This is a genomic window from Aliidiomarina indica, from assembly GCF_015354615.1.
GTDB lineage: Bacteria > Pseudomonadota > Gammaproteobacteria > Enterobacterales > Alteromonadaceae > Aliidiomarina > Aliidiomarina indica.
This window is the reverse complement of the sequence record NZ_JACAVQ010000008.1, coordinates 57,672-105,644: the sequence shown is the minus strand read 5'-3', so window position 1 is coordinate 105,644 and position 47,973 is coordinate 57,672. Positions and strand designations below refer to the sequence as shown.

The 47,973-nt window shown below is 49.0% G+C and carries 43 protein-coding genes and 4 tRNA genes (1 of these 47 cut by a window edge); 39 read left to right on the top strand and 8 right to left on the bottom strand.

What is annotated here, in order from left to right:
* Positions 1 to 43: 43 nt before the first annotated feature.
* On the bottom strand, positions 44 to 2,242 hold the full coding sequence (locus tag HXZ99_RS11145) for a TonB-dependent receptor (RefSeq protein ID WP_194757359.1): 2,199 nt from the start codon (positions 2,240 to 2,242) through the stop codon (positions 44 to 46).
* 167 nt (positions 2,243 to 2,409) lie between these two features.
* On the opposite strand from HXZ99_RS11145, the gene HXZ99_RS11140 reads away from it, so the two are divergent.
* Together HXZ99_RS11140 and HXZ99_RS11135 are read left to right on the top strand one after the other, a co-directional pair.
* Positions 2,410 to 4,116 carry a M28 family metallopeptidase gene (locus tag HXZ99_RS11140; RefSeq protein ID WP_228517953.1) on the top strand — a complete coding sequence of 569 codons (1,707 nt, stop codon included), beginning with the start codon at positions 2,410 to 2,412 and terminating at the stop codon, positions 4,114 to 4,116.
* A gap of 19 nt (positions 4,117 to 4,135) precedes the next feature.
* A complete protein-coding gene (locus HXZ99_RS11135; RefSeq protein WP_194757358.1) occupies positions 4,136 to 4,621 on the top strand; it encodes an HIT domain-containing protein in 486 nt (161 codons plus the stop codon).
* A 12-nt stretch (positions 4,622 to 4,633) separates the two neighbouring features.
* Here HXZ99_RS11135 and fldB read toward each other — a convergent pair whose 3' ends face one another.
* On the bottom strand, positions 4,634 to 5,170 hold the full coding sequence (gene fldB / locus HXZ99_RS11130; RefSeq protein WP_194757357.1) for a flavodoxin FldB: 537 nt from the start codon (positions 5,168 to 5,170) through the stop codon (positions 4,634 to 4,636).
* A gap of 244 nt (positions 5,171 to 5,414) precedes the next feature.
* Here fldB and HXZ99_RS11125 point away from each other — a divergent pair, with 244 nt between their 5' ends.
* The gene (locus HXZ99_RS11125) at positions 5,415 to 5,696 is read left to right on the top strand and encodes a YfcL family protein (RefSeq protein ID WP_194757356.1); all 282 of its coding nucleotides are present in this window, start codon (positions 5,415 to 5,417) and stop codon (positions 5,694 to 5,696) included.
* A 24-nt stretch (positions 5,697 to 5,720) separates the two neighbouring features.
* Here the strand turns inward: HXZ99_RS11125 and mnmC are convergent, their stop codons facing one another.
* Positions 5,721 to 7,676 (bottom strand): bifunctional tRNA (5-methylaminomethyl-2-thiouridine)(34)-methyltransferase MnmD/FAD-dependent 5-carboxymethylaminomethyl-2-thiouridine(34) oxidoreductase MnmC, encoded by a 1,956-nt coding sequence (mnmC, locus tag HXZ99_RS11120; protein WP_194757355.1) that lies wholly within the window; start codon positions 7,674 to 7,676, stop codon positions 5,721 to 5,723.
* A 102-nt stretch (positions 7,677 to 7,778) separates the two neighbouring features.
* Here mnmC and fabB point away from each other — a divergent pair, with 102 nt between their 5' ends.
* The 12 genes from fabB (at position 7,779) to HXZ99_RS11060 (ending at position 20,113) form a co-directional block, all read left to right on the top strand.
* The gene (fabB, locus tag HXZ99_RS11115) at positions 7,779 to 8,990 is read left to right on the top strand and encodes a beta-ketoacyl-ACP synthase I (RefSeq protein WP_194757354.1); all 1,212 of its coding nucleotides are present in this window, start codon (positions 7,779 to 7,781) and stop codon (positions 8,988 to 8,990) included.
* 210 nt (positions 8,991 to 9,200) lie between these two features.
* A complete protein-coding gene (locus HXZ99_RS11110) occupies positions 9,201 to 9,734 on the top strand; it encodes a hypothetical protein (RefSeq protein ID WP_194757353.1) in 534 nt (177 codons plus the stop codon).
* 108 nt (positions 9,735 to 9,842) lie between these two features.
* Positions 9,843 to 10,979 carry a 4-phosphoerythronate dehydrogenase gene (locus HXZ99_RS11105; RefSeq protein WP_194757352.1) on the top strand — a complete coding sequence of 379 codons (1,137 nt, stop codon included), beginning with the start codon at positions 9,843 to 9,845 and terminating at the stop codon, positions 10,977 to 10,979.
* A 68-nt stretch (positions 10,980 to 11,047) separates the two neighbouring features.
* The gene (locus HXZ99_RS11100; RefSeq protein ID WP_194757351.1) at positions 11,048 to 12,064 is read left to right on the top strand and encodes an aspartate-semialdehyde dehydrogenase; all 1,017 of its coding nucleotides are present in this window, start codon (positions 11,048 to 11,050) and stop codon (positions 12,062 to 12,064) included.
* Between the two features lie 68 nt (positions 12,065 to 12,132).
* Positions 12,133 to 13,314, top strand: a complete 1,182-nt coding sequence (locus tag HXZ99_RS11095) for a FimV/HubP family polar landmark protein (RefSeq protein ID WP_194757350.1) — start codon at positions 12,133 to 12,135, stop codon at positions 13,312 to 13,314.
* Positions 13,315 to 13,316: 2 nt separating this feature from the next.
* Positions 13,317 to 14,111, top strand: coding sequence for a tRNA pseudouridine(38-40) synthase TruA (gene truA, locus HXZ99_RS11090; protein WP_194757349.1), 795 nt, complete (start codon positions 13,317 to 13,319; stop codon positions 14,109 to 14,111).
* Between the two features lie 148 nt (positions 14,112 to 14,259).
* Positions 14,260 to 15,126, top strand: a complete 867-nt coding sequence (gene accD, locus HXZ99_RS11085; RefSeq protein ID WP_194757348.1) for an acetyl-CoA carboxylase, carboxyltransferase subunit beta — start codon at positions 14,260 to 14,262, stop codon at positions 15,124 to 15,126.
* Positions 15,127 to 15,140: 14 nt separating this feature from the next.
* Positions 15,141 to 16,433: a bifunctional tetrahydrofolate synthase/dihydrofolate synthase gene (gene folC / locus HXZ99_RS11080; protein ID WP_194757347.1), complete on the top strand. Its 1,293-nt coding sequence runs from the start codon at positions 15,141 to 15,143 to the stop codon at positions 16,431 to 16,433.
* A gap of 55 nt (positions 16,434 to 16,488) precedes the next feature.
* Positions 16,489 to 17,070, top strand: coding sequence for an SPOR domain-containing protein (locus HXZ99_RS11075; RefSeq protein ID WP_194757346.1), 582 nt, complete (start codon positions 16,489 to 16,491; stop codon positions 17,068 to 17,070).
* 75 nt (positions 17,071 to 17,145) lie between these two features.
* The gene (locus tag HXZ99_RS11070; RefSeq protein ID WP_194757345.1) at positions 17,146 to 17,634 is read left to right on the top strand and encodes a CvpA family protein; all 489 of its coding nucleotides are present in this window, start codon (positions 17,146 to 17,148) and stop codon (positions 17,632 to 17,634) included.
* Positions 17,635 to 17,652: 18 nt separating this feature from the next.
* Complete coding sequence (gene purF, locus HXZ99_RS11065) at positions 17,653 to 19,164, top strand: amidophosphoribosyltransferase (protein WP_194757344.1); 1,512 nt, start codon at positions 17,653 to 17,655, stop codon at positions 19,162 to 19,164.
* Positions 19,165 to 19,249: 85 nt separating this feature from the next.
* Positions 19,250 to 20,113 (top strand): TraB/GumN family protein, encoded by an 864-nt coding sequence (locus tag HXZ99_RS11060; protein WP_194757343.1) that lies wholly within the window; start codon positions 19,250 to 19,252, stop codon positions 20,111 to 20,113.
* 90 nt (positions 20,114 to 20,203) lie between these two features.
* On the opposite strand, the gene astB is transcribed toward HXZ99_RS11060, so the two are convergent.
* Complete coding sequence (gene astB / locus HXZ99_RS11055) at positions 20,204 to 21,541, bottom strand: N-succinylarginine dihydrolase (protein WP_194757342.1); 1,338 nt, start codon at positions 21,539 to 21,541, stop codon at positions 20,204 to 20,206.
* 317 nt (positions 21,542 to 21,858) lie between these two features.
* On the opposite strand from astB, the gene topA reads away from it, so the two are divergent.
* The 11 genes from topA (at position 21,859) to HXZ99_RS11000 (ending at position 33,223) form a co-directional block, all read left to right on the top strand.
* Positions 21,859 to 24,555 carry a type I DNA topoisomerase gene (topA, locus tag HXZ99_RS11050; protein WP_194757341.1) on the top strand — a complete coding sequence of 899 codons (2,697 nt, stop codon included), beginning with the start codon at positions 21,859 to 21,861 and terminating at the stop codon, positions 24,553 to 24,555.
* A gap of 36 nt (positions 24,556 to 24,591) precedes the next feature.
* Positions 24,592 to 25,038: a hypothetical protein gene (locus HXZ99_RS11045; protein WP_194757340.1), complete on the top strand. Its 447-nt coding sequence runs from the start codon at positions 24,592 to 24,594 to the stop codon at positions 25,036 to 25,038.
* Positions 25,035 to 26,558: a hypothetical protein gene (locus tag HXZ99_RS11040; protein WP_194757339.1), complete on the top strand. Its 1,524-nt coding sequence runs from the start codon at positions 25,035 to 25,037 to the stop codon at positions 26,556 to 26,558. The genes HXZ99_RS11045 and HXZ99_RS11040 overlap by 4 nt, the downstream gene beginning before the upstream one ends.
* Positions 26,555 to 27,718, top strand: coding sequence for a hypothetical protein (locus HXZ99_RS11035; protein WP_194757338.1), 1,164 nt, complete (start codon positions 26,555 to 26,557; stop codon positions 27,716 to 27,718). The genes HXZ99_RS11040 and HXZ99_RS11035 overlap by 4 nt, the downstream gene beginning before the upstream one ends.
* Positions 27,715 to 28,215: a hypothetical protein gene (locus HXZ99_RS11030; RefSeq protein WP_194757337.1), complete on the top strand. Its 501-nt coding sequence runs from the start codon at positions 27,715 to 27,717 to the stop codon at positions 28,213 to 28,215. Before HXZ99_RS11035 ends, HXZ99_RS11030 begins: the two co-directional genes overlap by 4 nt.
* Complete coding sequence (locus HXZ99_RS11025) at positions 28,209 to 29,735, top strand: GspE/PulE family protein (protein WP_194757336.1); 1,527 nt, start codon at positions 28,209 to 28,211, stop codon at positions 29,733 to 29,735. The genes HXZ99_RS11030 and HXZ99_RS11025 overlap by 7 nt, the downstream gene beginning before the upstream one ends.
* The gene (locus HXZ99_RS11020) at positions 29,698 to 30,729 is read left to right on the top strand and encodes a type II secretion system F family protein (RefSeq protein WP_194757335.1); all 1,032 of its coding nucleotides are present in this window, start codon (positions 29,698 to 29,700) and stop codon (positions 30,727 to 30,729) included. The genes HXZ99_RS11025 and HXZ99_RS11020 overlap by 38 nt, the downstream gene beginning before the upstream one ends.
* 77 nt (positions 30,730 to 30,806) lie before the next feature.
* Positions 30,807 to 31,280 (top strand): type II secretion system protein, encoded by a 474-nt coding sequence (locus tag HXZ99_RS11015; protein ID WP_194757334.1) that lies wholly within the window; start codon positions 30,807 to 30,809, stop codon positions 31,278 to 31,280.
* A gap of 5 nt (positions 31,281 to 31,285) precedes the next feature.
* A complete protein-coding gene (locus HXZ99_RS11010; protein ID WP_194757333.1) occupies positions 31,286 to 31,501 on the top strand; it encodes a type II secretion system protein in 216 nt (71 codons plus the stop codon).
* Positions 31,488 to 32,636, top strand: a complete 1,149-nt coding sequence (locus HXZ99_RS11005; protein ID WP_228517959.1) for a type II secretion system protein — start codon at positions 31,488 to 31,490, stop codon at positions 32,634 to 32,636. The genes HXZ99_RS11010 and HXZ99_RS11005 overlap by 14 nt, the downstream gene beginning before the upstream one ends.
* Positions 32,633 to 33,223: a hypothetical protein gene (locus HXZ99_RS11000; RefSeq protein ID WP_194757331.1), complete on the top strand. Its 591-nt coding sequence runs from the start codon at positions 32,633 to 32,635 to the stop codon at positions 33,221 to 33,223. The genes HXZ99_RS11005 and HXZ99_RS11000 overlap by 4 nt, the downstream gene beginning before the upstream one ends.
* Positions 33,224 to 33,269: 46 nt before the next feature.
* Here HXZ99_RS11000 and folD read toward each other — a convergent pair whose 3' ends face one another.
* Entirely contained in the window at positions 33,270 to 34,142 is an 873-nt protein-coding gene (gene folD / locus HXZ99_RS10995) for a bifunctional methylenetetrahydrofolate dehydrogenase/methenyltetrahydrofolate cyclohydrolase FolD (RefSeq protein WP_194757330.1), read from the bottom strand.
* Positions 34,143 to 34,366: 224 nt separating this feature from the next.
* Here folD and HXZ99_RS10990 point away from each other — a divergent pair.
* The 7 genes from HXZ99_RS10990 (at position 34,367) to HXZ99_RS10960 (ending at position 37,990) form a co-directional block, all read left to right on the top strand.
* Positions 34,367 to 34,443 (top strand) — tRNA-Pro (locus HXZ99_RS10990).
* 31 nt (positions 34,444 to 34,474) lie between these two features.
* Positions 34,475 to 34,551, top strand: a tRNA-Arg gene (locus tag HXZ99_RS10985).
* A 53-nt stretch (positions 34,552 to 34,604) separates the two neighbouring features.
* Positions 34,605 to 34,680: transfer RNA gene (locus tag HXZ99_RS10980), tRNA-His, on the top strand.
* Between the two features lie 28 nt (positions 34,681 to 34,708).
* Positions 34,709 to 34,785: transfer RNA gene (locus HXZ99_RS10975), tRNA-Pro, on the top strand.
* A gap of 108 nt (positions 34,786 to 34,893) precedes the next feature.
* Complete coding sequence (locus HXZ99_RS10970; RefSeq protein ID WP_194757329.1) at positions 34,894 to 36,174, top strand: flavohemoglobin expression-modulating QEGLA motif protein; 1,281 nt, start codon at positions 34,894 to 34,896, stop codon at positions 36,172 to 36,174.
* Positions 36,175 to 36,220: 46 nt separating this feature from the next.
* Positions 36,221 to 37,378, top strand: a complete 1,158-nt coding sequence (locus tag HXZ99_RS10965; RefSeq protein WP_194757328.1) for a trans-sulfuration enzyme family protein — start codon at positions 36,221 to 36,223, stop codon at positions 37,376 to 37,378.
* A gap of 12 nt (positions 37,379 to 37,390) precedes the next feature.
* On the top strand, positions 37,391 to 37,990 hold the full coding sequence (locus HXZ99_RS10960) for an IMPACT family protein (protein ID WP_194757327.1): 600 nt from the start codon (positions 37,391 to 37,393) through the stop codon (positions 37,988 to 37,990).
* A 20-nt stretch (positions 37,991 to 38,010) separates the two neighbouring features.
* On the opposite strand, the gene HXZ99_RS10955 is transcribed toward HXZ99_RS10960, so the two are convergent.
* The 3 genes from HXZ99_RS10955 to HXZ99_RS10945 form a co-directional block, all read right to left on the bottom strand.
* Complete coding sequence (locus HXZ99_RS10955; protein WP_194757326.1) at positions 38,011 to 38,733, bottom strand: hypothetical protein; 723 nt, start codon at positions 38,731 to 38,733, stop codon at positions 38,011 to 38,013.
* Positions 38,723 to 39,124 carry a DoxX family protein gene (locus HXZ99_RS10950; RefSeq protein WP_194757325.1) on the bottom strand — a complete coding sequence of 134 codons (402 nt, stop codon included), beginning with the start codon at positions 39,122 to 39,124 and terminating at the stop codon, positions 38,723 to 38,725. The genes HXZ99_RS10955 and HXZ99_RS10950 overlap by 11 nt, the downstream gene beginning before the upstream one ends.
* A gap of 105 nt (positions 39,125 to 39,229) precedes the next feature.
* A complete protein-coding gene (locus HXZ99_RS10945) occupies positions 39,230 to 40,759 on the bottom strand; it encodes a GGDEF domain-containing protein (RefSeq protein ID WP_194757324.1) in 1,530 nt (509 codons plus the stop codon).
* Between the two features lie 365 nt (positions 40,760 to 41,124).
* On the opposite strand from HXZ99_RS10945, the gene tig reads away from it, so the two are divergent.
* The 6 genes from tig to HXZ99_RS10915 form a co-directional block, all read left to right on the top strand.
* The gene (gene tig, locus HXZ99_RS10940; protein WP_194757323.1) at positions 41,125 to 42,429 is read left to right on the top strand and encodes a trigger factor; all 1,305 of its coding nucleotides are present in this window, start codon (positions 41,125 to 41,127) and stop codon (positions 42,427 to 42,429) included.
* Positions 42,430 to 42,513: 84 nt separating this feature from the next.
* The gene (gene clpP / locus HXZ99_RS10935) at positions 42,514 to 43,137 is read left to right on the top strand and encodes an ATP-dependent Clp endopeptidase proteolytic subunit ClpP (RefSeq protein ID WP_269434593.1); all 624 of its coding nucleotides are present in this window, start codon (positions 42,514 to 42,516) and stop codon (positions 43,135 to 43,137) included.
* A gap of 42 nt (positions 43,138 to 43,179) precedes the next feature.
* Positions 43,180 to 44,457 (top strand): ATP-dependent protease ATP-binding subunit ClpX, encoded by a 1,278-nt coding sequence (clpX, locus tag HXZ99_RS10930; RefSeq protein ID WP_194757322.1) that lies wholly within the window; start codon positions 43,180 to 43,182, stop codon positions 44,455 to 44,457.
* 116 nt (positions 44,458 to 44,573) lie between these two features.
* Positions 44,574 to 46,931, top strand: coding sequence for an endopeptidase La (lon, locus tag HXZ99_RS10925; RefSeq protein WP_194757321.1), 2,358 nt, complete (start codon positions 44,574 to 44,576; stop codon positions 46,929 to 46,931).
* 270 nt (positions 46,932 to 47,201) lie between these two features.
* Positions 47,202 to 47,474, top strand: coding sequence for a nucleoid-associated protein HU-beta (gene hupB, locus HXZ99_RS10920; RefSeq protein WP_143233785.1), 273 nt, complete (start codon positions 47,202 to 47,204; stop codon positions 47,472 to 47,474).
* 138 nt (positions 47,475 to 47,612) lie between these two features.
* On the top strand, positions 47,613 to 47,973 hold the 5' portion of the coding sequence (locus HXZ99_RS10915) for a SurA N-terminal domain-containing protein (protein WP_194757320.1). Its footprint extends 1,508 nt past the window's final position; only the first 361 of its 1,869 coding nucleotides appear in the window; the start codon lies at positions 47,613 to 47,615; its stop codon lies off the right edge, out of view.

The following is a 47,973-nucleotide window of genomic DNA, read 5'->3' as shown; positions in this document are numbered from 1 at the left end:
GCCTGAAGGGCTTTTTGCAGGATGGGTTGCGCGTTCTAAACCGTTAGAAGCGCGCTCGGAAACCAACCCCGAAATTGCGCCCTGGCATAGGTGCATAGTCACGAATAAAGCTATTGTGAACAAAGCCTAATTCGTCGGTGATGTTTTCCACTTTCATGTAAATGGCAAGGTCCTGTCCAGCGAAGATTCCTGGAAAGTAATTGACATGAAGGTCTACTAGATTGAAGCCATCAGTGGCGTGCTCGTTTTCTGCGTTACGATTCTGGGCAAAGTAACGCGTATAGCCAAGCGTACCATTCCAATTTGCTTCAGTGTAGGTGGCACTTAAACCCAAACGCTGTGCTGGAATACGTGGAACGTTGCCGCCCGACTTAAATACCGCACGCGTATAATCAGAGAACCCGTTCAGGCTCCAGTTGCTATTCAATACGTAGCGACCCGAGATTTCATAACCGTATAGTTCCGCGCCTTGTTGGGCGTACTGATAAACCGGTAAGCCGCCATGATCGTGGTCATGATCATGTCCGTGGTCGTGGCCATGATCGTGGCCGTGTCCGGTACCTAAATCGATATCGCTGTTGAGCGAACCGCTCATAATTCCGGTGTTACGCAGATAAATGAAGTTGCGAATATGGTTTACGAACACGTTCGTGTCAACGTGCCACCGGTCGCCCTCAAAGTGCATGCCGAAATCTAGATTGGTCGACTGTTCCTTGTTTAGCGCACGACTGGCAAGCTCAAGCTCATACTCAGCATCGTGGCCGTGGTCGTGATCATGACCGTGGCCGTGATCGTCACCATGGATCTCAAACACACCACCCACTTCATAGGTACGGGTGGCGAAATGAGCGCCATTCGCAAACAATTCATTCGCTTGTGGGGCACGCTCGCTATAGCTCAGGTTGGATGACAATTTCACCATCGGTGATACTTGCCAATTCATACCGAACGACAAACTCGCAGGTGTATACTCGAGCGTGTTAAAACCTTCACTGGTAAGTTCAACTTGCTCAATGCGACCGCCTAACTCGTAAGTTACATCGCCAAAGGTACGTTCACCAATCCAGAATACGCCCATCAGGTCGGTATCTGTTTGTGGGGTATAGGCTTCTTCGCCAAATGAATCGTATTCTTGACGAGAGATTTGTGTACCTAGAGCGCCGTTCCATCCGAGGATGGCATCGTGACGGGCAATAATTCGTAATTCAGTTTGTTCCAGAGTGAACGCTGTTTCTATAAAGCCGTCGTCAATTTCTTCGTGGGACAAATCGGTGTAACCCAAATTGATATCTAAGCGCTGAATCCCACGCATGGGGTTTTCAATACTGCTGATAAACTGGAAACGGTCTTGGACCATTTTCGCGTAAAAACCGCCATGACCATGCTCATCATCGTGGCCGTGACCATGGTCATCGTGCTGATCTTCTTCATCCTCATGGCCATGGTCGTGTCCTGGCAAGCCATACTCGCGTTCGATACGGCCAAATGAGAAACCGGCAAAGCCACGGTCGAAGAAGTAGCTTGCACCAATGGTGGCGCCACGGTCGTCGGTGAACGAGTTTTCAATTTCTGTTTCAGCATGACCATCAGGGCTAATAAAGCGAGGCACACTGTAATCGTCCGTGTGGCGATAGAAGCCATCTAAATGCAATGCGAAGTCACCTTGGCCTACATTTAAGTCAAAAGCTGCTGAACGGCCATCTGACACGCTGTCATAGCGAGCACCGTAACTACCTTCAAGTCCATCAACGGGCTGGCGCGGTACGCGGTTATCCACCACGTTCACTACACCGCCGCTCGCGCCGCTTCCGAACAAGAGAGTTGCCGGGCCACGAAGGACTTCAATTTGTTGTGCAGTTAACGACTCGGCAGTTACCGCATGGTCTGGACCACCACGGGAAATATCTGCGACATCTAAGCCATTCTGCATGATTTTTACGCGAGGGCCGTCTAGTCCACGAATTACCGGGCTGCTGGAAGTAGGGCTGTAATAGGTTGCTTGTACACCTGGTAGATTACGCAAGGTTTCACCAAGGGTCGCAGCTTCGGACGCGCGTAACTCATCGCCATGCAATACGTAGATTGGCTGAGCTGTTTCTAGCGCAGTTTTCTCAAGTGGAGAAGCGGTTACAACAATACGCTCGTACTGTTTCTCTGGTGTTGCATCGGCATCGTCAGCCAAGACCAATTGAGGATATAATAAGGTCGCTACGGCGATCGCAATCGGAGTTTTCTTCAACATGATACTTCCTGTGAACAGTGAATGTTAATGTGTTTGTGATAATATAACATTACATACCTAATAATCAATGGACAAGCCTTTTCACTGGCTCATGCGATAAGATGTCGATAAACTGCGATTGCAGAACAATAAGAATATTGCTGAAATCAATCTAAGAGATGTAAATCATGATGAACCGTGCACGTTTCTATCGCGGTGGTTTTATAGCCATTGTGCTAATCCCATTATTTCTATCTGCCTGTACACCCCAGAAAGCCCCAGAAGACAGCAAATTGCCAGGCGCCCAAGCAAACGCTATTCAGGCGCATTTGGAATTTCTCGCCGACGATTTATTGGAAGGGCGGGATACGGGTACGCGAGGACATGAGATTGCCTCCAAGTACATTGAGAGCCAGTTTAAGCTGATGGGCCTCGAGCCAGCGGGTACCGACGGTTATTTCCAGCGGATTACATTTCGCAGCAGTCGATTGAAACCAGAGCAACATCCACAAATGCGGCTAGTTATCGATGGAGAAGCGCACCCACTATCATTTCCAAGTCAATTTATGACAGGTCCAAGCGCAACCCACACGGAGATAGATATTCAGGCGGAGCTTGTATTTGTTGGCTATGGATTAGTTTCAGATACCTTCGGCATTGATGATTATGCAGGCCTTGATGTCAATGGCAAAATTGTGGTTGTGCTGCAAGGTCGTCCAGATTTCTTACCTACCGAAGAAGCGGCACATTTAAATGCGCAAAAAGCAGCAAACGCCGTGGAAAACGGCGCCGTGGGTTTGATTACTTTACATACCCCCGAGCGTGAAAAGGTGCGGCCATGGCGTAGTTCTATGATTTTCTTGCATGCGCCTAGGATTCGTTGGCTTCATCCGAATGGAGAACCCCACAATGATTTTGGCGAGTTAAAAGGATCCGCCACTTTGCATTTTGATGCCGCAGCACCTTTGTTTGCGAATGCAGAACGCAGTCTTGATGACGTGTTTGCGCAAATGGAAGCAGGGGAAATGCCACGAGGTTTTGCACTTCCAGGAGAAGCACACATTCAACGGCAGTCGGTATTTGAAGAAATCACCAGCCCCAACGTGATTGCGGTTCTTGAAGGCTCGGATCCAGAATTAAAACACGAATATGTGATTTATACGGCTCACTCGGATCATACCGGCGTGGCTCGTGATTTTAGCTCCACATCAAATATCAACAATGGTGCCCTCGATAATGCTGCCGGCGTGTCTGTCATGCTTGAAACAGCGCGCATCTATGCACAATTAGCGGCACAAGGTGATCGACCCAAACGCAGCATTTTATTTGCCGCGGTTACCGCTGAAGAACGCGGTTTACTCGGGGCGGACTACTTTGCAAATCACCCGACAGTTCCTTTAGAGAGTATTGTGGCGAACGTGAATCTGGATATGCCAGTCTTGTTATATCCATTTGCCGACATTGTGGCGTTTGGCGCTGAACACTCAAGCTTAGGCGCGGTTGCAGCGCGCGCTGCTGCGCGCTACGACACGGCGTTAACGCCAGATCCGATGCCCGAGCAGGCGATTTTCACGCGTTCAGATCATTACACATTGGTTCGCCAAGGGATACCAGCTGTGTTCTTAATGACAGGCTTTACCTCGCGCGATGATGACGAGGACGGCGGTGAAGTCTGGGGTCGCTTTTTCGCTGAAAACTATCACCGTCCGGGAGATGATATTCCGACATTGACAGATATGTATGGTGGCATTCGCTATGATTACGGCGCCATTTTCACCGACATTAATGTAGAGATAGGATTAGAAATCGCCAATGAGCGCAAGCGTCCGTATTGGCTTCCAGATAGTTATTTTGGCCGTATCTTTGGTCATGATGGCAACAATGTTCGCCATTAAGCCGGGAGAGGCGTAAAGCATGTCAGATTTCATCCTGCACGAAAAACTCGATAACGATTGCTTTAAAGTAGGCAATCTCCCGCTGTGCCGGGTATTGATGATGAATGATCGTCAGTACCCATGGTTTATTCTGGTTCCGCGGCGGGCTGAACTACGTGAGATTTTTGAACTGAGCAGTGAAGATCAACGTGCTTTCTGGCATGAATCGGCGTGGTTTGGTGAGCAAATAATGACGATGTTCAACGGAGAGAAACTAAATGTGGCGGCGTTGGGGAATATGGTCCCCCAACTCCACATTCATCACATTGTTCGTCATCAGTATGATGCGAGCTGGCCAAAACCTGTGTGGGGGGCTTCGCCCGCGCGCCCCTATAGTGTTGAGGATGCCGCAACACGAATCGAGAAGGTAGAGGCTCTATTGCAAGATTATGAAGCGCCTGAACCGGTATTTACCGAAGCAGAAGCAAAATTGCGTTGGGGATTACCCGAGAAGAAGAAAAAATAGCAGGAAGGCGATTTAACCTGCTGCAATTTCTTCTAATATTTGAGTGCACCAGGTTTCAATGCGCTCGTCGGAGAGTTCGTACTGAGAGTCTTCGTCTAGCGCTAACCCGACAAAATGAGTTTTTTCTGGGGTTAATGCTTTCGACGCAATAAATTCATAACTGTCGACTGGCCAATATCCGATGCGGCGGATGTGGTTGCCCCCAATACTGGCAGCCAACTCATCATGCAGCATACCGAGAGCATCCTGAAACCATTCGCTGTACCCTTGTTGGTCGCCCATGCCATAAAGGGCAACGGTTTTTCCGGTTAGATCGAGCGCTTTAATTTCATGCCAATGACTTTCCCAGTCTTCTTGAATCTCTCCGAAGTCCCAGGTCGACAATCCAAAAATAAGCACATCAAACTGTTCTGCAGTGGTGAGCGGAATGTCTTTGATATTATGCATTACAACGATGTCAGGACCGATAAAATCTCTGATTTTTTCAGCCGCAATTTCGGTATAGCAAGTTGTGGAACCATAAAACAAGCCAATACGAAATTCGGACATAAAAAACTCCCTAACGAATAATTGGACGAGACGACTGCAAATGCAGTCTTGATGTGTCTGTGAACTCTGGTGTACGTCGAAATATCACAAAAAGACCGTAACACGCTCGCCATTGTAACTTAGTCGGGCTTGATTAATCCACGTTACCCAAAGGCAATCTAAGGTGAACGAACTTGCGACAGACGCACTCGCGTGAATCTAGTGATTCAGGTACACTGCGCGCAATTCTAGATGAGGGGGTAATATGAGCGACGCACTAAGCACATTGGCAGATTCATTAGAGCAGGTTTTTGATGACGCAGTAGAACGCGGAAATGATGACGAACTCTTTGCCAGCGGCTATCTACGCGGTCATTTTGATTTGGTCGTTGCTCAGCTCGAATTGAACGGTGAAAGCTCAGCAGAGGCGCTATGGCCAGCCTTGCAAGAGGCACTCGACCTCACCAAAGGTGAATTAAATCCGCAAGATCGTCAGCACGTCCAAGATATGTTTGTTCGCTTACAGCAGCACGCCGAAACGGTCTAGCAAAAACGCAGCTGTCGGCGCGCCTTAACGAAGAGCCAAGGGAGATATTCCTTTGCGCAAGGCGCGTTTGGCAAAACGCATGGGTTCAAGGGCCGCGGCTAATTGGCCGTCAATAGGCATGGGTTGCTGCAGAATGTCACTTGCAATAATTTCCGCTGCCAGTGGTGCACTGGTTAATCCTCGTGCGCCTAAACCACTCAAAACATAGAAATTGGTTAACGGCCGCCATCGATCATGATCAGCATCGTAGCGTTCAAGCCTACCTGCAATCGGCAAATGATCGGGGGTGGTGGCCCGCACACTGGCTCGGCCATCGATCACATCGCTCATCGCGCATAGCACCCCAAACTGCTCCTGCAGCATGGTTAAATTCTTCTGGTGATCATCGTTTAGAACATGGGTATGCGTATGTGTTTTATCAAAAGTGGCACCAATACACAGGTGTCCTGCAAGCGGTGGCACAATATATCCGCCGCGACAGAGTACCTTGTTCAATGATGATAACCCGGACGTTTTTGCTTTAATGCGGGTAATTTGACCTCGCACTGGACGAATGGGAATGGTCATTTGCGGGAGTAACTCCGTAAGGCGCTCGCCCGTGGCCAGCACCAGATGACTTACATCGAGCGCTGTCTGATGTTGGAATTGAATTACCCAGCCTTGCGCGCTTTGTGAGACCGCTTTTACGTCATGTTGAAACAAACTGTGGGTGATTAACCCCTGTTGTTTGCGATAGTGTTCGGTTTTTTGAAAAAGCTGGCGCACGGTTGCTGCTGGCTCTATCCAGCCCGCCGAGGGGTAATGCGCCCCACCGATATGAAGCGGAATGTCGGATTGCCCCGCCAGTTGTGCCGCGGTACTCGGAGCAAATAGTGCACTCGGATAAGGGGCGTTCACTTTCATTTTTCGCAAGCGTGAGAAGTGATTTTCATTGCCTACATAATCGATGAGTCCATCAAAGTGACTGTATTCGGGAGCGACCGAAAGATAACGCTCACGAGCATACACAAAAGCGCTGCTGTAGAACGCACTTGTTGCCGTCCAATTTGCTTGTAGCAGCGGATACACAGCGCCTTGAGGATTGCCTGACGCGCCCGAGGCCGGTTCGTCGGCGGCAATAATTGACAGGGTGCCTGGGTAATGGCGCAATGACCAAGCTAAATTTGCACTAGCGATACCGTTACCAACAATCGCCAAATGCGTCCGAGCTACCGGCACCTGTGCAGCGGCGGGTCGTTGCATGATGCCAACAAGCATGTCTCGCTTTTTGGCAAAGCCGCGCTCCTTGCGCATGCTGATCCCAGCATCGCTCAGCCCCCGACGAACCTTGCCCGTTGCGGTAAAGGTGGCCAAGGTGCCGTGCACCCGCAGTGAACGGGCGACTGCATTAAAGAGCGGTGTTTGCCACATCTGTGGATTTTTTTTGGGGGCAAAACCATCGAGAAACCAAGCATCGACGGATTCTTTATTATCGTTCGACCACGCTGGATAACAGTCGAGGACATCGCCGAAAATTAAGTCGAGTGCCACCCGATCGTGCAGATGTAAGCGGTGAATGCCGGGCAGAGCAGGCGGATAGGTTGCCAATAATTGTTCAGCAAATGGCCGTATCTGTGGGGCGGTTTTGATAATGGCCTCAAGCGCATGCTCAAGATCTGCTGGAGAAAGCGGAAAGCCTTCAACGCTGACTAAATGCAGACGAGCATCTGCTGGCGCAACATCAATAAATAGGGCGGCGGCCAATAAACAATTAAGCCCGGTACCAAAGCCTGTTTCCGCAATCACGAACGGACGTTGTTCACGCCATGTATAAAATCGTTCAGATAGTTTATTTTGCTCTAAAAACACATAGGCACTCTCAGCAACACCCTCGGAGCGATTAAAATAAATATCGCCAAAGCCTTTAGACTCGGGGGTGCCACGGTCATCAAAGGATACCTGAGCGTATTCAATATCAATGCTTTTATGGGGCTGTGACATGTGAGACCCTGTATAAACAGAAAGCGGACCACTTAAGTTGTCCATTTTCGTTTTTCCGTTGAACAGGTATGATACCGAAAATTTAGCAACAGGATAGAATCAATGAGACGAGCAGTCGTTACAGGCATTGGGATTGTTTCCAGTATTGGCAACAACCAACAAGAAGTGACCGCGTCACTCCTTGCTGGCAAGTCAGGAATTACTCGTTCTGAGAGCTTTGCAGAAATGGGATTGCGATGTCAGGTTTGGGGCGATCTCAAAATTGATGTGAGTGAGCACATTGATCGCAAAGCCCTTCGGTTTATGGGCGATGCCGCTGCTTACGCGTACATTGCGCTTGAGCAAGCAATTGCCGACGCAGGGCTTACCGATGAGGAAGTGTCAAATCATCGGACTGGCCTAGTGGTTGGTTCTGGTGGTGCATCTGGAGAACATCAGGTTGCCGCCGCTGATATTTTGCGTGAAAAAGGCGTGAAGCGAGTTGGCCCATACATGGTTCCACGTTGTATGGCATCGACCACATCTGCGTGTTTGGCAACGCCAAAACAAATTAAAGGCGTGAACTATTCAATTAGCTCTGCATGCGCTACGAGTGCTCATTGTATCGGTCATGCGCTTGAATTGATTCAGCTCGGAAAACAAGATCGGGTTTTTGCCGGCGGTGGTGAAGAATTGCACTGGACCTTAGGCATGGAATTTGATGCCATGGGCGCGCTTAGTACCAAGTACAACGATACACCGGATAAAGCGTCGCGCACCTATGATGCGAATCGTGATGGTTTTGTGCCTTCCGGCGGTGGCGGTATGCTCGTTATTGAAGAGTTAGAAACGGCACTTGCACGTGGCGCAACAATCTATGCGGAAATAGTTGGCTATGGCGCAACCTCAGACGGTTACGACATGGTAGCGCCGTCAGGCGAAGGCGCCATTCGCTGTATGAAGATGGCCATGCAGGATTTAGACGCACCGATTGATTATTTGAATACCCACGGTACCAGCACACCGGTTGGTGATGTGAAAGAGCTTGAGGCAATCCGTGAAGTGTTTGGTGATAACACGCCGCTGATTAGTGCAACGAAAGCTATGACCGGGCATTCCTTGGGTGCTGCTGGTGTTCACGAAGCTATCTATTCATTAATTATGATGCGTGATGGCTTTGTAGCCCCTTCAATCAACATTGATACCTTGGACGAAAAAGCCCAAGGCATGAATATTGTTAAAGAAACACAAGAACACGCGCTCAATACAGTGATGTCAAATAGCTTTGGTTTCGGTGGGACCAACGCGTCATTAGTATTTAAACGTTACAGTTAAATAGCCCTCTTTTCAGCGGGCCTTAAAGCCACGCATGCACCTCCATAATAACAGGTGAATGCGTGGTTTTTTTATTGTAATATTGGTTCGCCTACGTACTAAACGGCCGCAAAAACACATAAAAATACACAATAAAAACCTCAACGGATGCGCACGTACCCTAGTTACTGCGTTGATAAAAATAAGAATTCAAACATAAACGGAATTACCATGCTAAAAAAAATACTCGTCCCCATCACTTTGATATTGCTGATTGCAGGCTGTACCAACATGAAGGCCGTTCCATTGGGAGCTGACGGCTATTTTCCTACAAACTCAACTGCTGTTGTTATTAAGGCAGAGCCAGTGAATTTGGCTGAGTTTGGTTATCGCGTATTAGTGCCAGAGGGCGGTTTCACGCAACGGATGACACACAACATGGATATCTTTAAAGAGATATTTACGATCAGTGATCTCGAGCATGAAATTATTAAAAAAGATATGACCGAAACCATCCCATCAATTCGAGAAATGATTGGGATTAACCGGGCGGCAAAAGAGCTGAAGCCATTTGTTTGGTTGCAGTGGAGTTACCGCGTTGATAGGCGTAATGAGTTTTTGATCTTAAAACTTGTCGACGCGGTCACCATGGAAGATATCTTTATCGCTGAAACCATGATCAATCAATTTAACGGGGTCAGCGACCAAGCCAACCGTTACCCTCAGTTTAACGCGCTGATGGATCACTTACGCGCACACAACTAAGTTGTTGAAGATGTTTCGCAAAACGCCGCCGCTCAGAAGCGGCGTTTTTTGTTTTCTGGTAGGTTGTATGCATAATAGTTGCTTAACCTTAAGAAGCATCTTAATGATATGAATATAGTTATCGATGAAAACTTACCCGCCGCAGAGACATTGTTTGCGGGCTGGGCCAATGTTGAGTTTTTCTCTGGTCGTGATGTGCCCGATCGCCTTTTAGCCCATGCTGATGCGCTGTTGGTGCGCTCAATCACGACCATTGACCAATCGATAATTTCGCGAGCGCCTAACTTAGCTTTTGTGGGAACGGCAACCATAGGGACCGACCACTTAGACACAGAAGCACTCATGGCGAAAGGCATTAAGTTCGCCAATGCGCCCGGCTGCAATGCTATTTCGGTTGCTGAATATGTCGTTGCGTCTTTACTCACCACGCAAGTGCGACAAGACCGAGATTGGCGTGGCAAAAAAGCAATTATTATTGGTGCAGGTAATACGGGCTCAGCCACTGGGCGCAAGTTAACCGCTTTGGGCATGAATGTATGTTACGTCGACCCGTTTCTCGAAGGGGGCCACGACTCGCGCTGCTTTGGGCCTTTATCCATGATCGAAACCGCAGACGTTGTCAGTTTGCATGTTCCCCTCACCGAAGAGGGACCTTATCCTACTCATCATCTATTTAATGAAGCAGTCCTCTCTTCGATGCGCCCTGATGCCGTGCTCATTAATGCAAGCAGGGGAGCGGTGATTGATAATCACGCACTGCTCAATGTGCTGCAGAAGCAGCCGCGCACAGTGGTACTTGATGTCTGGGAGGGGGAGCCCGAAGTGAATAGAGAACTCGTGCCATTGATTACCATAGCAACGCCGCACATTGCAGGGCACAGTATTGAAGGCAAAATCCGTGGCACCTATGCTTTGTATGACGTGCTGCAGGCGCAAGTGTTTCCGGACGCAGAAAGAATCCCGCTGCAGCAAGTGTTGCCATCTGAAAGTATTGACGGTGGAAGCTGGACCCTGACGGACCAAGATGAAAACTATTTAGAGCAGTTAGCGGTATTGGTGCATCAAGTGTATGACCCGATTATGGATGATCAGCTGTTTCGCAAAGAAGGCCTGAGTAGTGACGGCTTTGATAGCTTGCGTAAAGGGTATCGCCAGCGGCGCGAGCTTAGTGTTTTACAGGTGCAAACGAATGAAAATGGTTGCGGCCGCATTCGAGCGCTGGGTTTTACCGTCAAGTCCGATTAGAATAGAAGAAAGTCTCCCATTGATAGCCTCCTACTGATTGTTTTGAGGCACGAACGAAAGGAGTTGTAATGACCATAGAAGTAAATGTTGCTGTACTTGGAGCCACTGGTTTGGTGGGTAAGCAAATGATGGAGTGCCTGGAACAACGTGGGTTTCCAGTATCCAAGCTGTATCCGCTGGCAAGTGAGCGTTCTGCAGGGAAGACAGTCACCTTCAAAGGTGAAGAGTTAACGGTAGAAGATGCGGAACATTTCGATTGGAGCCAGGTGCAAATTGCGTTCTTTTCTGCCGGGGGCAGCATCTCCGCTATTTATGCACCGCGCGCCGCAGAGGCTGGTTGCGTGGTTATCGATAATACGAGCCAATATCGCTATGAACCGGATATTCCCCTTGTTGTTCCGGAAGTGAATGCGCATGCCATTGCCGACTTTCGCAACAGAAATATTATCGCGAACCCAAATTGTTCAACCATTCAGATGCTCGTGGCGCTCAAGCCCATTTATGATGAATTTGGCATTGAACGAATTAATGTAGCGACCTATCAGTCGACATCGGGTGCTGGCGCATCGGCCATGGATGAGCTTGCGAAGCAAACTGCAACGTTACTGAACGGAAAGCCAGTCGATGTGCAGGCTTTTAGTCGCCAAATTGCATTTAACTGTATCCCGCAAATTGATGTGTTTTTAGAAAACGATTTCACCAAAGAAGAAATGAAAATGCACTGGGAAACGCAGAAAATTCTGGGCGACGATACCGTGATGGTTAACGCTACTGCGGTACGTGTACCGGTGTTTTTCGGTCATGCAGAAGCGGTTCATCTGGAAACGCGGCTGCCGGTTGATGTTGAACGCGTAAAAGCCTTGTATAGCCAAGCAGAAGGCATTGAATTGTGTGATGCAAATGAGGATTTTCCGACGCAAGTAAGCAATGCTGCGGGCAAAGACACGGTGTTTATTGGGCGAGTCAGAAAAGACTACACCCATCCAAACGGCTTGAATCTGTGGGTTGTCGCAGACAATATTCGTAAAGGTGCCGCCACAAACAGCGTGCAAATAGCCGAACACCTTCTGCGGGATTATTGGTAACGATTAGGCGCGAGCCGGTTTGAATCACTATTCCGCGTTACTTTAACTACTGAAAGCAGGGTTTAATAATGAAAAATAATATACCTGTGCAGCGTACAATCATGGATAAGGCGGGCGCCTGGTTACCATCAGGCGCAGTAGCAGCCCTGTGTTTGGGGCTGTTGTTCGCAACCTCTGGGATGTTATTGACGCCCAAGGCTTATGCCAGTGAAGAGGCGGCGCAAGAACGAGTGATACAAACCTATGGGCCAGTGCAGCGTGGGGAAACCTTGTGGCATATTGCGAATCGTTTCCATCCGGATCGCAGCGTTTCTATCTATCAAACCATGCTGGCCATCATTGAGGCAAACCCAGAAGCTTTTCCTACCGAAAGTGTGCACGATCTGCGAGTAGGACATTACTTGGAAATTCCAACGGGTAATCAAATTCGCACCTATGATGCAGAACAGGCGCGTCGTAAGATTGTGCCGCAATTAGGTGGCGAAGTATTAAGCCGTGAACAGCAACAGGTTGCGGCCGAGACTGAGCAAGAAGTTGCTGCGCTGCAAGAAGAAGTGGAAGCCGCTCGTGACCAGGCATACACTTATGCGCGGCAGAACGAAGAATTGCGTACCCGCATTGCAGATATTGAGCGCACCTTAGTGCAGCTACAGACTGAGCTAGAGGCCAGTATTGAGCTTGAGCGTGAGACGTCGCAAGCGCTAGCGCAAGCTCGAACCCAGCGGCAGTCTACGCCCACGTCACCTAGCACTGAATGGTTTATTCAGTGGCCAGGGGTGCTTGTTCCGATGTTGTTCTTGCTTCTTGTTTTGCTCGTTATATGGGGCTTTACCAGACGACCGAAAGCGAAGACAGATAACGTTTCCCCGCATAAAGTAGCGGTTGCTGCGCACTTGCAAGAACAGGATGCCGAGTCGCAAGCAGCATCTACAGCAGACGATGACACTGCGGTGGAATCGAAAGCACCGGCCAGTGAAGATGAAGCGTTCCGAGATATTGATGAAATTCTTGCTGAGGCTGATGCCAATCCGGATCCCGATAGTGATCAAGATGCTGGACAAACCCCTGAAGAAGCAGAAGCCCACCTGCGCGAACTACAGGCGGGACAGCTCGATTTGGCGCGCGCTTATATCGAAATGGAAGATTACGCCGAAGCTCGTGCTGCCATCGATGAAATCCCCAAAGATGCGGATCCGGATCTGGTGGCGGAAGCACAAGCATTGCTGAAAAAAATTAAGGAAAAAGAATAGGAATGAGAATAGCGCTTGGGGTTGAGTACGATGGTAGTCGCTATTTTGGCTGGCAACGTCAACAAGAAGTACCTAGCGTACAAGAGGCATTAGAGAAGGCGCTAAGTCAGCTCGCTGCTGAGCCCATTCATGTGGTGTGTGCGGGTAGAACTGATGCGGGGGTGCATGCTACAGGGCAGGTTGTTCATTTTGACACAACAGCTGAGCGTGTTCCGCAAGCGTGGACCTTGGGTGGCAACTCACTGTTGCCATCTGATATAGGCATTCGCTGGGTGCATCAGGTGCCGGACAATTTTAGTGCGCGTTTTTCTGCTACCGCTCGTCGCTATCGCTATATTATTTATAATCATGCTTTGCGGCCGGCTATCTTAGGTGCAGGAGTCACGCACGCGCACATGCCGCTAAATGCGGAGTGCATGCATGAGGCAGCGCAAGTGCTTGTGGGTGAACATGATTTCACCTCATTTCGAGCCTCTCATTGCCAATCTCATACCCCTTGGCGAAACCTTCATCACATTCACGTGAAGCGGATGAATGAGTATATTATGGTGGATATACAAGCCAATGCGTTTGTGCACCATATGGTCAGAAATATTGTGGGTAGTTTGATGGTGATAGGGCGGGGCGAACAGCCAGTTGAGTGGCTAGCGGAGATCTTAGCCGCACAAGATAGAACGCTCGCAGCTGCGACAGCGAAGCCGCATGGGTTATACTTAGTTGATGTATTATATCCCGACGAGCTAGAAATACCCCGACCGCGACTTGGACCGCTTTGGTTGAACGATACGTTAGCGTAAGGTTGAATGCGTATAGAGACGAAGTGCTTAGACCACTTGACGCTGCACTATCGGCGTCCTTTATGCTTTAATGTGCAGCCTTACCCAGTGATTTTACATTGACGCGCTGGTATGTAGCCGACGTCAGTGAGGAGAGAGTAGGTTTTATATGAGCTGGATTGAACGAATTCTTGCAAAACCACAGTCGAATAAACGCCGCAACATCCCAGAGGGGGTGTGGAGTAAATGTGGGGGCTGTGATGCAATCCTATACAAAGCTGACCTCGAGCGAAATTTATCAGTGTGTCCAAAATGTGGGCACCACATGCGCCTTACCGCCCGCGAGCGATTGGATGCTTTTCTCGATCCAGAAAATCGTGAAGAACTCGGTGCAGAATTAGAGCCTCAAGATAAGCTTAAATTCAAAGATACAAAGAAGTACAAGGATCGTATAAACGCTGCGCAAAAGGCAACCGGCGAGAAAGATGCATTGATAGCGATGAGTGGAACCCTGAAAGGGAATCCGATTGTCGCCACGGCGTTCGAGTTTAACTTTATGGGCGGCTCGATGGCATCGGTTGTGGGTGCTCGTTTTGTGAAAGCGGCAGAAGTGAGCTTAGAGCGAAAGATTCCCCTAATCTGCTTTTCTGCTTCTGGCGGAGCACGGATGCAGGAAGCGTTATTATCATTGATGCAAATGGCAAAAACATCGGCGGCCTTGGCGCGGCTTTCGGAAGAAGGCATTCCGTTTATATCCGTGTTAACGGACCCAACCATGGGCGGAGTTTCGGCGAGTTTGGCCATGCTGGGTGATCTCAATGTTGCAGAACCTAAGGCATTAATTGGTTTTGCCGGCCCTCGCGTTATTGAGCAGACGGTGCGTGAAACCTTGCCACCTGGGTTCCAGCGGGCAGAGTTTTTACTTGAGCATGGAGCGATTGATATGATTCTCGATCGTCGTGACATGCGGGATCGTTTAGCCGCAGTTCTGGCGAAGTTGCAAAACTTACCGACCACGAATAGCGCTGAAGAATAAACTAGCTCACATCCATGAATACACCTCAATCATCGACTCCAGTGCCTGATAGCGCCTGGAGTCTTTCTCAGTGGCTCGAGTATTTAGAGCATATTCATCATCGCCCCATTGATATGGGGCTTGAGCGTGTCCGCGTCGTGGCAGAGCGCTTACATATTCTCACTCCATCGAGCACTGTATTTATGGTGGGGGGAACCAACGGCAAAGGTTCAACCGTTACCTTTCTTGAGCAGATTTGCCAGCACGCGGGATTGAGTACGGGAACTTACACCTCCCCACATCTGGTAAAATATAATGAGCGCGTGCGCATTCGCGGGAGCGAGCTAGCGGACGAAAAGCATGCACAAGCATTTATGGCCGTTGAAAAGGCACGGGCTGACGTGTCTTTGACCTATTTTGAATTTGGTACCCTTGCCGCCTTGTGGTTATTGCAGCAAGAGGCCTTGGACGTGCTTATTCTTGAGGTTGGATTAGGCGGTCGCCTTGATGCGGTCAATGTGATTGATGCGGATGTGGCAATAGTGACCAGCGTCGGTGTCGATCATGTGGAGTTTCTGGGCTCCGACCGTGCGCAAATTGGGTATGAGAAAGCGGGAATATTTCGAAGCCAGAAAGCGGCTATTTGCGGAGACCCCGAGCCTCCCGAATCATTATTGAATCACGCCCAAGCCATCGGTGCGCTGTTACACTGCAAAAATCAGGATTTTTATATTCGAGAACACGCTGAAAGTTTCGATTTTATTGGCGTAAACGCCCAGTGGAACGCACTCCCTTTGCCACAACTACCGCTGACCAATGCGGGAACGGCGTTAGCCGCGCTGCAAGCAAGTGGACTGAATATTTCGCTAGAGGCCATTTGCCTTGGCCTGACTCGGGCACAGTTGAGTGGTCGCTTGGAACAGATAGCGACAGAGCCTGAGGTGATTTTAGACGTGGGTCACAACCCCCATGCAAGTCGCTATTTAACTCAAGTATTGCAACGGCGTTTTCAGAATAAACGGATTATTGCTGTGTGCGGTATGTTGCAGGACAAAGATCATCAGGGCACCTTGGAACCATTAGTAGGGCTAGTTGACCAATGGTTTATTGGCTCATTATCCGGCGCGCGGGGAACCCCAGCGGCACAGATCGCAGCAGTTCTGCCACGGGGAACGCGTGTTACTTGTTCAGATTCAATTGCGACAGCCTTTACGCAGGCAAAACATGCAGCAAATAAGCAGGATGTGATACTATGCTTTGGGTCGTTCCTGACTGTTGCAGCAATCAAAGAACTCGTTGCAAAAACGAGCAATGAAGCGGCAAGATAGGGCTGTTAGCAAGGTTCACTTCGAAGCTTAGCGATATAACGTGGGGGAAGAGTCTGTGGCAGGTCCACTACAGAATCGGATTGTTGGCACCGTAATTATTGGCGCACTCGCCATTATTATTTTACCTGATCTCCTATCGGGTGAAAATTACCAACCTGATGATGATTTTCATGTTAGCCCGTTGCGACCTGAGGTTGCATTGGATATTCGTGATGCTCAATTCCCAGACGACTTTAACGACCGTGTTACTCGCACGGAGCCAACGTATGAAGGCGATATTATCGATGCGCCAGAGCTACGCGAGGCGCAAATAGGCGCTAACTCCGTTGAACCGGCACAGCCAGCCGATGAATCCCCAACAGAAACGCCAGCAACGGCCGCTCTAACCGGCGATGCTTATACTATTCAGCTCGGTGCCTTTCGCAATGCCGCGAGCGTTCAAGATCTGGTGCGTAGCTTACGTGCAGAGGGTTTTCAGGCCTATGCGCGAACGCAGCCATCGAGTTCTGGAGAACCTCTAACATTGCTTATGGTAGGCCCCGAACTCAGCGAACAACGGCTTCGCGAACAATTGCCCAAGCTGAAAGAACTTACCGGGCTAGATGGCACCATTCGAAGCTATCAGCCCGTTCCTTAACGAAAATGAATTGCGGACAACCTTGGGTTGCTTCTGTTAAAATGCGCCCACTTTTTTATCAAGGCGAAGCCGAAGATGGAATGGATTGATTATGCAATATTAGCCGTTATCGGCTTATCAATTGTAATTAGCTTGGTGCGAGGCTTTGTTCGAGAAGCAATGTCATTAGGCGTCTGGATTGCAGCTTTTATTGTTGCGAGCCGATTTCATCCAGAATTAGCGGTTTACTTTAGTGGCATCGAAGATACCATGGTCCGCAACGGGGTAGCTGTCGCTATTTTATTTGTGGTGACCCTTATCGTTGGCGCTTTGATTACACATCTTATGGCGACACTGGTTCAGAAGACCGGTTTAAGCGGTACGGATCGCTTTCTGGGCGCTATATTCGGTGCCTTACGCGGTGTTTTGATCGTCTGTGCACTGCTTTTCTTTATGGATTCATTCACGCAATCAGCAAGCACACCCTGGTGGGCTCAATCTGTGCTGATTCCGCATTTCGAAATATATATTCAATGGTTTTTTGATTACCTGCAAAATACGTCCAGCTTTTTACAGCAGGATTAACAATGGTGAGGTTTTAGAATGTGTGGTGTTGTCGGTATCGTAGGGAATCAACCTGTTAACCAAGCTCTCTACGATGGGCTGACGATGCTTCAGCATCGTGGACAAGATGCTGCAGGCATTATGACAGTCGATGGTCAGACGTTGCGTTTACGCAAGTCAAACGGGTTGGTGCGGGACGTATTTCATACCCGTCATATGCGCAGCTTAAGCGGAAATATTGGCATTGGTCATGTTCGCTATCCTACAGCAGGCTCGAGCAGCTCTGCCGAAGCGCAACCATTTTATGTGAACTCGCCATTTGGAATTGCGATGGCGCACAACGGCAATCTCACCAATGCGGAGCAGCTGCAAGCAAATTTGTTTGAGAAGGCTCGCCGTCACATCAATACGTCTTCAGACTCTGAAATCTTGTTGAATATTTTCGCCTATGAACTCATGCAGGCGGATCGTCTTGAGTTAAGCGAAAGCGATATTTTTCAAGCAATCAGTAATCTGCATGATCAAGTCCGGGGGGCGTATGCTGTGGTTGCCATGGTGATAGGCCATGGTCTTGTTGCATTCCGTGACCCTCATGGTATTCGTCCATTGGCCCTAGGTCAGCGGGAAACGCCCCAGGGCACAGAATATATGGTGGCTTCAGAGAGTGTTGCCATCGACGGAACCGGCTTTACTTATTTACGAGACGTGGAACCCGGTGAAGCTATTTATATTACCGAGGCGGGTCAGTTGTTTAGCCGCCAATGCGCTAAAAGCCCGGTGCATAATCCGTGTATTTTTGAGTACGTCTACTTTGCACGTCCAGACTCTTTTCTGGATAAAGCATCGGTCTACGCAAGCCGTATTAATATGGGGCGGAAACTAGGCGAGAAGGTGTTGCGTGATTATAAACATCTGGATATCGATGTCATTATCCCTATACCGGAAACAGCATGTGATATCGCGCTAGAAATGTCGCGCGTTCTGGATGCTCCATACCGCCAAGGGTTCGTAAAGAATCGATATATCGGCCGCACCTTTATTATGCCGGGGCAAACGCAACGACGTAAATCCGTGCGCCGCAAGCTTAATGCCATTAGCGCAGAGTTCCGCGGTAAATCGGTGTTGTTGGTGGATGATTCTATCGTGCGCGGTACCACATCGGAGCAGATTATCGAGATGGCGCGTGAAGCTGGTGCGCGCAAGGTTTATTTTGCGTCGGCAGCGCCGGAAATTCGTTTCCCGAATGTGTATGGTATTGATATGCCAAGCGCCAACGAATTAATCGGTTATGGACGTAACTCCGATGAGATTTGTAAAATAATTGGTGCCGATGGCCTTATCTATCAAGACCTCGACGATTTAATTGCCGCGGTTCAGGCTGAGAACCCAGATATCAAAACCTTTGAGACATCGGTGTTTAACGGTTTATATGTAACAGGTGATATCAGTCAGGATTATCTCGACCGATTACATGCATCGCGCAATGATGATGTGCGCAGCAATACCGATAACGAAGGCTCTAATCCTGATGTGTATAACGAAGGGGATTAGTTGATCGCTACTGTAACAAGGGAGACGCTCAGTGCAGTGGAGCAATCATGTGCAGGTGACTAACCGGCTTAAACGGAATTTACGTGTGAGTTCGCTATGGCTCGCGATGGCGGCATTATGGGTGCTATTAAGTGCACCTGCCCAGGCTGAAATTAGCTACTTAGTGCAGCGCGATCATGAAACTTATGTGATTGTGGGCACTATTCACATGGGCTCGGGACCCGATACGCGCCTGCAATCTGATACGCTGGCACATCTGTGTTCGAGCAATCAGGTTTACCTTGAGCTTGCTCGCTCAGAACTCAGCGGTGTGCTTTTGCGGATGATGCGTGAAGGGCGGCGCAACGGACCGTCATTGAGTGAAACCTTAGGTTCGGAACTATGGGCGGAATTTAGTGCGTTCACCCAGTCTTACGGGATTCCCGGTGCGCAAATCGACGACCTTGAAATGTGGTTGATATCGATGCTACTGACGCCACAAATGGCCACAAAAGCCGGCTTCTCTTCCGAGTATGGGATAGAAACCAAACTCTATGCAGCGATAGCCCGAGCGAACATTAAAGAGCGCGGACTAGAACGTGTTGATGATCAGCTCGCGGCGATTCGCAAAGCCCTAGCATCATCCACAGATGTAGAACTAGCGCGAGGACTGATGGATGAAGGAGAGAGTGCCACTGCAGAGTTACGCGCTTTAGAACTGGCGTGGCGAGCGGGTGATCTTGACGCTCTGATGGAAGCCATTGATGCGTCCTCCGATAGCATGGAGTTGGCGTGGTTACTGGATCAACGCAACGTGGCCTGGTTTGAGTATCTGCAAGAGACCTATGCAGGTAGCGACACGCCGACGAAGCTCTTTATTGCCGTAGGCGCGGGACACTTAGGCGGTGACACTGGATTATTGAAACTGTTTGCCGATGCAGGTTATCAGGTGACGCCTTTACACCAATAACAACAGCACATAATTAGCCGAATTTAATAGCACATATAAAAAAGCCCCAGTTCACTGAACTGGGGCTTTTTCGTACCAAGAACTCGAGGCCTAATCGCGTTGGAACGGATACACCGAGCCTAAATGCATGATTTGGGTGAGTTCATCGAGCGCCGTGCGCGACTCATCAAGCAAATCCGGATCGGCCAGATCATCCGTGGATAGTTCATCGCGATAATGTTTATCAACCCATTTATTCAACCGCTCAAATAAATTGTCGGTGAGGATGCAATGCGGGTTCACTGCCGCTAACTCTTGGTCATTGAGGGCCACACGTAGGCGCAAACAGGCCGGGCCACCGCCATTGCGCATGCTCTGTTTTACATCAAAGTAGCGCACTTCTTTAATCGGTGTGCCCTGTTGTACGAGTTGTTCAAGATACGCCGCAACACGTTCATTTTCCTGACACTCTGTAGGTGCAATGATAACCATGTGTCCGGATTTTAAAGTCACAAGTTGGGTGTTGAATAGATAGGTGTTTACCGCATCTTCAACAGACACGACTTGGCTTGGCACTTCGATAAAGTGCATGGAGTCGCCAAGTTTTGCTTCTAATTCAGCAAAAGCCCGTTGCTGATCAATAAAGGCTTCCTGATGATAAAACATCACATTTTGATTACCCACGGCAATGACATCGTTGTGGAACACGCCTTTATCGATAACCTCAGGATTTTGTTGCAAATAAACGACGTTCTCATCGCTTAATCCATGCAAACGCGCCACTGCCTCTGAAGCCTCATAGGTTTGACGAGCAGGGTAGCGCGTTGGAGCCGGCTTACTACTGTCAAAGGCGTGGCGACCATAAACAAATAGCTCTACTCCAGCAAAACCATATTCCTTACAAAAGCGGGTATGATTTGCTGCGCCTTCATCACCAAAATGTTCGTTGTCAGGTAAATGACGATGATGTTCAAAATAGCGAGAGTTGGCAAACATAGCGCGTAAAATGCGCCCTGTTGTTTCCGGCTCTAAAGAGCGATGAAACTTGTTGGTTAAATTGGCCGGTGTGAAATGAACTTTACCATTCGCGGTGTCAGCACTGGGTGAAACTGTGGCCGCGTTCGCTGTCCACATACTTGATGCAGAACAACAGGCGCGAAAGATTGCTGGCGCGTCTTTTGCAGCAGCAGCCAAAACTTCTTTATCGCTGCCATGAAAGCCCAATCGACGAAGTGCATAAATATCAGGACGCTCTTGTGGTGCCAATACGCCTTGAACTAGCCCCATTTCCTGCAAGGCCTTCATCTTTTGCAATCCTTGCTTTGCGGCAGACTTTGGACTTGAGCTACTTTTTGCGTTACTTAATGACGCAACATTACCAAACGAAAGTCCTGCATAATTGTGTGTAGGCCCGACCAGACCGTCGAAGTTAACTTCAAAATGTTGCATCGTGAATACGCACTCCGTTAAATTCCGCATTGGATTAAAATACTTTGTGGGAGCCATTATACGCAAGCTGGACTCCCTGAAAAGCCCCAATTTATGCGGGTTTGAAGAAGGGTTTTGTGGTTTTGATTAACTATTCACTTTCGGTTTGTTTTTAGTCTGTTACACTTTCTCGGGTTGTGTATCCTGAATAATCCCTATATATCTGTAAATAAAGCACCCAAGGTAACAAGGGCTTGCACTATTATGTTTGAGGGTTTATATAGGTGCCTGTTTTAGGTCCTGTCCATTCGCATCCAAAAGAAGAGATATCAGATTTCATGGCAAAAGCGCTGGTTATCGTCGAGTCCCCCGCGAAAGCGAAAACGATTAACAAATATCTTGGTTCCGATTTTATCGTGAAATCAAGTGTGGGACATATTCGGGATTTGCCGACTAAAAGTGTGAGCAAAGCGCCCACGAAATCCCCCGCCGAAGTGCGGAAGATGAACCCTAAGCAAAAAGAAGATTATAAAAGACGTCGCGATTATCAGAACTTGGTGGCGCGTATGGGGATTGATCCGGAGCACGGCTGGGAACCCCACTACGAAGTGTTGCCTGGCAAAGAAAAAGTGGTGAAAGAGCTACAAAGCTTGGCAAAGAAAGCCGACCGCATTTATCTCGCGACGGATTTGGACCGCGAAGGAGAGGCGATTGCTTGGCATTTGCGCGAACTCATTGGCGGTGAACCTGAACAGTATCAACGGGTCGTGTTTAACGAAATCACTAAAAAAGCGATTCAAGAAGCCTTTGCCAAGCCTTCAGAGCTCAACATTGAGCGAGTCAATGCGCAACAAACACGTCGATTTTTAGATCGCGTGGTGGGCTTTATGCTATCACCACTGTTGTGGAAGAAGATTGCCCGGGGATTATCCGCAGGGCGCGTGCAAAGTGTTGCAGTACGGTTAGTGGTAGAACGTGAGCGGGAAATTCGAGCATTTATTCCAGAAGAGTATTGGGATATTCACGCGGATTTATTTGCCAGCCAGCAACCCAAAGATTTTGCCCGCTTCGAAGTAACGAAAGAAGCCGGAAAAACCTTCCGTCCCAGTAATGAGACCGATGCGATGGCCGCGGTGTCCGCCTTGAAAGGAGCGAGTTACCAGGTTGTCGAGCGCGAAGATAAACCGACGCAAAGTCGCCCTTCGGCGCCATTCATCACCTCAACATTGCAACAAGCAGCGAGCACCCGGTTAGGTTTTGGGGTGAAGAAAACCATGATGCTTGCGCAGCGCCTATACGAAGCCGGTTATATCACTTATATGCGTACCGACTCGACCCATTTGAGCGGCGATGCCTTGCAGGCCTGTCGCAATTTGATTGAAAAAGAGTACGGAAAGCAATATTTGCCAGAGAAGCCCAATTTCTACGGGTCGAAATCGAATGCACAAGAAGCGCACGAAGCGATTCGCCCTTCCGATGCGAAAGTTCGATCGTCACAGTTAAGTGGAATGGAACGTGATTCAGAGCGTCTGTATGAATTGATTTGGCGCCAGTTTGTGGCTTGTCAGATGATGCCTGCAAAATATGATGCGAGCACCATTACGGTGAATGCGGGTGATTACGAACTGAAAGCCCGTGGTCGTGTTCTCCGTTTCGATGGTTGGACACGGGTTCAGCCACCGATGGGTCGGAAAGGAAATGATGAAACGGCGCTGCCCGATTTGCAGAAAGGGCAGGCACTCGAGCTCAAAGAGCTGGAGCCAAAACAACATTTCACTAAGCCGCCAGCGCGATTCTCAGAAGCCTCTTTGGTAAAAGAACTGGAAAAACGTGGTATTGGCCGTCCGTCTACGTACGCATCGATCATTTCCACAATTCAAGATCGCGGGTATGTAAAAGTAGAACAGCGCCGCTTCTTTGCGGAGAAGATGGGTGAGATTGTGACCGATCGCTTAACGGAAAACTTCCGTGAACTCATGAGCTATAACTTCACCGCGGAAATGGAACAGCGGCTGGACGATATTGCCATTGGTAAGCAAGATTGGAAGCAGGCGCTTGATAGTTTTTACGCCGATTTCAAAGATCAACTAGAGCGCGCTGAAGATGAAGAAGAGCGCGGGGGCATGCGCAGTAATCAAATGGTGCTCACGGATATTGATTGTCCTAGTTGCGGCCGGAAAATGGGTGTGCGCACCGCGTCTACCGGTGTGTTCTTAGGATGTGAAGGCTATAGTCTTCCAGCGAAAGAGCGCTGTACGCAAACGCTTAACTTAGTACCCGGTGATGAAGCAGTAAAACTGAGCGACGAAGATGACGAAGCTGAAGCAAGAGCCCTTCGTGCGAAAAAACGCTGTCCGAAATGCGGCACGGCGATGGATAGCTATTTGATCGATAAAGATCGGAAGCTCCACGTTTGCGGAAACAACCCAGTGTGCGATGGTCATCTGATTGAGCGCGGCGAGTTTAAAATTAAAGGCTATGACGGTCCAGTGATTGAGTGTGATCGCTGTGGCAGTGATATGCAGCTAAAAGCGGGGCGCTTTGGTAAGTATTTCGGCTGTACCAATGATGAGTGTAAAAATACCCGTAAATTGTTAAAGAGTGGTGAGCCAGCGCCGCCGCGGGAAGACCCAGTGCATCTGCCGGAGCTGCCGTGCGAAAAATCAGATGCGTACTTTGTATTGCGTGATGGTGCATCGGGAGTCTTTCTTTCCGCCAACACCTTCCCGAAATCACGGGAAACGCGTGCGGTAACGGTGAAAGAACTGCAGCGCTTTAAAGATCGGTTGCCGGAGAAGTTCCATTACCTGACAGAAGCCCCTGCAGAAGATAATCAAGGGAATGACACCTTGGTTCGATTCAGCCGCAAAGCTAAAAATCAGTACGTAATGTCTGAAGAAAATGGTAAAGCGACGGGATGGGTTGCAAACTATGTGAACGGTCAATGGCAGGTCGACGAAGGTAAATCGGCCAGTAAGACGTCGGCCCGTAAAACAACGAGCCGTAAAACAACGAGGAAAAAGAAGAGCTCTTAGTTCCTCAATTACTGAACATAATCGACAGGATGTCGAATGCACGTACAAGGAGGTTATATGCAATCCACGCCATGGACGGTTTGGATGTGCTTTGCACTGGTCGGGTTTGGCGTTCCTGTACATGCACAGGAGCCTTGCCCGCCATTGCAATTCCATTCGGGCCCTCAACTCAGCCCAGATCTTCATCTGAGCCCGAATCCAAACCCTAGCAGATCAACGAGCACTCCTGACGTCGTTTCCTATACGCTTCAGCCGGCATTGCTGCGTCCGCAATTAGAGTACCTGCTGAAACACCAGTGGCATGTGCAAAATGTGATCTGGTACGCCGCTTATGGTCACTATTGGCCAACTCACTATGAGTTGTCGGCAGCGTCTTGGGATGAGCTTCTGGATCAGTTACTGACACCTTATGGATTGCGAGTTGTGCTTCACGACAACCATACGGCAGTGGTGGAGTATACACCACAGGGGCGGCGCGGATGAGGCTACCTATCTTAGCGCATTGTATTCAGTGGGGCGCCGTGCTCAGCATTCTAGCGATGGTGGGCTGTAGTCAGACCCATGACTATGAATCGAGAAGCCGTGAAGCGCAAACCCGTATTGAACTTGCGCGCGCTCAAACAGAGCGTCCACCAGCGCCTCCCCAACGCATTGTGAGGGAACAAGGTTATTTTGTGCCGCCCCTAGATCTTCCTCTAGGGCAAGGGCCGAGTTGGTTTAATATTCCCGTCCAGTTCACCTTCGCTGAATACCCTCTGCGACTCGCCCTACAGGATATGACAGCGCCTTTAGGCGTAAGTGTGCGCTTACTTGATAATATCGATCCAATGTTACCGATTAGCTTTCAGCATTCCGGAACTGTGGGTGATGCGATAGAGCAAATAGCCCTGATGACGGGATTGAGCTTTCAAGCAGAGGATCGTTTAATCACCTGGCGCCAGTTTGAAATGGCGGAGTTTGATGTGGCCTTCCTAGCCGGTGCCACTAACTTCTTTCTCGGCGCAGATGGCGCCCGCGGGGGGACCATGCAAGCGGCTAGTCCAGGGCAAAACTTAGCGCTTGCTACCGGAATTAACGACGATTCATCGCAATACCTAAATTTCGCCAGCGATTCGCTTTCGGTGTGGAACGATCTTGAACATGCACTGAGCTTGCTTATTTCAGAGCAAGGGAAGGTGGTGATTAATCAAAGTTCCACTTCAATACTGGTGCGTGATTTACCACAACACGTGCAACAGGTTCGTAATTATTTAATTCAGCAAAACGAACGACTCACCCGACAAGTTGCGATTGATGTGCAAGTTATTGATGTCACATTTACCGATAGCAAGCAGTCTTCGATTGATTGGGATTTGGTGTATCAAGTCTCTCAGGGGAGCGGCGCGGTAAATCTCTTGGGGCAGGGGGCAAGCTCAATATCTGCAGGGCTGGGCCTCAGCTACGAGCGCTTTACAGGTCCGATGGCAGGCTCACAGGTGCTGCTGCAAGCGCTATCCCAACAGGGCGTGGTTGAAGTAAGCAGTCATCCACGATTGGTTACCTTAAATAATCAGATTTCAAAAATCATACTTGAAGACAATGTCACCTACCTCGCATCTGCAGGGAGCAGCTCCACCGCGAATGTAGGCTCGAACGATTTGCTAATTCCAGGCGTGGTTCGCACTGGCTTTGAATTGTATGTCTTGCCAAAAGTGGCAAATCAGCAAGTGTTGTTGCAGCTCTCAACGTCACTGTCAGATTTAAAAGGTATCAGTGAAGTGACATCTGGTGAAACGACCATCCAAACACCGCAAACGAGCCGCAAAAAATTCTTTATGAAAGCCATTGTTGCCGATCAAGAATCGTTGCTGATATCAGGTTTACAAAATCGACGTTCGACGTGGCAGGAAGAACGCTCGTTGATCAGCCGATTTCTTGGGGGCGGACAAAGTCGTGTGAACCAACATACTGAAACTTTGTTGATCCTTACACCGCGAATACTCACGTCAGGAACCATGTTATGAGTGAGTCCGTGTTAATTCGCCCAGTACGGCCATGGTTTTCATCGCTACAGTTTTTGCGCATTGCACGCACATTGTCGGCAAGCCATGGCCGCTTAGTGAACTTTCGTGGCAAACCGTATGGAATATTTTCTCGCGGGGCGCCGTTGGATTTTATGACGGCGCTGGTGCCACTCGCGCAGGCGTCGTGCGGTCTTGTCGTTGCGGCCGCTCCCGATCGAGAACAGTGGGTAATATTTGCATGGCAGGACGCTAGCATTCTCTGTTTGCGAATGACTGACGCCACTGAAACGGAAGCGACACTTCGGGTATTGGCGCTGCAGCGTAATTTTGTGCCTGAAGAAATTCATGTCTTCAAGGTACCAGCATCACTGCATCTACAGGATATATTTTCGTCGGTGCCCGAGCGCAGCCTACCTTCGGGTTGGGCGCAAGAGGTGCAGACCTTGCCTTCGGTTCGGCAGCAGCGCAATCGTCCGGCGTTACTGGTCCTAGGCTTAGGGCTAGCAGCCACCGTTATTTTGCTTTCGTATCATATTCGGCCTGAGCCATCGGGAGTGCTTGAATCGACTGAGCATCGTTCAATTGATCATCAGTTAGAGCAATCGAATACATCGGTAGTTGATTTATTACGTCACCATCAGGTTTTAATTGAACAGCTAAGTACCTTACCAGGATGGGCGGTTGAACAAGTGGGCTGGATGGGCACCGGGTTTGCAGTGCAATTGCTTCAGCAAAGCGGTGATTTACACGACTTACATCAATTTACGCAAGGCAGTGCCATGCAGTTACAAACATCGGAGCGGGGACGCGTACTGTTCTGGCCGGTGCATCTGTCATCGGTGGCTGAGCATGCGAATTTGAGCTTAATGGCAACTGTTGCACAAGGTGATTGGATCGAAGATTTAGTGCGTACTTCGCTCCCCAGCATTCAGGTTCACCGCGACTTTATGGCTAGCGGAGCAGGTGATGGTTGGCATGCGCAACGCATGATTCTGCGTTTTCAGCAGATCTCCGCGGTTGATCTACAGCAACTAACGCAAATTCTCCATGTTCACCCAGTTCGATTGGTTGCATTTCAATATCGACAAGTGTCCCCAGATAATGTGTACCTCGGCTATCAAGGTCACCTCACTTTTGATTATTTTGGAGTATCCCCATGAACCACGGATGGTTATTTGTATTCATTTTGACGGCGCCAATGATTCCTCAAAGTACTGCAGGGGAACCCGTAGCTGTATCGGAACATGCTGAGAGAGATCAACATCGATATCTTGCCTTGTCTCTACGTAATCAGAAGTTACTCGAGCAGCAAGCGGAATCGAAAGCGCGTCAGCTGGCGTTCCAACTGCAGTCAGCACAGGCGTTAGCGGCTATTCGTAAGTTATCCGTTGATCGCCAAGAGCTGAGTCATGAAGGTCTTGCAGCCCCGTTAGACACATATTCCGACCTGCAGCTCGATCTTCAAGGCTTTATAGTCCGCGCCATTTTCTCATGGCGTGATCGCTGGATCGCTCGCATTGAATATGGTCAGCGTCTGTATGTAGTGAGAGACGGAGATACATTATTTGACCGGATCGATATTGGTGTCAGTGCCGATGGGGTGACATTAACGTTAGGCGAGCAAAACGTATTTTTGCGAGGAACCGCGTTATGGTAATTATTGAGCAATTGAGTGACCTTGGATATTCACAGGTCGACTTAGACGCGTTAGAAGCATGCTTAGCATTTTCCGGTAAACAGGATATCTACGCTGTGGCCATGCTCACGGATGGTCGTTTGCTGGCCACCGCAGACAGTTGGCGGGATCAGTTTGGCGAATTACAGTCGATATGTTTTGATTACTTGCGCTCAGACATGCAAGCCACTTGGTTGCAGGCAACTCCGCACATCATTCGTGAATTACTAACGGATGCCGACGGCATTCGTCGTGCTCGGCAAACCCGGGGAATTGAGCAAGATGCAAACGCCAATCTAGCCCTGCATACCTTACGAGATATGGTGACGGACGCCTTAAACAAGCAGGCCACAGATATTCATATTCGGTTGGCCGGATTTATGGCCCGTATCAGCTACCGAATTGATGGTTTACTTGTTCTGCAAGGAAATCGCAATCGCGTGTTTGTCACGGAAGTAGTGGCCGCCGCGTTGCACACCCATTCAGAAGATCACGCAGATATATTTGATGAGCGTCAGGTTTCAGCGGCCACTATTACGATAGACATTGGTACACCTGCCCAGACAATTCGGATTCGGGCCCAGAAATCCCCTTGTCGCGATGGCTTCACCATGACATTACGCTTGCAACGAATTGGTCAAGGCCAAGTGCCTCAGCTATCGGAGCTGGGCTTGGCTGCGGAGCGTATCCTAGATTTGAATGTTTTATTAGCATCTTCCAACGGGGTCATTCTTATTTCTGGACCCACCGGTCATGGCAAGACGACAACGCTGGCAGCATTGAATGGGGCGGTGCCCGATACGCGCAAAGTCATCTCTCTTGAAGATCCCATTGAAATTATTCAGCCACGCGTCGATCAGAAATATATTTCACACCATCACGGTCAACATTTCGCTGACATGCTGAAGGTGGTCCTTCGAGAAGACCCAGATATTGTTGAGGTGAGCGAGATACGCGACAGAGAAACCGCTGAAGCGGCCTTAAGTGCCGCGTTAACTGGGCATTTAGTTGCCTCTACGATTCACGCCACCGATGCAGTAGGTGTGATCGCCCGATTGCATGATCTGGGGCTATCAGCATTGCAGTTAGCACAACCTGGGCTTTTTGCAGGCTTGATCGCTCAGCGCTTGTTACCACGGCTTTGTGAGGATTGTAAGCACCGAGAGGTGCATCCGGTGTGGGGAAGGCTGTGGCGGCGCTCTCAGGAGGGCTGTGAGGCATGCCAGGGTACGGGCATTCAGGGGCGCGTGATGGTATGCGAAGTGTTAATTCCAAAAGATGAAAGTTATGGGTTTATTCGTCACATGGACCTGCAAGGTTGGCGACAACAACTGCAGAATCAAGGGTGGATTACCATGGCTCACGATGCTGTTCGTTTTATTCGTCGTGGTCAGGTGGATTGGCAGGATGCTGGCGAACTTGTTCCCGGACTCACGAATGCAATGATACGCAAGGATGCGCGCAATGAATTGGGTGCCTGTAAAATTACAACAACAGCTTGAGTTCTTGCATGATTTACACGAATGGTTACATGCAGGAAATACGCCAGAGCAAGGGCTGGTTGGTTTCCAACGGGTGCTGGAAATTGCGGCTCGGCGTCATGAGCTGCAATGGCTGAAAAGCATTCGCAGGGCATTACAGCAAGGCCAACCCATGGGCTCGGGGTTACAGGCGTGTTTTCGGCCCGAGGTTATTACCTTATTAAATCTAGGCCAGCGTTATGGCTGCTTAGCTTCCATGCTGGATGGGTTTAAGGCCAATTATGAGCTTCGCCAGGGCATTTACAAAGGTTTGCTACAGCAGCTGGCATACCCGCTGATTCTGCTCTTGGTGTCTTGTTTAGCCTGTATATTTATCGGACTACAGGTCATTCCTCGATTTGTGGACGCTGGCGCCATGAGCACTGATGAGGCGATCGGCGGCTTGCCGCAGCTGGTTCACTATTTGGCGATGGTGCTAAACGTATTGTTGCCAATACTGGTGATGGCACTGGTGCTAGCCACGGTGTGTTTATGGCATGGTTTGCCGCGTTGGCGCAGTCCACTGCGTTTCGCCATGGACGATCACCTACCATTTCGTATCTATCGTCAGATGCAAACAATTTGGCTGATGCAGAATTTAGCGATGTTTTTAAAGGCTAACTTGAGTGTGCATGCCAGCGTGCGGCAGCTCATTAGTGCGGCTTCACCCTATACCCAACATCACCTAAAAGAAATGCGCCGACGGTTAAGTCACGGAGAGCCAGATATGATGAAAGTGCTGAATACCGGTTTAGTGGACTCTCATGTGTGGGTGCGATTGCAGTGTCAGGATCAAAACACCCCACTAAGTCAGCGTTTGCAAGGCGCCGCCGTTTTTGCGCAGCGCGATCTAAAACAATTAGTGACACGGCGACAACGCGCGCTCGCGTGGGTTTGCTATAGCATCTCAGGACTACTTATTCTCGGTATTTTCGCATCCATGGGGATGATGTTTGCTGAGTTTTCCAACCTATAGGTAATTTTTGATAGCACAAGCTATTGGTCAGTTACGAGCTAAATATTTTTCTCAACCCATCGACAAGGAGTCGAATTATGCAAGGAAGCAACATCAACAATCAGCGGTTTGCACCGTCCCAGCAAGGATTTACTTTTATCGAGGTATTAGCTGTACTCAGCATCGTCGCGCTAGCCACATTAGGTGTGTTGGCTATGCGTGATTGGGCAACCAGCAACTCTCGGATCGCCGAGGCGAAAGGGCAAATAGCTGCGGTGCAATCTGGGGTGCAGCAATGGCGTCCGAGTAACGGTGTATATACCGGGGTCTCGGTACAAGCGCTCACTAGCGTTGCCTCGTTACCCGTCGCATGGGGGGATGGAACAACCATTAACCCCTGGGGCGGTGATATTGAGGTGCGGGTCGACAATACCGACGCGACCCGTTACATCGTCCGCTTAACCAATATTCGAGTACCGCAAGAAGGTCAGCGGTTAAGTCGGGACTTTGAAGCTATCGCGGAGCAGGTGAACTTCTCCGGAGGGTCCTTTGAAGTCACCTTCCAGGGCTAATACTAGTGCGCGGCTACAGCTTATTGGAAGTCGTCATAGTCATCGCGCTGCTAGGCTCGGTGTTCTCGGTACTTTGGTTGTCGACGGGTACTGAGCAGGATGCGCTGAATGTTGAATTAGACCACTGTTCTGTGTCGATGCATGGCGTTCAGCGTGTCTATCAAGGGCAGGTTTTATTTCCAGATAGCAAGGAGCAACCCTGTGAAGATGCCGAAAATTAAAGGGTTCACATTACTTGAAACAATGATTGTACTGGCGGTCGTTTCCTCGTTGTTACTTGGCTTAATGCAAGTGCAACGGGGAGCCCGACAACAGCAGAGCATGTTATTGGCGTCACAGGAAATGAATGCGCTTGCGGCGGCCATTTACCATCACTTAGTGCTACATGATGATGGCTCTCTGTCAGCGTTAACCATCAGCGATTTGCAATCGAACGGGCTTTACCAGGGACGTACTCTCAGTCCTTGGGAAACCCCTTATGAACTTTTGTTCGACGAAACATCATTTATAGTGCAAGTGGATTTGGGCCATGCCATGCGAGCAGAACGGCTGGCCGGGATGTTGGCAAATGCACGGGTGAACAATACACGGGTAGAGTCTTATGTTCCCGTGCCGATTCGTGCCGCAGATGCGAGTGCGGCTTTACACCGCTATGCACAACCTGATTCGCCGGAATTAAACCAGATGTTTACCTCCATCCACATGAATCAACATAGTATTACCGATATCGATGGCCTATTTGCTGAGGATGTGGAAAGCCAGTGGCTAACGACCCATACACTGACCGCAACAAACCTACACGCCATGCAATTTAGCGCAGATGTGATGGTTAGTGAGCTGGCACAAATCGATGAGCTAACTGCGGCGTTAGCTGATTTAACCAGCGTGTCGGTGGGGCAAGGTTATTTCGACACCCTGGTTGTTGATGAATTATATGGAGCATCGGCAAGTGCTGTGGTGGCTGAGCTATATGTCGATCAGCTATTGGCCGATACGCTGCAAATCAATAATTTGTATATTTCAGAGCAATTAATTAGCGATCAGGCCACCGTCAATAACGCCTACTTTCAATTCATTCAAGCCGATATAACGAGTACAGAACATCTAAACGCCCAATCTATTTCAACCATTTATGGCATGAGTGAACACCTATTTGCTAGCGTGATGGTGGTGGATGATTTACGTACAGATGTGTTACGGGTGCATGACTCATTCACGGCGGATCGGGTTTACGCGGACGCTGTATATGCAAATGACGTGATCACACCCTTCGGCTCAATGTCGCAGTTTCATCAGCAGCTTGAGCAGTATCAGCAGTTATGGCATCAATGCATAGACGCTGGTGGCTGTCGATGATACCTGCGTGGGGGCGACCGATAGCAGGACAAGCGCTGGTTGAAGGTATGTTGGCATTGCTGCTATTCGTGTTGATAGGCGCGGCAGTGGCACAAATTTTATGGCTATTCGGTATCCAGCAACTATCACAAGCAGCCACCTTGTATGCGGCAAAGCAGGGAGCGAGGACAAACCTAGAAACAACCTCGATTCGTTTCCATTATGGCTATCGCATGCGCGGAATTCCAGGCGTAAACCCGGCTTTGCTAGCACTTGACCGTTTACATCCGAGTGATGCACTGATGACGCAGATGAGTGAACGCAGCGGGTCTGGAACGCAGGTGCTCACCGATGATTTTCATGGTCCGCGATTGCAGTTACTGTCGCCAGAGCAACGAGAAGCCTACCTCGATGCTCGGATTTTAACCATAGCCGTACGCTTGTGTGTCGATTTAAAAATGCCAATCGCGGGTAAGCTATTGAGCTCCGCTCAGGCGTTCGCGACGGGGGCTCAACCCTGCGGCTGGTTGGGTTATGCACTGGCGGCACCTTTTGAAGTTCGCACCCAAGCCACTGTACCCATTGAGAGTCGTGTTTATCGGCCATAAAAATACCCGCACTGGGCGGGTATTTCCAACGAGCGTCGAGGGACTGCTATGGTGAATCGTGAAACTCGTTACAGGCGTAAAGTGTGTTTGCCATCAAGCATGCAACCGTCATCGGGCCAACGCCTCCAGGAACTGGCGTAATAAAGGATGCACGTTCCGCTGCAGGCGCAAATTCAACATCGCCGCATAGGCTGCCGTCGCTGCGGCGGTTAATGCCCACATCAATGACAATAGCACCCGGTTTTATCCAATCACCTGGAATAAAATAAGGTTTACCTACCGCAACAACCAACACGTCGGCTTGGCGGACATGATCTGAAAGATTCTTGGTAAAGCGATGACACACCGTGGTTGTTGCTCCGGCGAGGAGGAGCTCAAGGCTCATCGGGCGACCGACAATATTCGATGCGCCCACGATCACTGCATGCATTCCGTGTAAGTCTACACCGGTGCTATTTAGCAGATGGATAACACCATGCGGGGTGCAGGGGCGGAGCAGAGGCATCCGTTGTGACAATCGACCGATATTGTATGGATGAAAACCATCGACATCTTTCTTTGGATCGATACGTTCAAGAATTCGTGTGGCATCAAGCCCAGCTGGCAAGGGCAGCTGAACCAAAATACCATCTGTCTCTGGATCCTGGTTGAGTTCGTCAATGAGGGCTTCGAGGGTTTCTTGTTTGGTGGTGACAGGCAGATCATACGCCTTGGAAACAAAGCCTACTTCGTCACATGCTTTGCGTTTACTGCCAACATAAACTTGCGATGCGGGATCTTGCCCGACTAACACCACGGCTAACCCCGGAGGACGCTTGTTTTGGGCAATGCGTTCCTGAACACCCAATTTCACTTGATCGCGAATTTGTTGGGCTATTTTTTTTCCATCAATCAGTTGTGCTTGGTTCGGGGAGGTCATGGTCTCGTTCCGGAAACAGTGAAATGGCTGACTGGGGGCTTATTGTCGCAGAAAATCGGTTGTTAGCACAATGAAATGCACGAACTTTGTCCTTATTTTCCGATTGCTGCCTTAAAAATAGGCAGACAGTCAGGTATTCTGAAAAATTGTTTGACGATATGGTGTCAGATAGGTAATATTCGCCCCCGTTGTCGCCCAGACATTTTGTGTCGAGCGGCAGCTGTCGGCGAGTAGCGCAGTTTGGTAGCGCACTTGGTTTGGGTCCAAGGGGTCGCAGGTTCAAATCCTGTCTCGCCGACCATTTTTCCCAGCGTTACCGCAGGAAGAACAGCGCGCCCGTAGCTCAGTTGGATAGAGCAGCGGCCTTCTAAGCCGTCGGTCGCAGGTTCGAATCCTGCCGGGCGTGCCAGGCTTGCTAGGATCTGGAGCAAACCAGACGTGGTAGCGCAAGCTCAGTCAGTGGTGGGTGTAGCTCAGTTGGTAGAGCCCCGGATTGTGATTCCGGTTGTCGTGGGTTCGAGTCCCATCATCCACCCCATTTCTACATCTTCAAAACCTATTATTGTCGGCGATTAGCGCAGTTTGGTAGCGCACTTGGTTTGGGTCCAAGGGGTCGCAGGTTCAAATCCTGCATCGCCGACCATTTCCTCTTTTCTTACCCCATTAGATTTCTCGGCAAGGTTCGAATTTTTCATGCGTTTATCTGAGCCTATGATAAGCTGTGACGAGTTTTTCTAGTATGGGAACCGCTATGGTTGAGCAACACCTTCTGCAACAGGCCCGCACACTTTCCGACCGATTAGTGCAGCTACAATCACCGATCCGAATTTTAGATGCAATCAATTGGGATCGCAGCATTCGCGAAACCTTTTTTGCGAATAAAGCGCAGAAAAATCCCCTCATAGACCGAGACTATTACCAACGCAAACCACTAGGTTTCGACCCCGTGGTGTTACGTCATGAATTGGCCGAACTACAACGTGATATTACCCGTCAGCTTGGCAGGTTAAGTCCAATTGCTCAGTTGATGAGCCGTGCCTGTCGCGAGTACCGGGATGTGGTACGTATGCTTGAGGCCCGCGGAACCCCAGAATTTCATGAATTGTCAGTGGAGCTATTTGGCCATCCTGACGATGTATTCCACGCCAACGAACCATCATTGGTGGAATTGGCGCATATGTTACAAGCACCATTAGATTCTTTGTTGGCGAGTGATTCGCTGCCAGAAGAAAGTAAAAGCATTAACGCTGCAGATGCGGTTAAACAACTGCAGGCGCAATTAAATAGCAGTATGAGTGGTGTCGACGTTCAAGTGATGCTATCCGATGGTATTGTCAGTGATGCCGCAGCAGGAAGTGATCGCATCAAATTGAATCAAGATGTGCGTTTCTCACAGCGCGAACTCGATATTTTGGAGGTTCACGAAGGCTGGATCCATGTGGGCACAACCCAAAACGGATTGCGCCAACCCTATCTCACCTGTTTGAGTAAAGGAACGCCGAGTGCCACCATTACTCAAGAGGGAATCGCCGTTCTTACCGAAGTTATTACGTTGCGTTCAACACCGCGCCGGCTTGCCAAACTTGTTCAACGAATTCACGCTGTTGCCTTAGCTGCCGATGGTGCCGAGTTTGTCGACGTATTTCGTAAATGTCAGGAGCAGGGTATGCGCGATGAAGAGGCCTATACCTTAACCCAGCGCGTTTTTCGTGGAAGCGTGCCGACAGGAAAGCCGTTCACCAAAGATTTGGCCTATATTCGTGGTTTTGTGTTGGTGTACAACCTTATCCGAGTTGCCGTACAGCTAGGTAAAATCGATCGGTTACCGCTCTTGCTGACGGGTAAAATAGCCGTTGATGATTTTCGTTTGATCTGTGAGCTCTATGATAGTGGCGTGATTGCGGCCCCCCATTATGTACCGCCACATTTTAAAGATTTACGTGGGCTCGCTACGTGGTTAAGCGTGGGTCGCTTCTTGGGCGACTTTTCCTTTACGCAGCTTGAAAATGATTATCGACCTTTAATTCCATAACGGCATCTTGATGCCGATGCACACCTGTTAACAGTGAGAGCCTCGTATGAGTCAAAAATTGACCTCAGATTTTTCCCCTGAAACCCGATTGGCGCAAGCACTAGGCTATGTCGACGAAGGGACGCAGGGATTGGTGCCACCGATTCACACGTCGACGACTTACTTACGGGACCCCGATAATCAATATCGTTCGGGCCGGGTCTACTCCCGTGCCGACAACCCCACTTACACGCCAGTTGAGCGGGTGCTAATGAGCTTGGAGCAGGGATCCGATGCCCTGTTGTTTGCCTCAGGTATGGCGGCGGCAACGGCGGTTTTTCAGGGATTACCTGCAGGCAGTCATGTGATTGCGCCAAAAGTGATGTATTGGGCGCTACGTGCATGGCTTTTAAACTGGGGCCAACACTGGGGTTTGCGCGTGAGCTTTGTGGATACGTCAGATCTTGCAGCGATTGAGTCGGCGATTATGCCGGGTCAGACCCAACTAATCTGGCTGGAAACGCCTGCGAACCCCTTGTGGGGGGTCGCTGACATTGCGGCAATCAGTGAACTGGCACATCAGCATAACGCAAAAGTTGCGGTTGATTCGACGGTAGCCACGCCATTACTCACGCAGCCGCTAACACTAGGTGCAGATTACGTCATGCACTCTGCAACTAAGTACCTAAACGGCCACTCCGATGTTATTGCTGGCGCGCTTGTCTGCCGCACATCTGATCCAATTTGGGAAAAGATTCGAATGGTGCGGAAGCAAGGAGGTGCAGTGCTAAGCCCGCACGATGCCAATCAACTGTTGCGCGGCATGCGTACCATGCACTTGCGGGTTCGCGAAAGTTGCCAGTCTGCGCAGTGGTTAGCTGAGCAGCTACAACAGGTCGCAGAGGTGTCACAGGTGCTTTATCCGGGCTTACCGAACTTTCCAGGCCATGCGATTGCGGCACGGCAAATGAAGGGGGGGTTTGGCGGTATGTTGTCGATCCGACTGCGGGACGGCGAACAGGCTGCTATTACCGCCGCCGCGAGCACGCAACTATGGAAACGAGCGACCTCACTTGGCGGCGTGGAAAGCTTAATCGAACATCGAGCGAGTATTGAGGGTGCAGATACCCCGGTGCCATCTGATCTCTTGCGGCTGTCCGTGGGCATTGAACGTAAAGAAGAACTTCTTGCCGATCTCATGCAAGCGTTGCAGACAGGTAAGTAACGCGTGCGCGCCATGGGATATTCAATTCCTGCCAGCGAATTAGAGTTTGAGTTAGATATAAAAAAGAGCCGCTTTATTGCACGAGCGGCCTATGCCCCGTCGCGCGAAGATGCGTTGGCGGTTGTCGCCTTTATGCAAGCACGCTATCCCGATGCGCGCCATCATTGCTACGCGTACTTGATAGGGCATCCAGATTCGGCGACTAGTGGTGCTGCAAACGACGACGGCGAGCCAAGCGGTACCGCAGGAAAACCCATCTTAAATGTGATTGGACATAAAGGCATCGGCGATATTGTAGTGGTGGTAAGTCGCTACTTTGGAGGTGTTAAATTGGGGGCGGGAGGTTTGGTTAGGGCTTATGCGCAAGCGACCGAGCAGGTGCTTTCGCAGTTACCTTTAACGGTGCACATCGCGCAAGAGTCGATTGAAATTCAGTGTGATTTTTCGCAAGAACAGAACTTTCGGCACTGGCTGCAAGGACATGATGGACGTGTTGTCGATGTGCAATATGGCGACCGCGTGGCCATTAAAGCAGTGGTTCCACGGGAACATCTGGAGCAATTACGCATGTGGTGCGAACAATTCCAAGTGAGCTTGCAGCAAAGCGAGTAGCAGACGCTATTTCCGTAACATTACCGGCTTAAAAGTAATTTGGGATTACTTAAATCAACCCTGCATGCTTCGTCTTTAGCGTACTTGAATGCAGTTCGGTAGCTATGCTCGACAAAACGTGTTTCGCCAATGCCCATACTCATTAAATCAGGCCAACTGTAATAGAACTTGTCGTAATCAGCGCAACCAAGGCGTGGATTAAAGCCATGTACGGTAATGTTCTGATCAACATCAATACGTTCAAAAAAACGGGCTTCACGGCGCAAGTATTGGTCGCTATAACGGGTAACGAAATCACGAATGCCGGGCAAAATATAACTTTCCCACTGCAGAATAACGCTTTGGTTCAATGCGCCACCGGACCAAGTAATTTTTGCGTCAGGATAGATCTCACGCACTGCTGCAGCGGTAAATAAATAGTTCGCACATAACCCTTCGCAGCGTTCTTGAATGCGCAAGGTGATTTGCTGCCGTTGTAACAGATATCCCATTTGCATGGCCGCCATGGGATCCCCAGAGGCACTGTTGATGTCTAAGATGCGCGGCGAATTTTCGTGATCGAAAATGTCTCGCATGCGGTCTAGGCTAGGTTTATTAAGAGGGCCTGCAAAATACACGACATTACCGTCAATGCGGATATTGGCAACCTCTTCGGGCTCAACGGGAGCGCTGCAGCCACTTAAGGTACTGAGGGAGATAAGGCTCGCGAATAAGATCGCGAGCCGACAACATCTATTTACCATCAAGACTCCATTTTCCAGGGCCTGCTGCGGCAAGGAATAGGAAGATAAAGCAGAATAATGCTGCAGGTTCGCCACCATTCATTAACGGCATAAACCAACTACCATGTTCAAGGGCATGCCAGCCCCAATAGGCGATGGCCATCATACCTGACGCTAAAAATGCAGCGATGCGCGTTTGCCAACCAATCAGTACGAGTACCCCAAGAATGATTTCAAGGATACCGACAGCACCAAAAAACGACATCAATGGTAATTCTGCGAACATATCCACTGCCGGCCATTTAAATATTTTGGCCGTCCCATGGAGTAAAAACATCCAGGCAGTTGTGATGCGCAAAATTGCAGTGATTTCGCCTTGGTAGGCAGAGAGTTTATTAAGTGGGTTTGACATGAAGCTCTTCCTCACATTGTGTTTGTTGTTTTACTGCTAAGGAAGTGCACCGGATACGGCGCAGATGCACATAAACACCTTAAAACACTTTGCGTAAAAATACAGCTAATTATTTTCAATCAGTGGATAGACTTGATTGCGCCCATCGAGCTTAGCGCGTCCCAAGTTGTTTTCCGCTTCTGTGATAGCTTCCTCTGCTGAGAGATTTTCCGTCACTTGCGAAATACCTGCGCTCATACTCACTCGACCATGCGGTGATTCTTTGTGTTCAATGGCTAATTCTTCTAGTAGTTGCAGGAAACTCCCAACCCGTTTTTTCGCCAGCGGGTATTCCACATGAGGAATAAGTACGGTGTAGCGGGCGCCATCGTAACGACTGACAAGTTCGCCATGACGTCGAAAGTGCGACTGCAGAATATCAGCGATTCTGCGCAATAGGCCGTCACCCGCTTGCAAGCCATAATGATCGTTATATTTGCGGAAATAGTCGATATCAAACATGGCAACGGATAATGCAAAATTTTGCCGGCGTGAGCGGGATATTTCTTCGTTTAAGCGTTCGCTAAATTGCCGACGGTTCGCTAACCCGGTGAGGCCATCCCGCAAGGCGAGTTCGCGCAGTGCGTCGTTGGCGGCAATAAGCTGCTGCTGGGACGTATGCAACGATTGATAAAAACGCTGGCTTTGGATGGCATTGGCGATCATTTCTCCGACCAACTTAAAGCGTCGGATATCTGCTTCAGACCAATGGCGCTCGCGAGCCACCATATCGCAACCAACAAAACCAATCATTTCATTAGCCGCATACATGGCGACGCATAGCATAGAGCGAATGTCTTCTCGATCAAACTCTGCTTTCTCTGCGACTCCCGCGACGGGAATGGAAGAAGTGTCGTGAATAACAAATAGGCCTTCTTTCTGAATACGCTCAAAAAACCAGGGAAGTCCATCAGAGGGTACGTTTTGCAGATCGTCAATATGACTAGTAATTCCTTCGCGCACCCATTCGTGGGTGTTGCTCATTGCCGACATATCGTATTCAAACAAAAACACATAGGTTCGATCGGATTGACAGAATTCACCAAGTGCCGCCAGTGCCTGTTGAATATGACGCTCAGCTTCATCACCTTGGGCATTGATCAATTTTGTAGACAGTTCGGAAATCAGTTTGTCGAACGAAATAAGATCCCGTAATGAAATCTCTGACGTAAGCAAATCGGCCAGTTGGCCCTGATGATGAAATAGGCGGTGATCTCTTGGCTGCACGGTGACGACAAATCCTACACCTTCTTTCAGGTGCACCGTCGAGCTTTGAATATTTAAAGGAATGCCATTAAAGATAAGATCCCGGCGTTCAATAGGTTCACCATTTAATCCGGCAATAAGCGGTGACATAAGAGGCGCCGCTTCTCTCGGTAAGCTCACAAGCTCGCGATCAATTGTGAAATCAAGGTGTTCAAGTTGGCTGCCAATGTCGCCATCGTCGAGTAAATTAAATAACTCTATCGCCGTCTGGTTGGCTTGAACCATTGGCGCGGCCTGCGTTTCAGAAGCAGGAAGAGAATAGAAGACTGCAATAGGCAATGCATCTAAAACCGAGAGCAAATGTACGGCATTGGGTAATGGACGCCCCATAAGAGAACCTTGTTTCGAGAAAAAGAAGAGAATTTAGTTATTATTATGTTGCAAAAGAGTGCGGATTTATCACTAAAATGTCAATGCAAAGACGCCGACTTAATGACAAAAAGTGGATACAGACGTGTATTGCTTGTGGAAATATTGGCCGCGCATGCTCGACTCATTGGATTGTGATCGTTATAATGTCGCGTCATTTTTTCAAGAAGTGCTACTTTTAACGGTTTCTGGTTAAGGGCTGGTCATTTCAGAAAAGAGTGGGTGAGTGCGCTTTTTTTGGCACCCCAGATTTTGGAGCAGTCGCAATGATGCGAGCTGCGGGAATACGAACATGCACCATTAAGTGATGCTGAGGTAACAACGCAATGCAGGTTTCTGTTGAAGCAACTGAAGGTTTAGAGCGCCGGATTACCATCACGATCCCGGCAGAGAAAATTGATTCTGCGGTGAAAACCCAGGTTCAGCAACGTGCGCGCACAGTGCGCATGGACGGTTTTCGTCCAGGCAAAGTGCCAGTAAGCCTGGTCGCCAAGCGTTTTGGCGACGCGATTCGTCAAGACGTCGTGATGGAGCAAATTCAGCGTCATTATATTGAAGCGTTAGTACAGGAAAAGATTAATCCTGCTGGCTCGCCGCGCTTTGAAGCGAAGGTTGACGAAGAAGGAAAGGACTTAGAATTCGTTGCGATCATCGAAATTTATCCGGAAATCGAACTAAAAGATTTGGATAAAGTAAAGGTTGAGAAGCCAGTCGCTGAAGTAACCGACAAAGATGTCGACAACATGCTTGAGACCTTACGCAAGCAGCACGCTACTTTTAAAGAAGTGAAGCGTGGCGCGAAAGATGGCGACAAAGTGACTATGGATTTCCTTGGCCGCGTTGACGGTGAAGAGTTCCAAGGTGGCAAGGCCGAAGACTTTGAGTTGGAAATGGGCCAAGGGCGCATGATTCCAGGTTTTGAAGACGGTGTGAAAGGCTTGAAAGTAGGCACCGAGAAAACTATCGAAGTGACGTTCCCAGAAGAATATCACGCGGAAAACCTAAAAGGTAAGCCCGCTGAATTTGACGTGGTGATCAAGAAAGTTGAAGCCCCAGAGCTTCCTGAACTGAATGATGAATTCGCTGCTCAGTTTGGTGTTGGCGATGGCGGCATCGACGCATTACGCGCTGAAGTTCGCAAGAATATGGAGCGTGAGCTCAAAGGTGCCATTAAGAATAAAGTGAAGCAGCAAGTGATCAAAGGATTACTCGCAGCGAACACTGACGTTCCAGTACCGGCTGCATTACGTGAACAAGAAGTGAATGTATTGCGTCAGCAAGCGATGCAGCGTTTTGGCGGCAACGCAAAGAATATGCCTGAACTGCCGGCCGACTTGTTCAATGAACAAGCGGACGAGCGCGTAAAAGTAGGTTTGTTGTTAGGCCAAGTGATTCGTGACAACGACATTAAGGTTGATGATGCCCGTGTTGAAGACATGATTAACTCAACTGCATCTGCGTATGAAGATCCGCAGGAAGTGGTTGCTTACTACAAGTCAAACAATGACGCGCTTCAGCAAGTACAAAACGTGGTACTGGAAGATCAGGCCATCGATTTAGTGCTAGAGAAGTCAAAAGTAACTGAGAAAACGTTGTCATTTGACCAAGTGATGAACCCTGAAGGCAAATAAGCGTTTGCTGAATTTCTCAGGAATTGGTTTAATGGCTCGGGTGGAAACATCCGAGCCATTTTTTTTCGAGGAGAGTAGTGCATGATGCGAGATTCAGTGCCGGACCCTATGGCCGCCTTAGTGCCTATGGTGATTGAACAAACTGCGAAAGGTGAGCGTTCATTTGATATTTATTCGCGGTTACTCAAAGAAGGCATCATCTTTTTATGCGGGCCTGTAGAAGAGCAGATGGCCAACCTCATTGTGGCGCAAATGCTGTTTCTGGAATCGGAAAATCCAGAAAAGGACATTTATCTGTATATCAACTCACCGGGTGGCTCAGTCACCGCAGGTATGGCCATTTATGATACGATGCAGTTTATACGTAATGATGTATCGACCATTTGTATTGGTCAGGCTGCCAGTATGGGCGCGTTTTTACTCGCCAGTGGCGCGAAAGGAAAACGTTTTTGTTTGCCGAATTCCCGAGTGATGATTCACCAACCACTGGGTGGATTCCAAGGTCAGGCATCAGATATTGAGATCCATGCTAAAGAAATCTTGTATATTAAAGATAAGCTCAATCGTTTATTAGCCGAGCATACTGGCCAAGATATTGAGCGGGTTGCCCAAGACACGGATCGCGACAACTTTATGAGCGCCGAGACGGCGATGAACTACGGTATAGTCGATAAAGTGTTGGAAAAGCGGCAGCAACAGAAGAAATAAGCTGGCTAGTTACTCTAGCGAGCAGAACGTCCGGAGAAGTAGATGACTGATTCAACAACCGGTAGTGGTAAAGGTTCTAAGTCGCTGTACTGCACCTTCTGTGGCAAAAGCCAACATGAGGTAAAGAAGCTGATTGCAGGGCCATCCGTGTTCATCTGTGATGAATGTGTTGATCTGTGTAATGATATTTTGCGCGAAGAAATTAAAAACATCGCGCCCAAAAGCAGTGAAGATAAACTACCGACGCCGAAAGAAATCCGGCAACACCTTGATGATTATGTAATCGGCCAAGATCGCGCCAAACGTGTGCTTTCGGTGGCTGTATATAACCATTACAAGCGTTTACGTAACGCCGGTGTGCACGATGATATCGAACTTGGAAAAAGTAATATTCTGTTAATCGGCCCAACGGGAAGCGGTAAAACGCTGTTGGCGGAAACCCTTGCACGTTTTCTCGATGTGCCTTTTACCATGGCTGATGCCACCACATTAACCGAAGCGGGTTACGTGGGTGAGGACGTTGAAAACATTATCCAAAAACTGTTGCAGAAGTGTGACTACGACGCAGCTAAAGCGGAACGCGGTATTGTTTATATTGATGAAATCGACAAGATTTCACGTAAATCGGACAATCCGTCTATTACCCGTGACGTAAGCGGCGAAGGGGTGCAGCAAGCGCTTCTGAAGCTTATTGAAGGCACGGTGGCGTCGGTGCCTCCGCAAGGTGGCCGGAAACATCCACAACAAGAATTTGTTCAGGTGGATACCTCGAAGATTTTGTTCGTCTGTGGTGGTGCCTTTGCGGGATTAGAAAAAGTAATTGAGCAACGGCTCGCGACTGGCACAGGAATTGGTTTTGGTGCTGAGGTTAAGAGTAAAAACGAGAAACAACAGATTAATTTGCTGACGCAAGTTGAGCCTGAAGATCTTGTAAAATACGGATTAATTCCTGAGTTTATCGGGCGTCTCCCTGTGGTGGCTAGCCTTACAGAGCTTGACGAAGATGCACTGGTGCAGATTCTTAGTGAACCGAAGAATGCCTTAACGAAACAATATGGCGCGCTTCTGGGCATGGAAAAAGTTGAGCTGGAATTCCGTGAAGATGCATTACGAGCTATTGCTCGCAAAGCGATGCAGCGGAAAACCGGAGCCCGCGGACTCCGTTCTATTGTCGAGGATGTATTACTCGGTACCATGTACGAGTTACCGTCTATGACCAACGTGAGTAAAGTGGTGATCGACGAGTCGGTAATCAAAGGCGACTCTGATCCCATTCTCATCTACGAAAATAGTCAGGATGCCCACGCATCTGGCGAATAATTCGACAATCAAGGGGCCGCAGGGCCCCTTTTTCATAAAAGCCATTGAACTTTCTCAGTTAAGCCGCATATTAGAGAGTAAGATAACGTATTCGGATGATGATTATGGACGCAGAAATGACAGAATCGAGCGGTAAACGTCAAGGAATGCCGGTACTCCCACTACGCGATGTTGTGGTGTATCCGCATATGGTTATTCCTTTGTTTGTAGGGCGTGAAAAATCAATTCGCTGCCTTGATGCAGCCATGGATGACAATAAAGAAATTTTTCTCGTCGCCCAGAAAGATGCTGGCGTAGAAGAGCCCGAATCAGATGATATTTATGAAGTGGGCGCCATTGCGACCATTTTACAGATGCTTAAGCTCCCCGACGGCACTGTTAAGGTGCTTGTAGAAGGGACGCGTCGTGCACGTGTCACCGCTTGGAATCCAGAAGGTGACTTTTTCCGTGCTGACGTTGAAGAACTCATTAGTGACCAGATCGATGAGCGTGAAGAAGAAATACTGGTGCGCTCTGCGTTAAATCAGTTTGAAGGTTACGTAAAGCTAAACAAAAAAACGCCGCCTGAAGTATTAACGTCTTTAAACGGTATCGACGATGCCGACCGTTTGGCGGACACCATGGCCGCACACATGCCGCTAAAGCTGGCCGATAAACAGCGGGTACTGGAAATTATAAGTATCCAAGACCGCCTTGAGCATTTAATGGCACTGATGGAAGGCGAAATCGATATTTTGCAGGTAGAACGCAAGATTCGTAACCGCGTGAAGCAGCAAATGGAAAAGAGCCAGCGCGAGTACTATCTGAATGAGCAAATGAAAGCGATTCAGAAGGAGCTCGGCGAGGGCGAAGATGGCGTTGATGAGTTTGAAGCGCTGTCGAAAAAGATTGAAGCGGCACAAATGCCAAAAGAGGCGCTGGATAAAGCCAAAGCAGAATTACAGAAACTACGGATGATGTCGCCGATGTCGGCAGAAGCGACCGTGGTGCGTAGTTATATTGATTGGATTACGGGCGTACCTTGGTTTAAGAAATCGCGAGTTAAGAAAAGCTTAAGCGATGCAGAAGATATTCTTAATGCAGACCACTACGGTCTGGAAAAAGTTAAAGAGAGAATTCTTGATTATCTCGCAGTACAGCAGCGCAGCAAGAAAGTGCGCGGTCCAATTTTGTGCCTTGTTGGTCCCCCTGGCGTAGGTAAAACCTCGCTAGGTCAATCGGTGGCAAGAGCGACTGGTCGAAAGTACGTTCGTATGGCATTAGGTGGCGTGCGTGACGAGGCAGAGATTCGTGGTCATCGTCGCACTTACATTGGCTCAATGCCCGGTAAGTTAATGCAGAAGATGGCTAAGGTAGGGGTGCGAAATCCGCTATTTTTGCTCGATGAAATCGACAAAATGTCGTCGGATATGCGTGGTGATCCTTCCTCAGCGCTTTTAGAGGTGTTGGATCCGGAACAAAACAGCACCTTTAACGACCATTACTTAGAAGTGGATTACGACCTCTCTGATGTGATGTTCGTTGCTACATCGAACAGCATGAATATTCCAGCACCATTGCTCGATCGCATGGAAGTGATTCGTCTATCTGGCTACACCGAAGATGAAAAACTGAACATTGCCAAGCGCCATTTACTGAATAAGCAAATGGAACGCAATGGTTTACGCAAGGGTGAGGTGGATATTAGTGACGGTGCCATACTGGGCATTATCCGCTATTACACGCGCGAAGCTGGGGTACGGAACCTAGAGCGCGAAATTTCAACCTTGTGTCGCAAGTCGGTGCGCCGGATTCTTTTAGATAAGAAATTAAAGAAAGTGAAAATCACCGAGAAAAATCTCGAGGATTTCTTAGGTGTGCGTCGTTTTGACTTTGGCAAAGCTGAAGAAGAAAACCAAATTGGCCAGGTAACCGGATTAGCGTGGACACAAGTCGGCGGTGACTTACTGACGATTGAAGCTACGAGCGTGCCTGGCAAGGGCAAGGTTGTGTGTACTGGCTCTTTGGGTGATGTGATGAAAGAGTCCATCAGCACCGCCATGACAGTGGTGCGCAGTCGTGCTGATAAGCTTGGCGTTGCCGATGATTTCCATGAAAAACGCGATGTGCATGTACATGTTCCTGAAGGAGCAACACCGAAGGATGGACCCAGTGCAGGTATTGCCATGGTGACGGCGTTAGTTTCTTCTTTAACGAATAATCCAGTTCGTGCTGATGTGGCCATGACAGGTGAAATTACCCTGCGTGGTGAAGTATTAGCCATTGGTGGATTGAAAGAAAAATTGCTTGCGGCCCATCGTGGCGGCATCAAACGTGTACTCATTCCGAAAGAAAATGAGCGTGATTTGAAAGAAATTGCAGACAATGTGAAGGCTGATCTGGAAATCTTCCCGGTGCAATGGATAGATGACGTACTCACCTTTGCCCTGGCCAAGAAGCCATATAAGCCTCAGAAAAATAAGAAGAAAAATTAATAAAAAGGGTTTTGCTCGGTGTTGTTTTTGTGAGGGGATGAAGAAATTTTGTTAAATTTTTAAGAAAAAGGCTTTTCATCCAAAATCACTGTGATAGCCTAAGCAAAGTCGCCCACGCCTTTATGCTTAAGGCATTGAGGGAAAATGGGTGTCTCAAAATGAGCATCAGGGATGCTTGAACTAATGGTATAAGCTTGTTATAAACTTTGCTGGCCCATTGAAACAATGGAACCACGGAACTCCATAATAACAATCTAAGGGGATGATACTGTGAACAAGTCTCAGCTTATTGACAAAATCGCAGCAGACGCAGAACTTTCAAAAGCAGCTGCAGGTCGCGCTCTTGATTCTTTTATCAGCGCAGTAACTGATGCACTGAAAAAAGACGACCAAGTTGCACTCGTAGGTTTCGGTACGTTTACCGTTCGTGAGCGCTCTGCTCGCACCGGTCGCAATCCGCAAACTGGTCAGACTATTCAAATTTCAGCAGCTAAAGTACCAGCATTCAAAGCGGGTAAAGCACTGAAAGACGCGGTAAACTAAAGTTGTAACCCATTCTGACACGCCGCGATATTGTGTTATAATCCGCGGCGCGATGACTGCAAGAAGCGCATCGCCTGATGCGCTTTTTTCATGTCAAGGGTTTACATAACTGCGGTTAGTGTTGAAAAGAGATAAACCATGCTCGATAGGATTCGTGAAGGGGCGCAGGGCCCGATTGTTAGGGTTATCCTGTTCCTAATTATAATTGCATTCGCATTTACTGGGGTTAGTGCGTACTTAGGAGGCGGTGCCTCCGATTACGTGGCCAAAGTAAATGATCAAGAAATTAGTCGCGCAGCGTTTGAGCGCCAGTATCAAAATCACCGCTCAATGATGGAGCAACAGTTTGGCGATATGTTCAATCTGCTTGCTGCTGATGAGAACTACATGCGGCAAATGCGCCGTGATGTTCTTGAGCAAATGATTGAAGAACAACTGGCGGTAGAACTTGCTGGCAAGCTTGGCATTAAGCAATCAAGCCAAGCACTGCGAAATCAAA

Coding starts and splice junctions, on each gene's coding strand:
- accD (WP_194757348.1), top strand. CDS start 14,260: ATGAGCTGGATTGAACGAATTCTTGCAAAACCACAGTCGAATAAACGC.
- HXZ99_RS11020 (WP_194757335.1), top strand. CDS start 29,698: ATGAATTGGGTGCCTGTAAAATTACAACAACAGCTTGAGTTCTTGCAT.
- HXZ99_RS10960 (WP_194757327.1), top strand. CDS start 37,391: ATGGGATATTCAATTCCTGCCAGCGAATTAGAGTTTGAGTTAGATATA.
- folD (WP_194757330.1), bottom strand. CDS start 34,142: ATGACCTCCCCGAACCAAGCACAACTGATTGATGGAAAAAAAATAGCC.
- lon (WP_194757321.1), top strand. CDS start 44,574: ATGACAGAATCGAGCGGTAAACGTCAAGGAATGCCGGTACTCCCACTA.
- HXZ99_RS11015 (WP_194757334.1), top strand. CDS start 30,807: ATGCAAGGAAGCAACATCAACAATCAGCGGTTTGCACCGTCCCAGCAA.
- mnmC (WP_194757355.1), bottom strand. CDS start 7,676: ATGTCACAGCCCCATAAAAGCATTGATATTGAATACGCTCAGGTATCC.
- HXZ99_RS11140 (WP_228517953.1), top strand. CDS start 2,410: ATGATGAACCGTGCACGTTTCTATCGCGGTGGTTTTATAGCCATTGTG.
- HXZ99_RS11145 (WP_194757359.1), bottom strand. CDS start 2,242: ATGTTGAAGAAAACTCCGATTGCGATCGCCGTAGCGACCTTATTATAT.
- HXZ99_RS11105 (WP_194757352.1), top strand. CDS start 9,843: ATGAATATAGTTATCGATGAAAACTTACCCGCCGCAGAGACATTGTTT.
- tig (WP_194757323.1), top strand. CDS start 41,125: ATGCAGGTTTCTGTTGAAGCAACTGAAGGTTTAGAGCGCCGGATTACC.
- truA (WP_194757349.1), top strand. CDS start 13,317: ATGAGAATAGCGCTTGGGGTTGAGTACGATGGTAGTCGCTATTTTGGC.
- folC (WP_194757347.1), top strand. CDS start 15,141: ATGAATACACCTCAATCATCGACTCCAGTGCCTGATAGCGCCTGGAGT.
- HXZ99_RS11095 (WP_194757350.1), top strand. CDS start 12,133: ATGAAAAATAATATACCTGTGCAGCGTACAATCATGGATAAGGCGGGC.
- HXZ99_RS11035 (WP_194757338.1), top strand. CDS start 26,555: ATGAGTGAGTCCGTGTTAATTCGCCCAGTACGGCCATGGTTTTCATCG.
- HXZ99_RS10950 (WP_194757325.1), bottom strand. CDS start 39,124: ATGTCAAACCCACTTAATAAACTCTCTGCCTACCAAGGCGAAATCACT.
- HXZ99_RS11125 (WP_194757356.1), top strand. CDS start 5,415: ATGAGCGACGCACTAAGCACATTGGCAGATTCATTAGAGCAGGTTTTT.
- HXZ99_RS11040 (WP_194757339.1), top strand. CDS start 25,035: ATGAGGCTACCTATCTTAGCGCATTGTATTCAGTGGGGCGCCGTGCTC.
- HXZ99_RS10945 (WP_194757324.1), bottom strand. CDS start 40,759: ATGGGGCGTCCATTACCCAATGCCGTACATTTGCTCTCGGTTTTAGAT.
- HXZ99_RS11005 (WP_228517959.1), top strand. CDS start 31,488: ATGCCGAAAATTAAAGGGTTCACATTACTTGAAACAATGATTGTACTG.
- HXZ99_RS10965 (WP_194757328.1), top strand. CDS start 36,221: ATGAGTCAAAAATTGACCTCAGATTTTTCCCCTGAAACCCGATTGGCG.
- purF (WP_194757344.1), top strand. CDS start 17,653: ATGTGTGGTGTTGTCGGTATCGTAGGGAATCAACCTGTTAACCAAGCT.
- HXZ99_RS11045 (WP_194757340.1), top strand. CDS start 24,592: ATGCACGTACAAGGAGGTTATATGCAATCCACGCCATGGACGGTTTGG.
- HXZ99_RS10955 (WP_194757326.1), bottom strand. CDS start 38,733: ATGGTAAATAGATGTTGTCGGCTCGCGATCTTATTCGCGAGCCTTATC.
- topA (WP_194757341.1), top strand. CDS start 21,859: ATGGCAAAAGCGCTGGTTATCGTCGAGTCCCCCGCGAAAGCGAAAACG.
- HXZ99_RS11070 (WP_194757345.1), top strand. CDS start 17,146: ATGGAATGGATTGATTATGCAATATTAGCCGTTATCGGCTTATCAATT.
- HXZ99_RS10970 (WP_194757329.1), top strand. CDS start 34,894: ATGGTTGAGCAACACCTTCTGCAACAGGCCCGCACACTTTCCGACCGA.
- astB (WP_194757342.1), bottom strand. CDS start 21,541: ATGCAACATTTTGAAGTTAACTTCGACGGTCTGGTCGGGCCTACACAC.
- clpX (WP_194757322.1), top strand. CDS start 43,180: ATGACTGATTCAACAACCGGTAGTGGTAAAGGTTCTAAGTCGCTGTAC.
- HXZ99_RS11100 (WP_194757351.1), top strand. CDS start 11,048: ATGACCATAGAAGTAAATGTTGCTGTACTTGGAGCCACTGGTTTGGTG.
- HXZ99_RS11135 (WP_194757358.1), top strand. CDS start 4,136: ATGTCAGATTTCATCCTGCACGAAAAACTCGATAACGATTGCTTTAAA.
- HXZ99_RS11025 (WP_194757336.1), top strand. CDS start 28,209: ATGGTAATTATTGAGCAATTGAGTGACCTTGGATATTCACAGGTCGAC.
- fldB (WP_194757357.1), bottom strand. CDS start 5,170: ATGTCCGAATTTCGTATTGGCTTGTTTTATGGTTCCACAACTTGCTAT.
- fabB (WP_194757354.1), top strand. CDS start 7,779: ATGAGACGAGCAGTCGTTACAGGCATTGGGATTGTTTCCAGTATTGGC.
- HXZ99_RS11000 (WP_194757331.1), top strand. CDS start 32,633: ATGATACCTGCGTGGGGGCGACCGATAGCAGGACAAGCGCTGGTTGAA.
- HXZ99_RS11030 (WP_194757337.1), top strand. CDS start 27,715: ATGAACCACGGATGGTTATTTGTATTCATTTTGACGGCGCCAATGATT.
- HXZ99_RS11110 (WP_194757353.1), top strand. CDS start 9,201: ATGCTAAAAAAAATACTCGTCCCCATCACTTTGATATTGCTGATTGCA.
- clpP (WP_269434593.1), top strand. CDS start 42,514: ATGCGAGATTCAGTGCCGGACCCTATGGCCGCCTTAGTGCCTATGGTG.